Origin of the sequence: Butyrivibrio sp. AE2005 (genome assembly GCF_000686965.1) — a bacterium.
GTDB lineage: Bacteria > Bacillota > Clostridia > Lachnospirales > Lachnospiraceae > Butyrivibrio > Butyrivibrio hungatei_A.
Window position 1 is genome coordinate 1 of the sequence record NZ_JMMD01000026.1, and the last position, 54926, is coordinate 54926.

Here is a 54926-nt window from a genome sequence, read left to right on the forward strand (position 1 = left end):
TTCCTGCCGGCTACTTCAATGACACTCCACGTGTTCTTAATAACGCTCTCGTAGTTATAAAACCTGTTATCTGTAATACCTTTTTAAATATCAATTACTAAAAGAAGCATCTTAAAAAGACTTTCTACCTATGAGCGTTCATTTTCAATGTTTGAGGCATAATAATCATCGTCATCTTATACTCATATCAATAACTGTTTACCTCAGAAACAATAAAACTTAATCCTTAGGCTAACATGCTGACATTATCTATTCTTCAAATCAAAAATCGTTTACCTCAGAAAAGCTATTTTTTGCTCCTTAGGTATAAAATCAGATTTTCACCTCTATACCAACACATTCACTTCATCTGCAGAGGGTTATGCAAACAATAATTCCACTTCCACCTTACTCACATGTATACCCCGGCTTCTTATAAAGATTATCCAATTCCAAAGCAATATGTTTATCCCAAACTTTTTCTTTCCACTCTTCTTCAGGCACATCCGTAATTGCAACAGACACGCTAGACATCTTACAGCCCAATGTTTCTGCAACAACATCTGCTATTCTCTCTGCGCACTTCTTTTTCTGCTCTTCTGTTCTACCGGAAAAACACTGTATTTCAATATGTGGCATAGTAATCCCCCTAAAAACTTCGATTTATCGATTTAATATGCAAATAATCATACTACACACATTGTCACAAGCACAAACGGATATTGACTTAAGCCTTTCATAAATGTATAGTCTAAAAAAGGAAGCAACCACTCTGATTGCTTTCTTACAAATCTAAATTATCATAGAATACCCATATTTACAGAAAAAATTTCAAACTCTCTATAAATCTTTAGATCACCCTTCTCCAATCCTCCACATGCATATCTAATCCACCTACCCTATTCTTTTCTCCATAAAATCCTGGATGAAACATCGGATAAACATCACACTTATAAGCTCCGTCATGATAATTCAACACTACTCCACTATCAATATATTCATTATAATTCTTATACTTTGGAGCTTTTCCAAACAAAAGCTTTTCTGCCACCCGTGTAACAGACTCGCCCAAACAGATAATCTTCTCGGGTTTAAGAATATCTATAAGTCCCTTAATATACTCCGAATCTGTTTCCAACAAATCCTCAGTCATACCACCTGTATCTGCCCCAGTCCTATATCCAAGAGAAAAATTGCAGAAAAACAAATCCGGATATCTTATTACATCAATGTTGGGATATCCTATCTCAGAAAAAAGCCTAATCAGATTCCTATCGGTCTGTGACACCTTTGAATCCAAATGGCATCCAAAAAGATACGGAACATCAATCCCATCATTCATCTTTCTGATATTCTCACGCAACGTAAAGTTCTGCGTACTATACGGATTTCCCCAGTCTTGTCCAAGCAAAAGAATCTTTACCTTATCTTGTCTTTCTGAATATCTCCACCCCTGCCAATAAGTCCAAAGATTGATTTCTCTGCACAGATTGTCAGACTCATCCGTATCACACCAAGTTAATCTGACATTACCATTATCTCTGAAATTAGTCTTATAGTCGGTGCGCACCCTGCTGATTAAATTCAAGTATTTCTCATCCATATATTAACCTCGACTGGGCTTTATAAAAGGATATCCGTTAATTCAACTATATAAGGAAATATTCTCCTTGATTATAGATATCAGCATAACGTTCTTTATCTGTAGCCATGATCAAAAGCTATACCAATTTTTCCAATTCAGATTTGCACTTACTAAGGTATTTCAAGCAGTTCTTTGTATTCTTAACAGCCTCCTTGTCTAAAGAGCAATCTTCAACTTCAAGCTCCTTTAGATTCCTTTCCACTTTTTCTATAGTTGCTGATACCTCTGCGGACAGATTTTTAATAGATTCAATATCACTCAATCTATCTTTTAGAACGCTCTTACTAAAAACAAGAAGCTTAGTAGTCTGCCTCATCCAATACTCACTACTTGTTTGAGATAAGATTGCCGCCATAGAAGCACTTCCCGATCCTGCTATACCAAGTAAAGCACCTCCACCTGTAATAATAGCGGTTCCTCCTGCCATTCCTAATCCACCTGCAGCAAGTGATCCGCCTCCAACATATGCCAGACTCGCGCTTGCAAGTGCAGCTCCGTGAAGTCCAACAACAGCCTCTCCCGCAATCAATGATGCAATCCCCGGTGCAAACACAAAAGCAAGGCCACCTGCCGCAACAGCTGCAACTACTGCAACCCCAGCAGCTATAATGGCATTCTGAGAATTTCCACTAACATATCCCTTATACTTTTTATATGCCTCTCTTACAGAATCAATCTCCGCCTGATTGATAATTGTTTGCCTCCGTGCAAATTGATCATCTATATAATTGTATTTTTCACTATGTAGTTTTCTAAAATCCGAATCGTCCTTCACCCCCAATGGATAATACGGTTCAAAGACAATATATTCCATCGCCATTAAGTAGAACCATCTCAGATTTTCATTATCCTGATCAAGTGAGTTGAAAGAATCATAAATTGTTTTCTCATCAGTAACAAAATATTCTTCCGACTCCAATCCCATACCGGCAAGAATCTGTCCTTTCCATAATTCATGCCACCGCTGTTTTTTAGCCTTTTCATCAGCTTTTGATGTATGCTCTATATCCTTTGTAACAGTCAACGACTTCAGCGAAAATAATGCCCTCGTCTGAGCCGGTGTTAAAGACAGAGCCTTGAACGAATCATTAGATATCATATCTTCAACGACTTTTTCATCGTCCTTTATATTTTCAGCCTGTTTCTTCTTTCCTTTTCTCTGAAGGAATATCTTAATATCATCACTCCAATATTTACTGTCTGCAACACACGCAAAAACAAAGCGTCCTATTCCGGCAAAATTTATCTCTGTCATCAGAACTTCACGAAAATCATCTTTGCCTTTCTTTTCTTTATATATTGCTTTAACGGCCGCTCCTGCAACATTGATTCCCATGAAACACGCACTTGAAACAAGAACCATTATAGAAATGAGCCGATTATTAAATGGTAATATTTTCTCCACTTCAATTTTTTCAAGCTCATCTATTCTCTTAATATCCTTATCCTTAATCTCAGCTATAAGCTTCTTAAGCAAATAGAATGTTCTAACTATGCATTCATTGATAATAACAGGCGTATTTATCTCGAAAGCCCTGGATCCAAGAGAATCAATTGCATCACGAAGATTAAACGTCCCATTATATCCTTCTTCATCTGTGTATTGTGATTTTTCAAAAATCTTTACTATCCATTTTGAAAAAACTTCTTCGGCTTCAATATGATTTTTAGGAATCTCTCTAAACAAAGGCAACTTATACAGCTCTTTTAAAAGAAGCAACATCTCTTTGGGAATCTTCATTTCTTCCAAAATTGCTTTTCTGGAAACCGCTACATCAACAGCCAAATTAAAGATCCAATACAAGAAACCATATACTATTTTCTCTACGGAATCTCGACCTATAGCATAATAATCCGGCAACGGTTCACTAATAATACCTTTATCGCCAAGAATATATCTTTTTTCGCCGAACTGTGAAAAGACTGAGAATACCAATCCTGCCACAGACGGATGACTTGAAAGCATATTCAGCCATGCGTCAATACCGTCCTGCACTTCTATATCAAGCTGTTCTTTCGCATAAGGTATAAATCGTTCTTTGAGAAAAGCAATAGCTCCCTTAATATCAGATTTATCATAACCTGCTATCTGCGCAGCTATAGTAATATACTTATCCCAATCCTTGTTCTTCCATTCCTTTACTCTATCAAGATCTTCTTTACTAAGTTTTAATTGGCTGATAACTCCTGTAAGAACTCCGCTTGCAACTGCAACAGCGTAATAAGAATAATCCTTTTCGCTAATAGAATCATCAAAATCCGCATCAATAAAGTCATTGCTGTCAAATGTCCTGTCAGACTCAAACATCCTGACCTCAACATCATCATTGATCTCATATTCAAAAGAATATTTAGTAGCATCAACCAGCGAATAATTAACAACCGGAACCTCATTAAAAATATGTGTTTCATGTATTTCTGTTGATAATGGTGCTTTTTTTCTTAAAACAAGTTCATTAATTCCCATAGTTGGTCTCCTTTGTCACACACAGAAAAAGCCTTATTCAATCATCACTCACATTTTTCACTTAGTTTCCTTTGATCCCAAGCCAAAAGCCTCACAATAATTTTACCATGTATCATTAAATTATAAACGCAATTCAAAAGTTATATGGTACCTCATTATGTCTATTCAATCTCCCACACAACCGTCACAGTATCAGAAACCTCAATATCATCAGGTTCAATATCTATTCCCAGCTCTTCCCCGTCCGAAGACATAAGTGCATTTCTGAAGACGCCGTCATGCATTGGAGAATACTCAAACTGTATCTCTCCCCATGAATAATCGATAGTAAGGATATCTTTCAGATTAACACCTGCTGCCTTTGTAAGAACCACTGCTTTAGCTTTTGCATCTGAAACAGCTTTACCAAGAAGTTCATTCTTAGCACCTTCTTTATCCTTAACGGTATAACTGAGTCTGAAATCAGGATGTATCTCCTTTGCTGTAGCAAGCGCATAAAGGATCCTACCGAGTCTCGTATTATCAGAATCAAACTCAATCTTTACCTTATGCGTATATTCAAATCCGACAAAGCGCTCTTTCCAGCTCCTATCCTTTGTCTGATAACTTTCATATCTTGTGTCCACATTGAACAATAGTGTCTTAACATCGCTTCTTTCAAAACCCTGTTTTTCCAAAATATCTTTTAGTTCTTCGGTATCTTTTGAAGACTGCTCAAGGATTTTGCCATACTCTTTGTTCTGCCCGTCAAGTGTTATCGTAATTCTTGTTACATCCGGTCTAACCTTAAGATTTCCTTTGCCGGTAACCTTGATTATTCTTTCATTTGCCATGATAACTTATCCTCCTTACGCTTCTAATCTGCCACTACCATTTTTTAACACATCAAACTCTCCCAACACCTTCAGCATATCCGCCTCAAGTCTTACGCGCATCTCCGTCCGCATTTCTTCAGGAATCCCATAAAATGCCTCCGCCATTCCCCCCGCTATGCAGGTAAGCGTGTCACAGTCTCCGCCGAGCGAAACCGCCATCCTAATCACATCTTCAAAGTTTTCTCCTTCGAGAAACGCCGTAATCGCCTCAGGTACTGTCTTTTGACATGATTCATCATGATAATATCCAGGCCTTATCTCGTCACAACTGCGCCTAAGATCATATCCAAACTCTCGAACTACATAATCCTTTATCTCCTCCTTTCCTTTACCGTTCCTTGCAAGAAATATTACTGATGCCGTAGCCTCAGCGCCCTTTATCCCCTCAGGATGATTGTGTGTCACCTCTGCAGTCCACCTCGCCACTTCTCTTGTTTTTTCGATAGTGTCATAAAACCATCCTACGCTTGAAACTCTCATCGCAGAACCGTTTCCATAGCTTCCGTAAGGCCTCGGCTCTCTGCTTCCCAGCCAAAAAATGAACCTACCGCCGTAACCTGAATTAGGGTAACGTCGTCCCCAAGCCTGCATCTTTTTTACCAGAAAATCTTTGATTTCCTTTTCTTCGGAATCCACACCGGCGGACATAATAGCATCTGCAACCGCTATCGTCATGACCGTGTCATCAGTGAAACGCACTCTTCTGTTCCACATCTCAAAATCTTTGCTCTTATTTCCCATGTCGAACTCATAAGGTGAGCCAACCATATCTCCAAGAATTGCTCCGTACATATCTGCCTCCTGTCTGTTTTCGCTTGTTTTATTACTACAAACAAAGTATAGAAAAAAGAAAAGAAGAAGCGGTCACTTGGCAGGTGACTTTTCACTTCTTCCTGTATATGCCATATTGTAAGGCACTTTATTTACATCCTATACATTCTTGTTCGTTCTTGAACAGAGTCAGATTAATCTCCATCATGTCATATATCCCATGACTTATGTAGTAACCGACAATGAGATCAAATTTGCTGCTCGGCGACAGCGCTATTCCCGCTCTTTGCAAAAGATCTTTCGTCTCATCGATCGGTAGCTCAAGCGCTATGGCAAACGCTACAGCTGTCTTTTTACTCGGCTTATAATTTTTCTTGGTCTTGATATCGGAAAAAACCTTCTTCGTTATGTTGGCTTTTTTATAAACCGTCACATCATCAAGCCCACTCTTATCTATCAACTGAAAAAGCTTCTCCTGAAAACTCTCTGCAGGTGAATCCAACAGTTCATCAAGGCTCATTTCATCTACGTCCAAAGCTTCAGGCATGAGCTCTTTTGCAGCCCTCGGTAACGTGCCGCGTCTTCGCAGACCGGAAAGCATAACGCTCCCTGCTATGTGACTACGCTCATACTCTCTTTGATAGCTCCGCTCAACATAATTCTCATCAATATATCCCTGAACATCGGAAAAGACTTTTCCCGACAGTTCAAACGCTTTTCTGTCAAACACCACCAGAATAACAGTCATTTCATTTTCAAAAAGGAACTGCTGAATAACCGCCGTCGCTATCTGAAGCGCCTTATCCTTAGGAAATCCATATGATCCCGTAGCAATAAGCGGAAACGCAATGCTCTCACAGCCATTTTCAAGTGCAAGATCCAGTGCATTCTCATAACACGCCTTAAGAATATCGAACTCCCCATGATTTCCTCCATCCCACCATGGACCGCTGACATGAATGATATATTTTGCATCCAGATTAAAAGCCGGAGTAATCCCAACTTTTCCCGGCGCCAAAAAACCGATTTTGCGACGCTCAGCCAAAAGCTCTGCCTCTCCTGCTGCCTTATATATCGCAGAATCTACGCCACTTCCGACAGCAACATCCGGATTAGCCGTGTTCACTATTGCATCTGCTTTTACTTTTGTAATATCATTCCTGATAATCTGAAATGGCATCGCATGCTCCTTGTAAGTTACATATGTAAATTCCCTTTTTCATAAAATTATACCACGCGCTCTCTCTTTCCCGTACATATGCAACTATCACATCACAATAGCAGATGGTTGATATATCATTAGAATTTTTATATTATTTAGTCGAGGATTGTAGCATGAAACATGATCTTCGAAGAACCGAGTTTCGCGCAATAGAAGACAGCATTATATTTCTTATTTCACTCGTTCAAAATAAATATGGGACACATATAATCTGAATCTGCAGAAATTTTGCGCAAAAAATAAGACAGGAGTTTTCCTGTCTTACATCACTTCTGGTCCATTGGACCAGAAGTTGCTCTATTATGTTCTCGCAAACCAAGCAACATCTATTTTTTATATTCGAAAATATCCATATCTGCTACTAGTGCAATTCCTTTTTCAATTGCATCATTATATGACACATCCTCATATAAGAGTTTCTTTGTAATGTTATTGTAATCTGATTCATAGAATCGACTTGAAATAATTTCCTTAAGCATCTCTGGAATATTATATTCAAGCTGCGCGGAAGGATTACTCTTGGCCTTCATACGATCGTCGCGCACCCTATCAATCAAAGCATCCAATTCAGGTGTTATCTCAACCTCAGGAAGCAGCTTCGCAATATCATATAAATGTCTCGAATCTCGATCCATCATATTTTGAATACGGTAATCACAAACAGCAAATACCTTGTCAATAAATGTTCGCTCCAAGGACTGCACCTGCATACTTATCTTTGCTTCATCAAATGGAATAGGAAGAGTAATTCCATTCTTTTTGCAGAATCTACCCACAAAGCTATAAACATCATGAGTCTCTGCCGGATAAACATCCTGATAAAAACTCGTTTCAATAATCAGCTCCAAAGGTATTTCACTAAAAAATGATTCGTACTTAAACACATATTTGTTATAGCTATGGCGAGATTGTATATCCTCTGGATTCGTTAAAATCAGGCCTAAATCCTCTGCTAAATTCAGAATCAAATTCTTTGTCAGCTTCTTTTCACCTTCGGTTGGCTTGCGATTCATAGACAAATCGATGTCTTCTGAAAACCTATCAATGAGGCCATAAGCTTTAGATAAAGAAGTTCCTCCCTTAAAGACAAAAGGAAGGTCACTTTGAGAAATACCAGACAAGATCATCGACTGAATCGTATCTTTCTCAACCATCTGTGTCGTACGATGCTCTTCAGCAGCTACCGTCTCAATAATCTCTTTCCATTGCTCTTTATAATCTCTATACCAGTTCACCCATCAAGCCTCCTTCATAGATATTTCTATAAACTTTATCCGGATATAATGATAAGTATTGTTTTACAACCGAAAAATCCACACCTACTGAGTTGACAAAATCTTTTAGCTTTGAAGTAAATTCTTGTCCGGAAATCTCACTATACTTGTCAATCATAGACATTAAATCCAAAAACTGTAATGCAGATTTATTCTTAGATGTAACCTCAGCAACCGGTTTATATACAACAATGGTATTTCCATCTATCTCCTGCTTACGCTGTTTGGTAGATGCTTCATTACTACAAACTTCGTAACAAGACGGATTCTGCGTTGTAAATCCATATTTATTTGCAAGCTGTAATCCCGTTATATAGCCTTCCACTTTTTCTTCTGAGCCCAGATACTTCTTCTCGATATATTTATCTACTGAAACCTTTCCCTTTGTTCCAAGGATAGTAACATAGGAAAGAAAATATACACCATTATATAAGCGTTCCAACTTACCTTCATCCACAAGCTTCTTCATCTCCTGGCGAAGATAATCTTTTGAATCGCCTGGCAACTCAGTCAAAAATATCGGCTCACCATTTTTGTAATTTTCAATTATGTAATCATATACCATTTGGTTTACCTCACAAATTTGAAACCACTTGTTTCAACTTTATGATACAACCATTTATCCTTATTTGCAAGTTCTTATTATGGCGAATCAAAAACCAACCCCCACCATCTGTTTATTATCATAAATGCCCTTATATAGCAAAAAACAGCAGATCAATCATGACCTACTGCCTTAAGTACGAATATAATCTATACAGTTACTTCTGAAGCTGCTTAGTAATAATAGAGCGTTCATTATTAGAAACCCCCATATTATTCAACGTCTGCTCCAATGTCCACTTCATATTACTCATAAGATTTTTAACCATTTCAATCTTAGTATCAGTTGCATATTCTTCTGCATACTCTTTTGCATATTCTTCTGCATATTTCTTTACTGATTCACACATAACATCACGTCCTTCCTCAGTTTCTTTGAAATGATGCAATCCATCAGCTAACTCTTTATAATTCATGCCATCTGATGAAGTTGAACGGAAATCAGCCATCAGTTTTCCAATTTCATCATTTCCCTTGTAATTACCATTTACATATACAATATGTGAGCCATCATTCAGTGGTTCTTCAATTTCTGAAATAACTCTCTCTGCTTTGTCACAACAGTTTCGCTGTAGCTATCGTATGAAGGAATCACCTTCTTTATTGCCTTTTGAAGTTCCGGATATTCACAAAAAATATCATCATGAATATATAAAGAATCATCTCGCCAGAATTCCGGATTTTCAGGATCCCATTGCCCTTTATATAATTCATGGTAGCATGTTCCATGCCTCTCACTGTTCAATACACAAAATCTCATATCAATATGCCGCCACAATATCTTTTACGTCAGGTCTAAGCTCTCCGGGGCCGCACTGTCAATCAAAATACTGCATCTTCTCAACAACCTTCACAGGGCTCTTTACAAGCGAAGCAAAAGTCTGAGCGTCGCTCTTTTTCCCGACAAGTCCGCCGTAGTGGACGGGGATGGCGTATTCCGGCCTTATTGTATTTGCAAGATCCGCAGCTCTTTTGGCATCCATAGTAAACGTTCCTCCAATGGGCAAAAGAGCTATATCACACTTCACCTGCCTTGCCTCCTTCGTAGCTCCCGTATCTCCCGCAACGTAAATACGCTTTCCGTTAACCCTAAGGATATAGCCAACCCACTCAGCGCGCTTTGGATGAAACGGCTTTATCGTGTTGTAAGCAGGAACAGTCTCCATCTCAAGACCGTTTATCTCCTTGTAAATGCCAGGCTTAACCGTCACAATATCTTTTACATCAGGCTTAAGCTCTCCGGCGTCATCCTCCATCTTCTCAGGAACAACAAGAAGCGTCTCCGCTTTGATCACCTTCCTGATATCCTCAATCGAAAAATGATCGTAATGCGAATGTGTTATCAGAACATAATCCGCATCATGCGGCTCCTCCTTCATGTGAAAAGGATCCACATAGATCACACCGAGGTCGCTACGGATTCTTATGCTGTTTTGGGTAAAAACATCTATATTATCAAGCATTTCTTAATTACTCCCTATAACATTAATCCATATCTCATCCCCTCTTCCGGGTCTGATATCGTGAGTAACCTCATTACCTATCACTGTAAATCCGGCATCCTCCATAACCGGCACAATGCTTTTCTCATTAAAATCAATAAAGCTGCGCTCTCCGCGTTCCTTCACTCCATCGCCATATTTAAAAGACGCGTACATAACACCGCCATCTTTCAAGGAAGCCCGAAGCTTCCCAAGTATCTCAGGCAGTTTCTCTTTGGAAACATGCAATAGTGATGCGCAGGCCCATATTCCATCAAACTCATTGTCAAAAGAAATCTCTTCAAATCTCATGTTTAAGACTTCCCTGCCAATGTATGCAGATGCTCTCTTGCACATCTCTTCTGATGCGTCAAAAGAAATTACATCAAAGCCAAGATCCATGAAAGCCTTGCTGTCTCTCCCGCTTCCGCACCCAACATCCAAAACCCTTGCATTCTTTGGAAGGAGTGAAGCAAACTTATCCCTCTGATATGACATATCCGCTGCGACACTTCCTTCAAAGAACGAGTCAGCATTTTTATTATAATACTCTACATTACTATCATTCATAACTTACTGTTTTACTTTCCCCGGTTCCCAAGTGTTTACGTAACCGTTGTTCCTTGCCCAGTCATAGATCATTTTTATTCTTCTTGCAGAATCAGCTGCATTCCTCGTATTCTTTTCAATCAAAACCTCATTTCGCTCTGAAATCTTATTGAGATAGAAAACCTTTGCAAGCTTGTCCCTCTTCTTGTTATTGCATTCAGGGCAAGCCAAAACAAAATTCCAGATTTGATCATCCTTAATAAATGACCACGGAATAAAGTGATCAACCTCAACACTTCGCTTAGTAAGCGTCTTCCCACAATAGAAGCACTTATTCTCAAACTCTTCAAAAAGAATATCCCTATAATAAGCCAAACTACTACGTGTACGCATAGTGCTCTCATCTATCTTGCTTAGGAGATGATCAACAACGCTGTCTTCATTAACCCTCTCAAGAAACTTCGCCCATTCATAATAATTGAGTTTCTCAATGGCAACCTTGTGCTTGCACACAAACTCATACATCCTGGGATTGATGCGGATCCATTCTCCCTTCTTGGAAAAAGAGTATAATAATCCTTGCAGATCAGCATAAAGAGCGCCAACTACATTTTCCTTACATTTGATCTTCACCTTATGGCAAATATCAATCTGCATCTCATGAGAAAGACTTTCAAAAGGTATATCATCAAGTATGGCGTATTTCTCCTTGCCATAAATCAGCGCCTTCTCAAGCTCCGACTGCCTATTAAGTTTTCCGGGTTTCTTTTGCAGAACGTGATGCTTTAAAACCAAATTCCAATAGATTTCTGTAAATTTAGAAAAAAGCTGATCAAATGTCAGAACCAGCTTGTCATCAGTATTATAAAGATTATCAAGAATCGCCTTAAGAAAGCCATACTTATAGCTTGTATCATTCACAGACTTACTCGAAAAAAGAAATGCAAAAGCAGACCACATCTCATCATCTGAGAGGGGTCTGTCTACATATTCAGCTTTCTTTAATGAGTATCCTGCTGCCATGTGGGCTCCTATATACGAGAATTACATCCGTGTGCACATTATTTTTTCTTTTTACGCTTTTCACTTTTTTTAATTTTTTTCTTTTGTTCCTTTTTATCTATAGGCTCAGCCTGCGATATATCTCCCCCAGTTATTTCCTTCTCCTCACTTGACTCAGCTTTCTTCAATTCTTCTCCAATTTTTATATTATATAATGTCTTTCCGTCAAGATGTTCTAGCTTAACAATCTTTATATGTTCTCCCATTTTCTCATCGCTTCCGCAAAGATAAAATCCATCTTCAATTTTATGGTATATATACTCATATGATTTCTCACCATTGTCCTGCTCCGCTTCATAGTATAAATGGGATTTATCAATATTCTCGAATGGATATGTACACTTAATGCAGACATAACAGCTCACAGCCACATATATTATAGCTGTAATAATATCTTCAACGGTAATAGTCGCATAATCAGGCTTCACCTCTGTAAAAGAGATAGAAATAAACATAATATACATTAAACATATTTGTATCCTATTGGGGTTCCAATAGTCTTCTTTTTTCTTTCGTTTCCAACCAATTATCAATGCTGGCATTACCGATATAAGAAATAATACGTTAGAACATAGATATACCAAATCATAAACTTTTTCCGATACATTCCAATGCGCTAATTCCTTCGACCAAGTATACCTTCCGTATACAAGAGAATAGCACAATAATAATGAAATATATAAAGCAAAAAGTATCCTTTTCATCTTCTTTTCTTGCTTCTTCAACATAAGTTCCCGCTAAAGTAAATCTCCATATACTAAATCCCGCTATTAAAACAACTATATCAATGATTGCTTTTATTTGATCTATTGTCAGTAACATTACGCTCTCACATCTTCATCATATAAAGCGACGATGAATTCCCTCCCTAATCAGTTTAAATATCTTTCCTTTAGTTGTATATAAGCCACCACCTCATTCAACTGTAATTATCTATTTGCTTTGCTTCGTCCAAAGCGCTTAATAAAATATCTGCTGGATATTCTACATAATATCTAGTAGCGCCTTCTTCATTTAGTTCAAAACTAATCCCAGATGATTCTTGAACATCCTCTATAAACAGTCTACCACTCACTCCCCAAGCACATGTCATATCATAATCTATTATTCTATTTTCATCTTTCGAATCATAAATAATTTTTCGCCTTCCATCTCTTTGAGACTTCACGCATTCAGACATTAAATGTTTAAAATTTACTAAATCAAAATCATTTGCATTCTCTAAAGCTCTACAAACAATTAGATCTCCTATCGTAAAATCAGTGTTATTATTAAGATATTTTGCAACCATTATTCCCATAATCACACATGATCTTTTTGATTCAGCCAATATCACCTTTTTCATCACGTTCCCCATTTGGTATGCTTTATTTTGACCTGAATTCACGTAACTATATATTTGATTGATTGTTGTTTCTACGTTATTCCCTTTGCTCAATCCTACTAAAAACATCTTAAGTTTATAAGTTGAATACTCTTGAAAAAAACTTCTGCCTACGCTCAATGCGGCCCCCGCGACTGGATTTAATAATCCACTACAAGTGATAGAAACATCTCCCATTACTGATAATAATGGTTCACATTCGTCCATCATAGAAGTTATTTTATCCAACTTTAATTCCATAACATCACCTCTGTAGTAATTATTTTAATTTGTTTCAACGAGAATCCCTTCCATAAAAATTAGCATACAGTTGATTTTCTTCTCCTAACCGCCTTAATAGAATGCAAAAATATCTTGATGTCTACATTATAGAAAAATTTATGCATTACTCGCCTATCCTGTCAACGAAGACTCACCTTCCTAAATAATTAAATCATACAATAATTAAGCTTTTTGCTTTTGGTGCTATAATATTACGAAAAAAAGATGATATTCATACTGCTCTTCAATATTTATCTCCCCCGAAGCAATATCAATCTCAGCCCCTGCATTCCACAGCTTCCTGTATCCATCTTGAAAAAATGCAATTATACTTACTTTCTTGACTGCTTAATCATATTTTTTATTGCACCATCAATATCAAAAACCGTATCTTTACTATCATTCCATCTATCCCAAAAATTTATTGTAGAACTAATTGGTTCTTCTTGTGGTTTATCAAGCAAAATTTTAACTGGCAGCTTGATCGCATCACCTACAGCTATGCACTCACCCACATCTAAATTGGGTAACGTATCCACGATCCCAACCAATGAATCAGTTAACATTGCTGAAACGGCCGACTTATCGCGATCATTTGTAATTTTAAGACTTATAATATTATTGCATTGCGAAATAATAGTAGTATTTAATTCAGCAGGTCTCTGAGAGACAATCACAAGGGCCACGCCATACTTTCGTCCTTCTTTCGATATTTTTTCAAATATTTCTAGAGATTTCTTTTCTACAGCCTTCATCTTTGATGTATCGTTCGCCATGTATATATGTGCTTCATCACAAACAATTGCCAAAGGGTGCCTTGTTTGGTCACTTCCAGGGCTCATCCAAAATTGGATGTCATAAATAATCCTTGTAACAATGCCTATCACAATAGGCAGCATATCAGCTGGAACCTCAGATAAATCAATCACTTTTACTTTTTTCCCAGAACCAGAGCCTATTATTCGATCAGCAAAAGTCTTTAAATATGAATCTTTTTGTGTATCTACTTCATCAAAAACGAAACCATATTTCTTGTCGTCCATTTTTGTTTGAAGCCTCATAATGAGATTAGTAAGTTTACCATTGTATTGCCCCTTTTTTGTCTTTGGTTGTCCCTTATTATCTCCTGTTTTATAAACCTCTCCCGTTTCATCTTCGCGTAAATCTTCGTTTTCTAAATATTTTTTTAATTCATGCGCAGAAAAAGGAACAGGCGTATCCGCAGTAACTATCTCTGAAGATATTCCCGACATATTATTTTCAATATATTGTTTCTTACTTTTTAAAATATAATCAATAACCGCAGCTCTCTGATTTGTAGAAGTTCCTTCAGAAGATTCAATAAAAAGCGAATGAATTTCCTCATAATTAAAAAACCAAAGTGGAATATGAAGTCCTCCCTTTTCATCAGTAATCTTAATTTGTTCGGCATAGCTTAACTGTGTATATTCTCCGTGCAAATCATAGACAACAATATTGGTATACGGTAGCTTATTTGCCTTTTCCAATATATTAGCCACAGTAAAAGATTTTCCACTACCCGTGCTCCCAACAATACAAGCATGCCTCTGGAAAAATCTATTGCCATCTATAATTGCTGCAACATCGCTATTGCTAGCATACTTTCCAATAACCAACTTTTCTTCTGTATCTGCTGACTGATTATCAAGAGAATTCATTATTATTGCTAACGCATCGCCTTCAGCAAGATACGCATTGCTGTTTATTTCTGGATATGTATTAATCGCCCTTTTAAAAATATTATTTCTATTTGCGCCCAATTTAATAAAAAAGGTTCCTATCAAAGTCACATTACATAAATTTACAGAAGAAATTTCATCTTCAAGATTCTCATCATCTTCAAAACTATCAATTCTTTTTTTTGTAACTTTAGTAATAATACCTATTAGTTTCTCATCAGCATTATTACCCTCCATAACAATCATGTCGTTTATTTTGAGGCGGTTAAGGACGTCTTCTTCTCCAACCTCAACCGTTATTTTCTTTGTATCAACATTAACGACTTTTCCAATCGTAGTTATTAAACACTCTGTTAGTTTTTTCATTATTCTCCTCCAAATTTTCAAGCATTATCCTAAAACCACATCAGCAAAGACATCCATATTCCATAGACTCTTATCTATTTCGATTTGTTCTCCTTTATAGATCATGAAATCTATAGAATCTTTTTGAAAGAAGGCAGTAACCATATGATTATTTTTAGCCTTTTCCAAAACCTCTTCTTTTATATCTTTCGAAAGAATCAATACGTTTTTCTTAGTATTCTGAAATAAAACAGTATTAAAATGTGTATCATTGAATCCATATCCATAAATCAACAAAGAATATGGCCTATTCATTTCAGATATAAGCTCATTGAAGTCTTCACGCATAATTCTAAATGTATTATTTATCATTCCCGCTTCGTATTTTGAACTTCCCGGAGCTATTATCTCAATATCGTCACTGTGTTTCGATAAATAATCATAATCATTAATAAGCATTTCTCCATTATCATTACGAATCCAATTTATTGACCCATGCGGTTTAAACAATCTTACGCAACAATTATGGCCTGCGTAATAATCACTTGGTTTTTTCAATCTTAGAGGCTCGAATTTTTGAAATATCTCCCCTGAAAAACCTGTAATAACCTGTATTCCACACTTATCGCACAATGTTTCTATTACTCTGTCGTAGTTTGGAGTCATGATATCAATTAATCCATGATTAACACTTACCGTAGACTTTAAATAGATAAGTAGTTTCTCAAATCCACTTGATTCTTGATATATATCAAATAACCGTGGCCACTCTTCACGTAGAATAAAGTCCGCAGTAACTCTACGTATTTCATCAATGAGTTTCTGTTCATCTGGTGACAGAGTCTTAAGGCCTTCTTCTAAACCATTATCATTGATATCCTTCTCTCTTCTAATCCAGGCACACTTTATATCATCATCATTATGAACCCCAAGTTTTGCCTTAAGTTCTTCAGATAATTTCCACATTCCAGGAATACCATATGATGCCGATAATCCAGTACCAACAATAAGTTTCGGCATATTATTTTTTGATAAAACATTATTTTTTATAGTAATAACGGCATCATTAAATTCATCACTATCACACGTGATTTTTCGATAATCCATAACTGCTTTTCCTCCCGTTTTTTCCTTATTTATGGTTGTTTCAGTCACACTGCAATAGTCTAAACATCTACGAAGTTATTCTTATTGCCCATAACTTCTTTAAAAATCTATATTTGACTTCAACAAAATTTATTGTACGTTATTATCTAATTAAAAATTGTTTGGGGAACTACTCTTATAGACGCATTTTTCTTCGTTCTTTTATAATTAACGCTTACGAAATTTAATACATTTTATTATAAAACAAAAGATACCGTGATGCCACAATCACATCATAGTATCTTTAAGCGTAAATCAATTCAACATTCAATCTGAATTATTATCCAAATAATCTGAAAGCCTGAGCCAATCGATTCTTACACGTTTTTCATTCCACTCTTTTAGTAAGGCACCACATTCATCATCTGTTATCTGGCTTTCCTTCAATTTTGCCATCGCATCAATATCTGTTATAGGCCCAATAATATGCACCGGAATCTCCCAGTAACCAACAAACTCATATGGGCTTTGTCCGTATGAGTACAGACCGTGAATGCATATTTCCCCTTGGTGAACCTCATGGCAAGCTCGTATCCAATCTCATTTGCTTTCTCCGGCGTTACCTCCCTGGGCTTAAATGACTGTCTGATCTGGTAAGCGATTATTTCTTTTCTCCTGACATCTCTAACGCTGTTGTGGTACTGCGATTGAGAAAGCAAAAACTCTTCATCCGCAGTTTCGATATCACAGCCATAAGTTGAAATATACTTTTTCTCCTCGGTCTTAAGATCATTTTCTGTATAATCCATTCGCTCCTTTAAGCTCTCTGCGATGGTTCTGCCCCTGATCTGATGAAGAGCCATAAGCCTTGTTGCCGCCATATTCTTCTCCTTTCAAAAAGACAGGGACAGCTCTTCCGTTTTGGAAAAACTGTCCCTTGGTCTATATCATTTATTTAGTTTTATACTCTTTTTAATACTCTGTGAGCTGATTCTAAGAAAAGCTGAATATTGGCTGCCGCGAACAAACACGCAAACATAACTATCAGTATCGCCGCAAAGAAGATCGCACATGGAATCATCTTAAATATAATTGAAAGAATACAGAAGATACCACACAACCATACAGCAAAACCAACGACATTTTAGTGGATTATAACCTCCGACAGGCAGTAAATTGGCACTTTTTATGCCTTCCTCTTGCTCCTTCTGACTCGATTAATATGTCTTTCAAAGTCACCACTATTGATGAGCTGAGCTATCACAAGCTGCTCGTATGTAGGAACTGTGCAGGAATAAAATCCAAGCCTTTCATCAAATACCTCCGTCAAATGCTTTGGCAACACCATATAGGCAGCACGAAGTGAAGGAGAAATGGTTTGGGAAAATGAATTCATGTATATGACATTGTCTCTGTCAGAAATAGCAAACATAGTTTCCTCAGGCTTGCTTGATATAGAAAATTCTGATTCAAAATCATCCTCAATTATGTAGCGCTCACCTTGTGCGGCCCACCTGATATATTCATATTTTTTAGATGCGGACGCAGTTACCCCTGATGGAAAACTTCTGTAAGGAGAAATATGTAATACCGATGCTGTAGTGGTTCGCAGTGCCGAGCTTGCTATACCATTTTCTTCAAGTGGCAGCATCTGGCAGGTAACCCCAGACATTCTATAGACCTGCTCTATTTTTTTATAGGATGGGGACTCCAGCGCAAAAACTGTGTCCTTGCCAAACAATCCGACGATGAGGTTGTATAAATATTCTGCACCAGAGCCTATGATTATCTGGCTTATATCCACATGTATATTTCTATTTCTAGCCAGATATTTTCTTATAGCTTCTCTGGTTTCTTCGCACCCTTTATTTGCTGGCCTTTCCAGTATGGCCTCGCCATAATCATTCACTACTTTTCTCATAGTTTTCGTTAATACTGAAAAGGGAAATGCATAGGTAGTTCTCTGATAAGTATGGCTTTCATGGCTTAAGATTTTTGCTGTGGATACAAAGCCATCCTCCTTTCGAAAAATCACATAGTATCCGCTTCTCTCCTTGGGTTCAAGATACCCCTCATCGCATAGCAGCTCATAGGCATGCTTTATGGTTATTACACTAACATGCATTTCATCTGCCATTGTTTTTCTGGATGGGATCCTGGTTCCGTATGGATAATCTCCAGAAATTATATTCTTTTTTAATATATCGTAAATACGTATGTATTGGGGCATTTTATTATCGTTTGAGGCTTTATTTGAATTTTGCATATATATTTTTTCTCCAAACCGGGCATTTAATATATGCAATTATAATCTATAATTTTCTCAACAATCAAGGAGGAAAAATAAAATGTTGAATAATCGTTATGAATTAAACAAGAATCTCGCACAGATGTTAAAGGGTGGAGTCATCATGGATGTAACTACTCCAGAACAGGCCAAAATTGCCGAAGCTGCTGGTGCCTGCGCTGTAATGGCACTAGAAAGAATCCCTGCTGATATTCGCGCAGCCGGTGGCGTTTCCCGTATGAGTGATCCTAAAATGATAAAAGGTATTCAGGATGCAGTTTCAATTCCTGTAATGGCAAAATGCCGTATCGGACATTTCGCAGAAGCCCAAATTCTTCAGGCTATTGAAATAGATTACATCGATGAATCAGAAGTTTTGTCTCCTGCCGACGATAAATATCACATTGATAAAACAAAATTTGATGTACCATTCGTATGCGGTGCCAAGGATTTAGGTGAGGCCCTTCGCAGAATAAATGAAGGTGCATCAATGATTCGCACAAAAGGTGAACCGGGAACAGGTGACATCGTTCAAGCTGTCAGGCATATGCGCTTAATGCAATCTGAAATCAGACGTATCAGTTCAATGTCAAAGGATGAGCTTTTCAATACTGCAAAAGAATTGGCAGTCCCTTACGAGCTTGTTCAATACGTTCATGAAAATGGCAAACTTCCTGTTGTAAATTTTGCAGCCGGTGGCGTAGCTACTCCTGCAGATGCAGCACTTATGATGCAGCTTGGTGCCGAAGGAGTCTTTGTAGGCTCTGGTATTTTCAAATCAGGAGATCCTGCAAAACGAGCAGCCGCAATTGTTAAAGCAGTCACCAATTTTACAGATGCAAAAATGCTTGCAGAACTATCAGAAGATTTAGGTGAAGCAATGGTGGGAATTAACGAACAGGAAATTGATTTGCTTATGGCTGAAAGGGGTAAATAAGATGAACATCGCTGTACTTGCCCTACAGGGAGCCTTTATAGAACACGAAAAAATACTTTCAAAGCTTGGTGTGTCCACTATAGAAATCCGACAACAAAAAGATTTGGAAAAAGATCTTGATGGCTTAATTATTCCCGGCGGAGAAAGTACCGTGCAGGGAAAGCTCCTTAAGGAACTAGGACTTTTTGAGCCATTAAAGAAAATGATTGAAAACGGACTACCTGTATTTGGCACCTGCGCAGGATTGCTACTTTTAGCAGGTAAAATAAATAATGATGACCGCAGTTACTTACAGACTATGGATATCGTAGCTGAAAGAAATGCCTATGGCAGACAGCTTGGAAGCTTTTACACTGAGGCTGATTTTGAGAGAATTGGTACTGTTCCTATGACATTTATCAGAGCTCCTTACATCAAAGCTGTTTCAGAAAAAGCAAGACCACTTGCTACAGTTGATGGTCACATAGTTGCCGCAAGACAAGGAAATCAACTAGTAACTGCATTTCATCCTGAGCTTAATGACTCTCTACATATTCATAAATATTTTTGTGATATGGTTGCCAACCAATAACTACTTTGCCACCCAAGAATAACAAAAGCCATCGTCCAGGCTCACTACAGCACTATAACAGTGAAGTGTGAACCTGGCAATGGCAGTAAATTTATAGTTATATTGCCTATAGATTGATTTACATTTTTTATCTCATTACTTATCAAAAACCTCTGATTCATAAAAGAAGTTCATAGCCTCGTCATATTCTACGTTCTGATCTTTCGAGATCATTTCAACAATATCCTGAATAGCATACTCTATTAGTTGCTTTTTCTCATTCATGCTTTACCACTTACACCTCCGTCTTTGAAATAACAATTTGCACCCTCAAACATCTCCATTATTTTTCTTACTTGCTTCGCGCTCTCGTCCAACCCGATCACAGATTTCAACAATTCTTTCTGCTGCCTCCCTGGCAATATCATCTACGGATCTTCCCTCCATATCTACAGGTAAAACAAATAAATTATCGCTCACTCGGATATTCTCTCCCATTTAATAAATTCCTCTTACCACTTGATTTTTCCTTCTGTGCTTTTTATATTTCCTTAGTCTCCACAAAAAAATTCTTCAGCAGTCTTTCCCGGATAAAATTCCCGTTCCTCCTCTCTGTCAGAATCACGTAGCTTATTAAAATGCTCGTTCATGGCTTTGAAAACTTTCCTAACAAGTGATTTTTTTCCATGCTTTAACAACCCTTTTATCAAATCAGTATATTCGGAATAAACCGTCAGTTCCTCTCCCCCACTATATATCAGATCTATGTGTGTATCCTTGAACAAATGATTCTCCACAATATAACTGTATCTAATGTCTACAACGTTTATAGTGTCAATCCAACGATTAATTCCACGCGTTGTTATATGAGTATATACATCAATTGGTGGTTGCTGCTTGTAGGCATCATAATATTCGGAAATCCTATACCCCGGTTCATCATATTCGTCATCAGACTCATAATAATATAAACTCCCCTTATAATTCGGAGCCCCAACATAGGCATGAATTCCTTTCTTTCCCTCCCAAATAAGGCCAAAGAAATCCGTCCATTCAACAGACCTTAATCCAAACTGGGCTGCATCACGCTCGATAGAATAAAAATCCGGAAGCAGATCATTGTTTTGATATATCTCTTTACTTCTTCGCGCCCGAGTTGCAATATATAATTCATTTTGCTCGTTACTATTTTTCAATCTCCATTGCCAACGCTCCGGGTAATATTTTATATAGTCGTCAACATATTCCCTAATACTCCTGTCACATTGCATCTTAATCTCTCCTACTTTTTCTTAATCTATATTTCGTACCAGTATTTATCTTTTCCCCACGAACAGCCATTATTACTGAATAGATATTTCTATAACCATAGTATTCCATCACAATGCTGTTGTCAGTTAACTCGTGGTTGATAACGCATCAAAAAGGACCTCCCCGCCTTTCCGGATAGATCCTCAGTATAAGTCCCTTGCTTCTTCATATTTTTTAGTTGTAGTATCTACGATATAAAGCTTTTGATTTCCGTACGCATCTCCATTTGAATATGTCGAAAAAAGATCCAACGTCAATATCTCCGATTATTAAACTCTATCTTACCTCTATCAAAACGTTCCATGTTCTAACAGCTATCGGAACTAACAGCTCATCAACACTTACACCCAAAAGACCGCTGAGAACATACAGGTTTTCAAGCACAAAAAAAGTCCCTTTATGCCTCCACTTGTTTACTGCCTGTGGCGTTATTCCCAACTTCTCGGCAATGACTTTGTCCTTTAAGCCCTTTGCTTTTATCAATTCGCACACTCTTTTCTTTGTAGCATCCAAATCCAGTCCCTTTGCCCTGTCAGGTTCTTCCCAGCTCACAATGTAATCCAATTGTCTCAATGTGTGCCTAGCTCTAATTTTTTCAATAACTTCGATTATTATGCTATATCCATCATTCATCAAAAAATGTCCCTTTTACACTAATCTTCACTACTATTTTAACCTCAAAAAAATTCTCTGACTATAAACTCGTGGTTGATAAATTGGGTTGCTAAAATCCACACTTTCATTCCCCCAATGGTTCTTCAACTTTTTTTGTATTCCACGATGTCGCTGAGATCCTGTGCCTTAGGTATATTATTCATAAGAATCACCTTCTCTTTATTCTCATCTATAATCCCCCGACACTTCTGCAAAATCCCTATCCCCATTAATATAATCTGCATACGCCGTCTCAGCGTCTTTCCCATGGAACACTTTGCAGAGCCCGCACATATCGCAGTCTGCAATGCAAGGGAATCTCTCTTTTATATATGCTCTTCGTTCTTCAACCGTAGAGTCTTTTATCTCCGGTGCATTTCCCATAATTCAAAAATCCTCTCAATGAATCTGCCTATCCTGGCGATACTTCTCCATATACTCCATGTTTATCTCACGAATTTCTTTCTTGCCATCAATATAGTCCTGATAAATGTCCCACGGACTTCCGCCACCAAGCCAGCAAGATGAACAGTTTTCGCAGCCTCCGCCACAATCGAGGGAATTCTTTACTATCTGTTCCCTCTCTTCTTTTGTTGTGTCCTTGATCAGAATAGATTTTCTTTCCATCAGCACCTTCCTTTTAACATCATCAGAAATACAGCCAACAATAAACCGCCGGATATCCATATCGTCTTTATCCCGAGCGACGCAGAGATCACTCCGCCGAATCCGGCTCCAATGGCAAAAACAAGGATAATACCAAAGAAATGAAGCGACTTAAACAGCATAGCTTTATCTTTCGTCCTCATATACTGCGAAAAGCTTTCCGTACCGCTTCTTAAGTTCCCTATGCACATCGTACTCGCATAGCCGAACCCATGAACTTTTCTAAATGTCTGCACCTGCATAGCACAGGAAAAAGAGACAATCATATTCGCTATCATGTTCAACTTCGCCGGAAGAAATCCGACAGCAAAAAGAGCTATCATCTCAATTATGATAATGATCTGTCTCCAATGAAGCTTCTCTGCGTTCTTGTATCTGTTTTCTATCCTTTCTGCCACAAATATCCCAAGGGCAAATGAAAGAAGCGGGCACATATATTGAAATCCCTGCATATAATTCCCCTGCATGAAGTTTTGACTCATCAAAACAACATTACCGGTCTGGGCATTTGCAAAAACCCTCTCTCTTACATTATATGTGTACGCATCCTGCAATCCCCCTGAAAAAGATAACAGCGCACTTAGTCGAAAACTTTCCGATGTTTGCATATTTCTCCTCTTTCTCTATTCCAGAACAAGCTCTTCTCCCGGTTTAAGTATTATCTTCCCGGGTGCATCAAAACTCTCAGCAACACTCATGTCAAAACCGCTTTTATCTTTTGCCGGCTCCATGTGGTAAGGTATTGTATGCTTAGCACCTATAGCCTTTGCGCACTCTGAAGCTTCAGAAACATCCATATTATAGACTCCGTCGCAGCATAAAAAAGCATAATCAAGTTCCTTTTCTTTAAATCCTGCCATAGAAGGTGTCGTTGATGTATCGCCGGAAAAATATACCTTAACGCCATCTGAAAATGTAAGTATAAACCCGACGCATTCCGAAACATCGTGATTCTTGTTATATCCGGCTTCCACCGTCTCAATGGATACAAAGCCAAGACCATAAGTCTGATACTCACCATCTTTGAGAGCATCCGACCATTTAATGACAGTGCAACCTTCATTCTTACCGGCAATCAGATCTTCCTTCGTATGATCGTAATGTCCATGTGTCATGAGTATAAGGTCTGCCGGAAGGTCATAGCCCTCCCCCATAAACGGATCTATATAGATTACTTTTCCTTCACTCGTAACGATTCTTACACTACCATGTCCCTGGTAAAGTAATGTCGCCGCCATGTCCTCTTCCTTCGTTTTTTCTACACTCGCGCTCTGTTCACTCGTTTCTTCAATATTTGCAGCCGTCTTTTCGACGTTTGCATCCAACTCTCCAATGTTGGCATCCGCCTCTCCGGTGCTGACATTCGACTCTCCAGTGCTGACATTCGACTCTTCAGTGCTGACATTCGACTCTTCAGTGCTGACATCCGCGCCTTTTTGGGCCGCCTGCCCACATCCTGTAAATATAAGACCTGTTATCAAGATTATCATGGCCAATCGCTTTATTACCGTTTTTTCACCAATCATCATGCTCCCTCGTCACCTTTCATACAACAATCATAAACTCCATTAAAAAAACACAGCGAAATATTAAAACTTTCATTTCACGCTGCAATAAATAAGGCGAAAATTTGCTTTTCAACAGCGAATTTTATAAAAAAGTATTATCCGCTGTAATAATTTAAACACATACCTTATTTTCGACAGCAAAAATCATAGATTCACCACTTCCCGCTGTTTCAATCCATCTTTGACCCATCTTTTACATCTTCCAAATCCTACGAATCAAATTGCTTTTTCAAAAATCTTAAATCCCGCAATTCCAATTACTACTAGAATAACACAAGTCACCTGTGGAACCGACAACTTTTCATTAAACAACAGCACCTTCAATAGCCGGCACAAATTATACATTTGGAAACAATTCATCCCATTTACCTTTTAGCAAAACCTTGATTTATCCTTTATCTACCATTTTCCATTAATAACTCTCATTGACACAAACGGTAATTCGTATTATACTTTTGGTAAAAGAACTTTCACTTTCTTTTGTGAAATGTCGCATGATGACTACGTCGTATCTCACAACGACGTAGCGTAAATCTAAAATTAGAGAGGATGTAAACTATGAGCAACGAATTAGGAACGCGTATCTCTGATTTATTGAAGCAAAACGGACTCACACAGAAAGAGCTTGCCGACAAAGTCGGAATAACTTATGTATCAATGTCCCGATATATCAGCGGAGATCGTATTCCGAAAGGGCCTGTTATAGCAAGCCTTGCTACTGCCCTTCATGTAGACGCCGGATACCTACTTGGAATCAGCACAGAAGAAAATGATTCCGAGCTGGAATTTTACCGGACTCAACGTGCCATCGCACGAAATGCCAAGTACTGGACACCAAAACAGAAAGCCGATTTAGTAAATGCAATAATGGGAGTTACCCCATAACTGTCGACATATTTATAGCAGCATAACCTTGTATGAAATTGGTAACAAAAAATCTATCCGGGAAAAGAGGTGAGACTATAGATGATGGATGGACACTTAGAATTCAATGACAGCAATGGTATTATCGACACAACTGTTACCAAAGAAATCAGCATAAAGCAACTCGATCTGTCAGAAGCAATCCGAGCCCTTCACAGGATCATTAAGCCCGCAATAGATTCTTGCAAAAAAACTATTTGCCAAGTTGCCGCTATTCTGGCCGGTGTGATCCGTGGTACTATGCACTCTTTTAGATCACAAATTTTTTCCACTATCAAAAGATTCATCAGGAAATGCCTCAGTTCTAGTAGATTTCTTGTTTCCCGGGCAAGAACAACAGCACTTAATCTCATCCCGTTTATAAGTTCTCTGTTATCCTTCTACGAGAATAACAGCTCAAATATCCGGGATGTATATTTAAAGGGAACACACAATAAAAGCGCCTCCGAAGATGGATTTAATATATCTTTCCAATATTAACTTATTGAATCGACATATTAAAAACACGACAGGAGGATGCAAAAATGGATGTAACCGTCACAAACCGGAATATTACTGAATCCTATGATGAAGCTATGGATTCCTACTTATGCTCAGAAGAATACAGACAGAAAGTTTCAGCCGCCAACAGTCTCTTCGCTGCTTTCAGGAGGGGGCTTACTTTAGATCAGTGTGATACTCTTGTGACTCTTCTTGGCATGTACGATGCTATTTCCAGAGAAGAATCTGAAGAAGCACTGCGTGTAGGAATTCTTATAGGTCAGGGATCAGTTGAAAAATAAAAAGTTCAATCGCAAAAAACAGCGGAAAGCATAAATTCGCCTGTTTTCCGCTGTTTTTCCCATTCTTTTCCCGTTATAATAAGTTCTAGAGGATGAATCATCATGAATGGAATTAGCAAAGTTTTTAAAATTATTATAGGTACTGTCATAGGTGTAGCAATCACGTTTTTCCTTGCAGTAAGTCTTGACGTTTTAATAATAGAACATGTCGCTCATCCACAAACGCTCGGACATCCGGTACCTGTTCTTACACTTATGTGGTTTGTAGGATTACCGGTAATCGCCGCTATTTCCGCTATAATTTCTGCAATTATAGTTTTTGTTAGAGACAAAAAACGAAAATGAGCAGATAAATATCTACCTAAGACAATATGAATTTGCCGCTAAGCTGTCCGACCTACCTGAATCAGGTACCCTTCATAAACAGCCGCTATTGTTGCAACCAAACAAGCAAATGCTGCGCTAATTCTAAAATTTACAAATGCAAGTGTCAACGGAAGTACGAACAATAAACCTCCGGTAACTTTATTTATCACAGAATGTACAGCCACAAACTCTTTTTGCTTGATGTACCCTATGACTATATTAATCAGTTTTATTAGTGCTATGGCTAAAATCCATGCATAAATCCATAGCGTAACCTTCAACACAGGAAGAATCTTTATCAAACAAACCACAGTAAAAACAATATCTGCAATCGTATCCAATCTTGATCCCAATTCGCTAACGGTACATGTTTTCCTTGCCACCGCACCATCGATCATATCTGAGAATCCGGCAGCTATATACACGGCATAAAACGCCGAAGACAACGTCGGACAAAACAACAAAGCAACGCTGAGCACTATTCTGATACAGGTTATGATATTTGCCATCTTACATCGGTGTCCCCACTTCAATCAGATTTCCGTCCGGATCATAGAAGCGTATGACCTTCTGCCCCCAGCTGTGCGTCATAAGTCTGTTGACATATTGCACTTCCGGATAATATCTTTCAAGCCTTTCAACAAAACCTTCAATATCAGCTTCTTCAAAATAGAGCTCGCAGGAATTGTTTTTCTGAATGATTTCTTTTCCGAGAAACTCTTTCCAATATTTCTCTTCCTGAAGAACCAATCCTTCCGACAAAATCATATTCCCATCATTATCAAGAATCATCTCAAGCCCCAAAAGATCATGATAAAACTTTCGGGATTTTTCTATATCTTTAACAACTATCAGAATGTTTTTAAGTTTCATAGAGTTTCCTTTTGCTTAATTCTTTACTCTTCAATCTCAGTATCAATTATCACTTCATTATCCAATTGCTTATAATATTCAACATCCGCCACTTTACAAGATGCCAGATATTTCCTGAGTTTTTCAGACATAGGCTTAAACGTAGCAAAAGTAAGTCCTCCAGAAACTACAGCACCAACAACCGGAACAACTTTTGACACGCCTCTTGCAAATACTTCCTTGGTCATCTGTACCCCTAATAGTGTTGCTACTTTCTTTACTATGGGATATACTATCCCCTTAGTTAATGCTTTCTGAGGTAGTTTCTTTGCAACCTGTTTTGCGACCTGTCCCGCAATCTTATTAACGGCATTAATAGCTCTATTGCCCCCAAACATGATTCCTACAAATAATGTGAGAATACTCTTTGTTTCTTCATTTTCTCTGCACTGGCAAAAGAAAAAGCATTAAGTAATACCTCTTGTAATTTCTTCATCTGTGCCAAAGAAAGATATTCAGCCATCTCATTTAATATTGTAACAACTTTTGTTTCCATACCGGTACATCACTCCTTTGTACCAGCATCCTTCAGCCATATTTCTCAATTATCAAGTTGATTTTCCAATTCCAAAAATCTATCAAAATCACTTTGAAACAATCGATCTTGAATTATCCTATATTTTTCATATTCGGTTTCAGCATGAAGTTTTGCTTGTTCAGCACTAATCTTCCCCGGTCCAATCAAGATCTCATTTCCGTTGAATTCCAAAAAACCATCTAGTCGTTCAGCCCAGTCTTCCATGCTCATAGGAATACGTCTCTGTGCTTGTAATTCTGCATAATCCAAATACATAGATACGATACGTTCCAGATAATTCATTTCTTCTTCAGATAAATAATTTTTGGCTATTGTAACGTCAGCTTTAAGTATTTTTCCATCTGGAGCATTCCCCCAAGTAGTAAGCCCCATATGCTCATTTTCTGCATTTGCTCGCTCAACGATCAATTCAGCTGCTGTATGCCTATGAACTGCATAGTGCATCTTATTTTGAACAGTTTTAAAAAAGAGCTGCGTAGTTTTGGCATCTTTATCATAATCAAAAGCTGTCGCATATATATCAGTTACCTTCTGATAGAATTTTCTTTCAGATAACCTTATTTCACGAATCTGCTGTAACTGTCTTTCAAAAAATTCATCTGTAAATTTATGACCGTTTTTCAGACGTTCAGAGTCCATTGTCCAGCCCTGAATCGTATAATCTTTTACAATCTGTCCAGCCCATTTACGAAAACGTACCGCTCTGTCATTATTCACTTTAAAACCAACAGCAATAATTAATTGCAAGTTATAATGAGCAATCTCTCTCTGAACCTGCCTGTTTCCTTCAGTTTGAACTATCCGAAAATTTCGGATAGTTGCCTCCTTACTCAGCTCATCATCGCTATATATCTTCTGTATATGAGCATTTATTGTTCTAACATCAACTTCATAAAGCGAAGCCATCATCTTTTGAGTAAGCCAAATATTTTCATCCTCATATCGCATTTCAAAACTCTCGGGAATATCTCCCGTAGATGCAATATAAGTAAGATACTCAGCCGCAGATGAAGTTATAGGTAATTCTCTTTTTCTTGCCATTTATCCAAAATACTCCTGCATTAAACTATCAAATAATTTCCTTGTTTCATCCAATGATTTCTGTACTGTAACTTTTGATTTGTCGACTTGTTCTACAAAAATAATATATTCTTCCTGATATTCTAGTTCAGGTATTTTCACAAGCATTTTATCTACTTTATGACATCGAGCGGATTGGTAATTCCGCCCGTCCAAAAAGTTTCCCATATTTTATCAATTTTATTTTTTAAATCTCCGGTAATCATATTTTTGTAACCCCTCTTTCATCAATGAATACTTATGATTATACCACACTCAGTGCCCTGAGACGCGTACAAATGTGCGATACAACATACTTTCATTTTCTTTTTAATATACAAAATATAGAATATATTAATTGAAAAAAGCAGCTATCCCCTCGAATAGCTGCTCCACTCATCTTTACTTCTCATCTATACAATCATACAAAAGCTTCACAATCTCTGCCTTCTCATACCCTTTGCCGATGAACACGACCTGGTTGCCTCTGTCACCGTACACTTCATCCCAGTCATCAGTAAGATCGGGGAAGTCTTTTAATACAGGTGCGAGTTCTTCTTCAGGCCAAGCGGATACCCACTCGGACATTTCGGTTATGGAAGCGTTTCTTCCGGCCTGCTCAAAGAGCTGGATGTGATCCCAGTCATCGCTGAACCAGATGTAGCCTTTGGTTCTTATGAGCGTCTCGGGATAGTCCATTACAAGCTTGTTGAAAGCCTCACGGTTAAAAGGTTTCTTTTCCTCAAAAACAAATGAAGAAATTCCGTACTCATCGACGCACGCTTTCTCATCGTCATGTTCGCAGTTGTTGAGCGCCTTCTGCACTGCACTGTAGGCCTCTACCTCTTCATAATCAAGGTCAGGTCTGTTAAGGATAACATCAAGGTCAACGTCGCCGTGCACGGCAGTTATCATCTCCGCCTCCTGCTGAATGTTGCGAAGTCCCGCTTTTACCTCTGAAAGCTCGCTTTCGGTCAAAAGATCTGTCTTATTAAGTATCATCAGATTACAAAATTCAATCTGATCCATGATGAGGTTGATGATGTCTCCGTCGTCGTTCTCTTCCTCTGAAGTAAGATTGTGAAGGAACTCGCGATATATCCTGTCTACATCGACCACCGAAACAACGGCCTTAAGATATACTCTTGTATCAGGAGTCATCTCTTCGTAATTTATGAACGCACCCGCAATTGATGAGGGCTCACTGATTCCGGACGCCTCAACAAATATAGCCTCAATTGACTTATCTGCGGACAATCGCTCTATCTCAGCCATAAACTCATCCTTCAAAGTACAGCAGATGCATCCGTTCTGCATCTCAACCATCTCAACCTGAAGAAGCTTGTTTCCCGATTTATTAAGTATCGACGCATCTATATTAACGCTTCCCATGTCGTTTACGATAAGCGCGATCTTTCTCTTTTCCTGCTTAAGAATATTCTGCATCAGGGTTGTCTTGCCCGATCCCAGATATCCTGTGATAACAACTATAGGTACTTCTCTCTTTGACATTCCATTTCTCCATTCTTTTTTTATTCAAAAATATAAAAATCTATCTTCCGGTGCTTCTATCTTGGTAAGTTTATTTACAACCAAAAGAATAACAAGCTTATTGTCCGCTCTCTGCCCCTTGGCAATCCTTGCTTCAAGTACCACCCAGTCGCCGTTTTTTGGAATCTCACCGTCATACTTTGCCACAAATCCGATATACTGCGCATCTTCCGCACAACATATAGCAGCATAACGCCCCGCATAAAACTGATTACTTCCAAGTCCGTTTCCGCCTGTTATGAGGGCCGTGAACCTGACCGTTTTCCCATAGTATTTGTCGGTATCTTCTATGCAGTCAATAAACCATGGGCAAAAGAACTTGTCGGTAACATCAAGAACTCCGTCTTTTTCAGGAACTGAGAACTCTTCATTTGCAAAATCTATACTTCCGTCCGGCTTTGTAAAATAAACCTCAGCCAAATTGTTCAGTATTTTTATTGAACGCCTTACGTCACTCTTTTTGAAACTCTCACCGCATCTGTTAAAAAGAATAACATCCGAAACGCTAAGCGGATTCATGATAGTCTGACGCATGTTCATCAGGTACATATCATAAGTGTTCGCATCTACAAGACTGAAAACATTTGAAAGATACCAACCTTTTGGCAGGTCTTTTTTCACAAATGCCTTAAGATCCCACATTCCGTTAAATTCGATATATACGACTTCCGGATCATGAACATTCTGGATCTCATCAAGGAACTCTTCAGTCAGTTCATCCTCTTCTTCAATAGTGACAAGGCTTGTCCCCCTATCTTTAAGAGCATCAATATCGTACTCTTCCTCGCCTTCTTCTGTGCATATGACTACAGAACGTTTTGCGACATCTTCTTTTCTTAATAAAGTTCCTTGCAAAGCAGTGGTCTTCCCGCTATCAAGGAACCCGGCAAAAATATGTACCGCTGTTTCCATTCCCGCTCCTTTTTAAATATGCAACACAATTGCAAATCATTATAATTCTATAATACACGGCGTGTCAATATGATACGCCGCTGTAAAAACTTACACACTTAATTTGGCACTCTCAATTTTTTACAAAAAAAGAACCCCCGAGCTCATTTTGAGTTCAGAGGTAATTCGTGCAAATTTGAAGTTATATTATTCCCCTCCCCCAAAAGCATGCTACTAAAATCATGCAGATAACAGAGGGAATGAAGATAAGCATTCTGTTTTTCTTATTTCCAAATTGAATATATCCATAACCTAAGATGTTTGCTATTATTAGCGGAATCATTTCAATAGTAAGTAGCCAACCTCCTCTTTCCCATCTTTCCATCGGCAGCATTGCATTTGGTGCATCAACTATAGTGCCTCCGAAAAGAAACAAATAACTGCTATAAGTAAGGCATAGGCAGCTAATCGCATTTAACAAAATTAACAGCCAAGATAATGCGTTTTTCATATTTATAATCCTTCGATTTTTCAATTTCATATGCAATATACCGAAAGTGCCAAGTCATGCATTCTTAAACTTCATGTTCTGACATCCCTACGTTTCTGCATTCATCACAAATACACATGATCACGCTCTTCCCGTAATCAATCTCAATTCCATATTCATCCATCATCTTTTTGGCTGCGCTCTTAAATATCTTATTATCAAGATGAAAAATCTTCCCGCACACCGAGCACTGGGCGTGCATGTGTTCACAGCATGACTCGTGATCTTCAGAGTACTGATAGCATGTAGCATTTACATCGGCTTCCTTGTATTTGACAAGCTTGCCTTCCTTACTAAGTCTCTCAAGATTGCGGTAAACAGTAGATCTGTCCAAACCGTCACCTTTACCCTTAACGGCATTAAGTATGTCCCTTGCCGTAAATCTTGTATCCGCATTATCCTTCAGATATTCTATGATAAGATTTCTTGGTTTAGTCTTATATTCGCTCTTCACACTGCTCTCCCGGAAATCATTTAAGTAGCCATCATTGCTATTCATCAATAAAACTTTCGACCTGTGTTTATTGGTGTACTGTCTTGCTCATCTTCATTCAAATTGTGCAGTATATTGCTAATTATGTATGAAACAGTACAATAATCAATTCTTCCGCAATCTTATCCCTGCTGCCCGTTGGCCTGTCTTATCATATCTTCAACAACGATATCGTAGATTTCACCTACACTGTTGCAATACTCAAGAATCTTCCACGGCTCGTTTGTATGAAAATGAATCTTTACAAGATCCTCATCTCCTGCCGCGATCAGGCTGTTGCCCTCAAAATTCTCTGTAATATAATCAGCTATCTCATCCTCGTCGAGATCCTTATCTCGTCTGTCTATAAGAAGCTGTGTATCGTAACGATATGCAAACTGATCGTCTTCTGCATCTATTGAATTAATTCCCATATTGTTTTCCCTCCGTTATTACAAATTATCTCCTTGATAATACCACATTGCATCATATAAAAGAAATCAAAACATTTGGCTCGCGAAATAGTAAATTTCAAAAAAATATACTATTCAATAAAAAACGTTGACAAATACCCTCATTCGGGTTACTGTATTATTGTATTATACATCTAGTACAGTAATACAATATATTTTTTCAGAAAGGAAGACTCACTATGCCATGGAATCTTAATTCGGACGCTCCTATCTTTGTCCAGATTATTGATCATCTACAGACTGATATTATTTCAGGTTTATACAAACCCGGTGATAAACTGCCAAGTGTTCGCGACCTTGCCGCTGAAGCCGGTGTCAATCCAAACACGATGCAAAAGGCGCTCAGTGATCTTGAAGCTACGGGACTTGTTCACTCAGAAAGGACAAGCGGTCGTTTTATTACGGAGGATGACAACATGATTAAAAATATGAGAATATCACTTGTTGATGTACAGATAGAAAATTTCTTCAAAAGCATGGAAAAACTCGGATTCACCAAAGAAGAAATCTTAAAACTGGTAAAACAGTACACAGACAAAAAGAATTGATAAATACGTTTACAGAAGGAGAAAAGTATGAGTAATCTGTTAGAAATACAGGGGCTACACAAAACATATGGTAAAAAAACGGCTCTGAATGATATAAATCTTTCAATTGAGCCCGGGCATATTATCGGACTTCTAGGCCCAAACGGAAGCGGAAAGACAACGCTTATAAAGATAATATGCGGTTTATTGCAACCAACAGGCGGTTCTGTTCTTGTTGACGGCAATCCGGTCGGTCCGGAAAGTAAAGCTATCGTGTCTTATCTTCCTGACAAGACCTATCTTGATGAATCTATGACAGTCGGATCCGCTATCGACATGTTTAAATATTTCTATGATGATTTTGACGAGAAAAGAGCTGAAGAGATGCTTTCAAGTCTCAATATAGATCCAAAGAGTAAGCTCAAGATTCTTTCAAAGGGAAACAAAGAAAAAGTCCAGCTTATGCTCGTAATGAGCCGCAGGGCTAAGCTCTACATTCTCGACGAGCCTATCGCAGGCGTAGATCCTGCTGCCAGAGATTATATATTGCGTACTATCATAAGTAATTTTGAACCGTCCGCTTCCCTTATTATCGCTACTCACCTGATCAGCGATGTGGAGCCTGTGCTGGACGAAGCAATTTTCTTGCAAAACGGCAGTATCAAACTTTTTAAATCCATCGATGACATAAGAGCCGAAAACGGCAAATCGGTTGATGCATTATTCAGGGAGGTATACAGATGTTAAAGAAACTTATAGCTTATGACTTAAAAAGAACAAGACCTGTAATGACAGGGATAACATTATTTACATTTTTACTGAGTATCATAATAGTAATTGCCAATTTTATAGGAGAAAAATTATATCACGATCAGACAGAAATATTGGAATCGGGAAGATATACGGTTCACAGTGATAATTTACCTCCTCTTTATTATAACTCGGAAAAATTTATGGTAATGGCCTTTTTATTAATTCCGGTTTTAGCTACACTTGCAGCAATATATATGATCAGATACTATTACAAAACGATATACCAACCACAAGCATATCTGTCATTTACTCTTCCGGCAAAAATAACGGAAATAGTGAATTCAAAAATACTGGTCACATTCATATGGGCTTTGATTTTTGTTGTTCCATCGCTATCAATCGGGATCTTTGGATTTAATCTTGCCGAAAGGTTATATGATCCTTATTATAAAGAGCTCGCCGCAAGTGGCTATGCAGCCGACCTTATAATGTTTTATATTCTTATATCCTTTATTATATTCGAAATCTTCGTTCAGATTATGGCCTTTTTCTTTTGTCTCAGCATCGGACAACTATGCCACAATCACAAGCTAAAGGGCACTATACTTAGCTATATTGGAATTGCTATAGCTTCAATGTCCCTCTTTTTTTACAACATGAACATGCATCAAATAAAAAAAGACACCTGGTGGTGGAGCTATGACGATATATTTTGTCCGGCTAACATTATCAGCGCGATCATTCTTTTTATAGGCTTCTATGTTGCAACTATAAAGATTACCGAAAAGAATCTCAATCTCGAGTAATCATACAATAATTCCATATTCGAAAGATTATGTCGGTGTAGCTAATTTATTGGCTACACCTTTTTTGAAAAAAGAACAAGGAGTCCCGATAAAGACTCTTTGTTCTTTTTTTACACGCTATTTAAAATCAAAATATTTAAATCAGCTCTTACAGACAAGCCTTATATATCTCGACAATATCTTCATTCGTAAGCGCAACAAAAGCATCCTTTAAGTAATTTCCGTAATTTGCGTGCGCGGCCATCTCCTCGAAGTGTTCGTCGGTTATCTTAAGCTCGGTAAGATTTTTGGGAATACCCGACTGTGCAAAAAATTCTTCGAGTTTTTCAATTCCCGCGATTGCAAGAGCTTTTTCATCATCACCGTCAAGCCCCCACACATTCTTTGCAAAGCGAACAAATCTCCAGGTACATGAAGGATCTTTTTCCAATATAAAGCGCATCCAGCGCGGAGTAAGTATTGCAAGGCCGATTCCGTGTGTGATGTCATAGAATGCCGACAATTCGTGTTCCATAGCATGACACGGCCAGCCTGTATCCTGCTTTCCATACTGCGGAATGCCTGAGCAGGCAACCGATGAAATAGCCATAAGATTTGCACGAGCCGTGTAATTGTCAGGTTCTTTTAGAGCAACGGGAAGATATTTAATTGCAGTCTTAAGAACCCCCTCGGCAATATGATCCGAAAGGTCGCTGTCCTCGGTACGCGAGAAATATCCTTCGAAAATATGGCTCATTATATCCGCAGTTCCCGATGCCGTCTGGTATTTTGAAACCGAGAAGGTATAAGTCGGATCGCAGATAGATGCGTAAGGATATGTATAACTGTTTCCAATCTTTTCATGAGTCTTAAGATTGGTTATAACACCGCCACCATCATACTCAGATCCCGTCGCACTAAGCGTAAGGATATCGACTAGCGGAAGCGCCTTTAACGTGCCATGATAAGACGCAACCATATCCCATAAGTCGCCGTCATAGAATACTCCGGCAGCAATCGCTTTGGAGCAATCGATCGTGCTTCCTCCTCCAACAGCAAGAATCACATCAATATTGTTCTCCTTGCAGAGCCTAACGCCCTCTTCAACGGATTCAATACGCGGATTCGGCTCAATTCCGGATAATTCCGTAACTTCAAATCCGCCTTTTTTGAGAATGTCGATCACAGTGTCGTAAAGCCCCATCTTCTTGATAGAACCTCCGCCATAGGTCAAAAGAACTTTTTTCCCGAGAGATCTTAGGATCTCATCAAGATGACTGATCTGCCCTTTGCCAAAATAAAGCTTCGTCGGAATCTCGTGAACATAATTGAGCATAAGTAACCCTCCTTGTCTTAGAAAAAAATGTTTTATTCTTGCCTTTTAATCCGAGAAATTATAGTCCATAAGGACTTCCACAACATACTCGGGGTACATCTCCTCAACACGCTTTGAAACCTTGGAAAGAACTTCTCTCTTATTCTTCGCCTCTATATCGATAACAAGGTCGAATCGTATCTCTTTTGTCTTGTGATTCATGTAAAAGCCGTGAATCTGCAAAGCTTCATCGTAATCGCTGACAAGTGCCGAAATCTTCTTGTGCGCCTCTACAGCGACAGAATCACTTGTATTTGTTGAATAAACAGATATTCCCCCCATCATAATTCCCGTATCGATGAACACTTTCTTGGCGATAACCCTGTCGAGCGCATCGATCTCAACAGCGGAAAGCGTATCGGGAATCTCCACATGCGCTGAGCCTATAAGCTTCTCGGAGCCGTAATTGTGAATAATAAGATCGTACACTCCTCTAACTTCTTCAAGCTCGTTTATACTGGACTTTACCTTCTTTGTAAGTTCAGGCGTAATCCTCTCTCCGAGAGTCATGCTCACGGTATCGCGAAGCGTCTCAAATCCCGTCTTTATAATGATAAAAGAGATCACAACTCCGATGTACGCTTCAATACTAAATCCCGTTGTGATAAAGATAATCGCCGCAATGAGCGTAGCTGCCGAGATAATAGAATCATTGAGCGCATCTTTTCCCGATGCGACAAGCGAATCCGAATCAACCTTCTCTCCCATCTTCTTGGTATATAATCCAAGCACGATCTTCACAACGATCGCAGCCGACACGATAACAAGTGCAGGCGTCCCGTAGTCAGGCGTCTCAGGATGAATTATCTTAGTTACAGACTCGGTAAAAGAAGTAATTCCGGCGTACAGAATAATAATTCCAATCACCATCGCCGAAAGATACTCTATCCTTCCGTAGCCGTAAGGGTGCTTCCTGTCGGGCTCTCTTGCCGAAAGTTTCGCTCCCACAATCGTTATAACCGACGAAAAAGCATCACTCAGATTATTGACGGCATCCATCGTTATCGCAACCGAATGTGACAATACTCCCACAAATGCCTTAAACACCGACAGCAAAATATTTGCCGCAATTCCTATAATACTTGTCCTTACAATACTTTTAGTCCTATCCATTTTAGATGCCTCTCATAAAAAAATTTGAAATTATTTTCTTCGCAGTTTCACCATCAGATGATACCCTCGCAAACTCAGTTTAACACATATTTTGCACATATATTCATCATTTATTCAATATTCCTCATATATGCATATATATACCGTAATCCGCTCTTGAAAAAAATTCGCATTCCCTCGATAATTGTTTCTATGGACAGACAAGAACAAACTTCTATCAAAAAGGATATGATCTCAATTGACGAAACTGCCGAAATATTGGGCATTTCTTCAGCGACGGTAAAAAACTGGATAAAGCTTCAAAAGCTCTCAGCCACAAAAGCCTCTAAGACATATCTTCTTAATAAAGAAACCGTTCTAAATCTTAAAGAAAACCTTGATGGCTCCGACCTTCTAAAGCGCAGAAGAAACAAGAGTACCGCAAACGGCCGTTTCATCCCAAAGTCATATATCAGCAAAGCGTCGATAAACTACGATACGATATGTTCCGTAATAAAGACCCTTGGTGAAGATAATGCCCTTACCGAGGATGAATTTCTTTCAATCCTTGCCTACTACGGAAGGTCTTTTCTTGATACTCTTTCACTTGATAATTCGGGTAAAAAAAGACTTATCTCCCCTTTACATAATGAAACAGGCGATTCTTTCTCACGCCTTACATCAATATTAAAAGACTATCCGCTCAAATATACGGAGGGTGAAGATACACTCGGCATGCTCTACATCTCGCTTCGCTCGCTTAAGACAAAGAAAGCATCGGGAGCCTATTACACTCCCTTCTTCGTTGTAGATAAATGCATAGAAAACCTGCATGCGGGCAAAACCGAAACAATCTGCGATCCGTCTTGCGGAACTGGCAACTTCCTTTTAAGACTCCCAAAAGATATTCCGCTTTCGAACATCTACGGATACGACATAGACGGCACGGCTGCTTCCATTGCAAGGATAAACCTCGCAGTCAAATACGGCATTAAAGATAACGACGATCTCGATATATTATTTAATAACATCAAAGCCGATGATTTCCTTATGCCTTCCAAAAAAGACGCATCTACACAGGAATTTGACCATATAATCGGAAATCCGCCCTGGGGCTACTCTTATACCAAGGACGAGATCCATAGCCTTAGCAAAGTCTATAAGTGTGCCCGCGTCACGGGAAATCCCGAGTCTTTTTCTATCTTCACGGAAAGAGCTCTGAGCCTTTTATCGGACGGAGGAACCATGTCTTTTGTACTCCCCGAAACACTTCTGGGCGCCGGAGCACATGAGAATATAAGAAGCATCATCGCCAAAAAGGCGCACATCTCCTACCTTTATTATATGGGCGAGATATTTGATAAGGTTCAGTGCCCTTGCATACTCCTTACGCTTAGGACGCATGCCGGTAAAAGTCATACGACCAAAGTCGCTTTTTACAAAAAGAGTCTTTCATCAAAAAACACTTTCAATCCGGCAAAGAATCTTTTCCCCGAAAGACTGATACTTGTAAAAAGCTTTGAAACTATGTGCAAAAGCCTTGATACAAGCTCTTTTCACATGCTATCTGACGATGCCGAAAAAAAGATACTTGATAAGATCGATAAAAGCGACCACTTCACACTTAGAGGAAACAGCGAGTTCGCCTTAGGGATTGTTACGGGCGCAAATAAAGCTCTTTTATCTCCCGTTAAAAAGGCGAGCTTTGAAGAGATCATAAAGGGCTCCGATATTGATAAATATACAATTAAGAAGATCACCAACTTCATAAAGTACGAGCCGGCAAAGTTCCAGCAGATTGCTCCCGAAAACATGTACAGGGCAAAAGAAAAACTCCTGTACAAATTTATCTCGAATACGCCGGTCTTTGCATATGACAACAGGCAGCGCCTTTCACTTAACAGCGCAAATATACTGATTCCAAAGGTTCCAGGCTACAGCGCACTATATATACTTGCAATCCTTAATTCGCCCGTGATATCTTTTTACTACTCTCATACCTGCAAGAATATGAAGGTTCTGAGATCTGAGATTGAGAGGCTCCCTATCGCAAAGTGCGATTCTGCCACAGAAAGGGAAATATCAGAACTTGCGAAAAAAATTCTCGATTCGGACAATCCTTCGCGCTATATGGCTGAAATTAACGGCAAAATAGCCGCGCTTTATAATTTAACTATTGACGAACTTGATATAATAACTAAAAACAAGTAAATAAAGGTTTACTTTTACAGTTTAAAGTGCTATAGTATCATTCGAATATTTATTCATGGAGGACATATTGATGTCATTTGATTACATACAGAAATTACCCACCCCCGATGAGATAAGGGATGAATTTCCTTTAACAAAAGAACTTGCCACTCTCAAGGCTGAAAGAGATGCCATGATCAGTGACGTTTTCACAGGTAAAAGTGATAAATTTCTTGTTATCGTTGGTCCCTGCTCTGCAGACAACGAGGATGCCGTATGCGACTACGTTTCACGCCTTGGAAAACTTAACGATAAGGTTAAAGATAAGCTTATCCTTATTCCCAGAATCTATACTAACAAGCCTCGTACAACAGGTGAAGGCTATAAGGGAATCACTTCCCAGCCCGATCCCGAAGGAAAGACAGATTTCCGCGCAGGTCTCATTGCCATGAGACATATGCAGATCAAGGCCATTCAGGAATCCGGTCTTACTGCTGCCGATGAAATGCTCTATCCCGAGAACTGGGGATATATCGCTGATATCCTTTCATACGTTGCAATAGGTGCACGTTCTGTAGAGGATCAGGAGCACCGTATGACAGCCAGCGGATTCGACGTTCCCGCAGGAATGAAGAACCCTACAAGTGGAGCTCTCGGTGTAATGCTTAACTCAGTATATGCAGCTCAGCAGTCTCACTCTTTCGTTTACAGAGGCTATGAAGTTAAGACAAACGGTAACCCTCTTGCGCACTGCGTACTCAGAGGTTCCAACAATAAGCACGGCCAGTCGATCCCTAACTATCACTATGAGGATCTCAGCCTTCTTTTACAGCTTTATAACTCAAGAAACATCGTTAACCCTGCTGCCATCATTGATGCAAACCACAACAATTCAAACAAGCAGTTCAAGGAACAGATCAGAATTGTTAAAGAGGTTCTTCACTCAAGAAACCACAACAACGATATCAAGAACCTTGTTAAGGGTGTCATGATCGAGAGTTACATCGAGGAAGGTTGCCAGAAGATTGGTGAAGGCATCTACGGTAAGTCAATCACAGATCCTTGCCTCGGATGGGAAGACACAGAACGTCTCCTTCTTGATATTGCTGAGTTAGTCTGATCATATCGCGATTACGCGCACAATTAGAACAACCGGAGAGTCGCTTGCGACTCTCCTATTTAATTAAGAAAAGGTGCAAAGGTTATTTCACTTCCTCTGCACCTTTCATATTTATGCATTATACGCACTTTCAGTCCATTTTTGCAATGCGGGCTCTTATATACCCTTCAATTATATCTACCGTCTCATCAATCCCCAGTTTCGAGCTGTTAATTGAGAAATCATACAATCTTGAATCGCCCCATTTTCCCTGACAATGGTAATTGTGATAACGCTTTCTCTTTTTATCCTTCTTAAGTATAAATCTGGTCGCGTCATCTTCATCAAGTCCGTAAACTTCCATGACACGCTCAACCTTCTTATCCATATCGCCAAGGATAAAGAATGAGATCAGTCCCGGATATTTTTTCAGCTTTGTTTCAGAGCATCTGCCGACAACAACAAAGGACTCTCCGCTCTTTGCCTTTTCCTCCATAACATCAAACTGCATCTCTGCAATGTTATCCTCGATGGAATTGCTGTATCCGTTTATCCTTCTTGATACGAACACATTCTTTGGTACTTCGTCGTATTTCTCCACAGACTCAAATGTCATCCCCATCTTCCCGGCAATCTCCGTAATAAGATGACGATCATACAAAGGAAGATTAAATCTTTCCGCTATTTTTTCTGCAATAACTCGTCCGCCACTACCAAATTCACGTCCGACGGAAATAATGATCTGAGCCATAAGCATTCCTCCTGAATATTACTATTATAAGTATATTACAAAAAGATATATTGTTGAAATGATCAAAACCAAAACTGTTGCAGGAGCAAGTTTTTTGCAATAGCGTCCCCATGTCACGGGATAACCGTTCTTAGCCGCAACGGAAGTACCTACAACATTTGCGGATGCACCGATAGGTGTTGCACTGCCTCCGATATCGGTACCTATTGCAAGCGCCCATGCCAGCGTATTTATAGGCATTCCCGAAGCCGCCGAAAGATTCTTGATAACAGGAACCATTGTTGCCGCAAAAGGAATATTGTCTACAAATGCACTTGCAAATGCCGAAACCCATACAATGATCGCTATCATCATCTTACTGTTTCCGCCGCTGATATTTTCGATAAACGAAGCAATGATATCAAGTATCTTCGTCTCTTCCAAGCCGCTTACTACAATAAATAATCCGATGAAAAAGACAAGTGTCTTATAGTCCACTTTCTTAATGATCTCTTTTGCATTCTTACCTGCAGTTAAGAGTGTGAGCACTGCGATAAACAAACCTATCGTTGCAACCGTAAGATGCGTCGATCCGTGTGTTATAAGAAGTACAACCGCACATCCGAAGATCACGCTGCTTACGATAAAATCTTTCTTGTTACTTATTGCTTCCGAAGGATCGGGCAATTTACTCATATCTATTTTCTCATCACCTTTTGTAACAAGCTCTTTTCTAAAAGCAAAATACAAAAAGATAACAGACACTACAAGATTTATTCCCGCTATAACACCTGTGTTTGTAAGGAAATCAAAAAATGAGAATCCCAAAGATGTACCGATTATGATATTCGGAGGATCTCCGCACATTGTTGCGCTTCCGCCAAGGTTGGCACAAAATATTTCCGATAATATCATTGGTATGGGATTAAATTTAAGAAGCTGCGCCAGCTCTACAGTCACAGCTGCCAGAAACATGATAACGGTTATACTGTCAATAAACATTGAAAGTACCGCTGCCATTATTGTAAACGTGATAAAAATCGAAATGGTCTTACATTTGACCAAGAAAGCTATCTTCATGCAAAGCCAACGGAAAAATCCCGCTTTGGCCATTCCTTCAACCATTAACATCATACCTGCGATAAACATAATGGTTGCCCAGTTAATTCCCGCACTCTCCGACTCTTCGATCTGATACCAGAAATCACGGGTAAAAAAGTCCTTAAAGGCAAGTGTATTCAGTATAGCTTTGATATCACCCATACATATACCAAAGACGACGCCAAGCGTCAGAATACCGCTGCCCAGTGTAACATAATGCCTTTCAATCTTGTCCATAACGATCATAACGAACATTCCGACAAAGATGATGACGGCAAAAATCTGTGCTGCTAACAAAGTATGTCCTCCCACTAATTCTTTTATCTGCCAGGCAAGCCACACCCCTATGGGTAATATGCCTGCCTGCCAAAAATAATCCTTCAAAAGAATAACATCTGGAGAATTTTTATACAATACTTTATTGTTAAAAAAATCACACTAGGACAATTTTATTATTTTTGATACATCACTCTTATCGTCATGTATTATCTATTACTATTTTGGTATATTATCTGATTCTTGCCCATTCATACGGATCTCTGGGCGTATTTTCTTTACTGACATATTTCGCCAAGGTATTGCTCGGAGAAAAGCCCATCATATCCTGAATGGCTGAGATTTCCGCACCGTTTTTAACAAGATGTGCCGCAAAAGAATGTCTTAATGAATGCGGCGAAATATCACTGCTTACACCCGCTCTCTGAGCATAGAATTTAACAATCTTCCACACGCCCTGGCGGCTAAGCTGCTTACCGTCGCAGTTAAGAAAGACATATCCTTTGTCTTCTCTTTTTCCAAGTAATGCCTTTCTGGCCTCAAGAAGATAAGATGTCACAGCACTTCTTGTCATCTTTCCATACGGAATAACACGGTCGCCTTCCTCTGATTTCATCTTCGGAAGAATAATACACCCAAGTCCCATATCAATATTACTGAGTTTGAGCGAAATAATCTCCGAAACTTTAAGTCCCGTGGAATAAAGCATCTCAAGGATTGCCTTATCTCTTACTCCCTTCGGACTGTCACTGAATTCCTGATTCAAAAGATCCAAAGTCTCTGTATCGGAAAGAATTCTCGGAGTCTTTTTGGACACAGAAACAGAAGGACTTTTTATGACCTCCGCAGGGTTATCCGGGATATTTCCGTTCTCAACAAGAAATGCAAAAAAATTCTTGATTGTCGTGTTATATCTTACTATTGTAGACACAGCCATCTTCTTTTCTTTTAAAAGAGCCTGGTACTCCGATATAATATCCTCTGTAACTTCAGTTATATTATGTACTCCGCGTTCTTCAAGAAAGCGAACGAACAACAGAGCATCATGTTTGTATGAACCAACCGTGTTTTCAGAATAATCTTTGACGCTTTTAAGGTACTCGATAAATGCGTCAACAAGACATTCCATTTCAGATTTTACCATCTACCAATTCACCTAATCTGCTGTACACATCAAGGCAGTCAAGTGTTGCATAATAATCCATAGGAGTCTCGGCTCTTCGGATAAGTTCAACACTACCGTCCTCTCTGAGAAGCAATTCCGCACTTTTTAGTTTACCGTTATAGTTGTAGCCCATTGCATATCCGTGGGCACCTGTATCATGTATATAGATATAATCTCCCATATCGATCTTGGGAAGTTTTCTGTCAATTGCAAATTTATCGTTGTTCTCGCAAAGTGAACCTGTCACATCATAAATGTGATCGCAAGGCTCATTCTCTTTTCCGAGAACAGTGATGTGATGATATGAGCCATACATAGCCGGACGCATAAGATTTACCGCGCAGGCATCCACACCAATGTACTCCTTGTAGATGTGCTTCTCATGAATAGCCTTAGTTACAAGTGCTCCGTAAGGTCCCATCATGAATCTTCCCATCTCTGTAAAGATTGCTACATCATCCATTCCTTCAGGTGCAAGGATCTTGTCATACTGCTCCTTAACGCCTTTTCCGATAACATGGATATCATTAGGCTCCATATCGGGTGTATAAGGAATTCCAACACCGCCTGAAAGGTTGATAAATGCAATCTTTGCGCCTGTAGCTTTCTGTACTTCAACCGCAAGTTCAAAGAGCTGTCCGGCAAGCTGAGGATAATACTCGTTTGTAACCGTATTACTTGCAAGGAATGCATGAATTCCGAAACGCTTTGCGCCCTTACTCTTAAGAATCTTAAATGCTTCGATAAGCTGATCCTTTGTCATTCCGTACTTGGAATCGCCGGGGTTGTCCATGATTCCATTACTCATCTTGAACACTCCGCCCGGATTAAATCTGCATGAGATTGTCTCAGGGATCTTTCCGAGTGTCTTCTCAAGGAAAGCAACATGTGTGAAATCATCAAGATTTATAATTGCTCCGAGCTTGTCTGCAAGTACAAACTCCTCAGCGGGCGTATCATTTGACGAGAACATGATCTCACTTCCTTCTGCTCCAACCGCCTTACTGAGAATAAGCTCTGTCTTGGAGGAACAATCGAATCCGCAGCCGTTGTTTCTAAGTATGTCAAGAAGCACAGGATTCGGATTGGCCTTAACGGCAAAATATTCCTTGAATCCTTTATTCCATGAAAAAGCGTCATATACAGCCTTTACATTATTTACAAATCCTTTTTCATCATAGATATGAAAAGGTGTCGGATACTTCTTTACGATATCTTCAATCTGTTCTTTTGTTACAAATGCTTTCTTCATAATTTCCTCCGAAAAAATCAACTATTTTCATTTATATAAACTGTGACTCTGTTTTGGATTATATCCGCCACTTCCTCTGCTGTCTTTTGGCCACAGTAAAATGCCGAAGCTTCTTCAGCAATTATATTGGTAATTTCATTATTCATACAATCCAATGAATTTATTGAAACTGTATAATCATAAAACTTGCTCACTTCCTCTTGAGATAATGGTTTCATTTTCACCATTACATGATTTATCTGATCCCATAGCTGAGCGCTCTCATCGTCATCGCTTTTTTCCTTTGTAGCTTCCTGCAGCTCTTCTTCAAATTTTTGTTTTACAGTGGAAAATCCACTATAAGAATCATCTTTGTCCGATAATATAAGTTCTTTTACAAACTCAAGTGCAATATCCTTATGAGCTGTGTTGCTGTTTACAGCATATAATTCGCCGTTTATAGAAGCAATATTTTCTCTGCTGTTATTTGGATAGCCTACAAGCTCGATGTCGTCATTAAATACAAGCTGCTTAAGTCTTGCATATTCATTGAGATTTGAAAAAAGTTCTCTATAGTAGATTCCTTTATCCTCGGCATAGCTCTTATCTATTTCTGCAAGATTGCTGTGTCCGCTTGCTTTATCCGGAAACTTATTTATAAAGTTCAAAAACTCAATAAACTCAGGATTTTTAAAATCACACTTTTTCTCATTCCAATCAATACACTTATCTGCATAATGCGGCATAAGTAAATTGCCATAAGATTTATTATGATTGGAGCCAAAAGCTTTTTCGTAATCAGTACCGTTGCTCTTTATAAGATCATCAAGCTCTTTATATGTAAGTGATCCCTTTCCCTTGGCAAATTTTGCTCTGACAGCACATGTTGCGACTTTAAAAGACGGCATAAATGTATACATTTTACCATCATATTTCATCATCTCGGCGATATTTGGAAGAAGTTCTATTCCCTCCAAAGCACCGCCTTTATCAAATTCAGGTGTAAGATCAAGAAAAATTCCCTTATCAACGTACTTTTTTACATTTCCGTCAACATTTATAATATCGGGCGCTTTTCCGGATATTATATCCATATCCAGTTGCTTTCTTGCTTCTTCCTGTTCATCGTCCGAATATAACTTAGAATAATCAATAACTTCTATTTCATACTTGTCATTTGACCTGTTAAACTTCATTACTTCGCTTTGAACATCCGGCTCAAGCCACATGGTTCCCAAAGTAATTGTAGTCTTATCCGAAACTTCATCGGGATTTTCTTTGGTAAATCTTAAAAGAGAAGTATCATCACCTGAACCTACCGGTAAATCTATAATAAAATCGGTATCACTCAGTGCAACAGCTTGCCACTTGTTTCCGCCCACATACTCTGTTGCCGAATCGATGTTTGAAGCTCTGAAGTCAAGCAGTTTATTCTTTTCTCCGGAATCAGGATCGTATTTGTAGACTCCGTCAGTCCATAAAGCAAATAAATTACCTGCTTTATCTGTAAAAAAAGAATACCGAAGCGTATCACTTATACCACTAAGCGCTTTGTCAGCCGTTTTCTTTTCAAGATCGATAATTACATTGGATTCATCGGTTCCTTCATGGTATATCATCAGGAGCCGATCACCCGATAACATTATAAATGAATAAATAATACCGTAATCGTCGTAATCACCGATAACTTTTTTATCAACAAGCATTCCAAAGCCGTTTTTATCATCATATGTCTGAATTCCGTTTGGAGTACATGATACAAGACCGTATTTTTCACTCCACGCCAAACCGCTTATTTCAGAATTCCCGCTGAATTCTTCGGAAACATCCGCTTTAAAAAGCTCTTTTCCCGTAGGATCAAACTTACCAAGAAAAACTTTATCTTCGCCGGAAGACTTATCCAAACATTGCAGATACGCGTTTCCTTCTCCGTCGAACGCACAAGCTGTTATATCACAACCTGTATCAAAAGCCTGTAGCTGTGTGCCGTCAGGATTAAATGAAATGCATCTGCCCTTTCCGTCTTTGGAATTGGCAGCAAGCATGATCTTTCCATTTACATAATCGGCAGAAACAATATCTTCGCCATCAGCAATAATACCTTCAAGGTCTTTCTGTTTAAAAACATGTTCCTTATCAACCTCTCCGCTTTTGGAAACAGCGCTGTCTCCAACTGAAGAACTGTTCCTATTTCCGCATCCGGAAAAAGACGTTACACCTAAAGCAAAAACGATGATGCAACATGCAATTCGTTTTAATTCCCTATTTCTCATTATATCTCACTAAAAATGTCTGCTTTACCAGTTAATTAATTATACGAATGCGAATTCATTTACCACTTTAACATGGTAGTGCATAAAAATGCAAGAAAAATATTATATCGAAAAATCGATTTTCTTATAGAGAAATACTGACTTTATCAATATTTCCTCAGATATCCTCAATTTGCCAATCAATCGGCTCCATGCCATTCTGCTTCAGGAACTCATTAGCCTTGCTGAAATGTTTGCAGCCAAAGAAGCCTCTGTATGCAGAAAGTGGACTCGGGTGAGGTGCCTCGAGTATCAAGTGCTTAGGATTATTGAGCATACTCTTTTTCATCTGGGCAGGTCTGCCCCAGAGCATATAAACTACCGGTCTGTCCTGTTCGTTTACTTTTCTGATAATCGCATCGGTAAACTCTTCCCAACCTCTTCCTTTATGAGAGTTAGCGGCATGGGCTCTTACAGTCAAAACGGTGTTGAGCAAGAGTACGCCCTGATCCGCCCATTTTTTCAGATAGCCGTTATTGGGAATCTTGCAGCCAAGATCGTCATTTAATTCTTTATAAATATTCACAAGAGACGGCGGCGGATCTGCCTTACCGGGAAGCACCGAGAAAGAAAGTCCGTGAGCCTGTCCGGGCTCATGATACGGATCCTGTCCAAGGACAAGAACCTTAACTTTCTCAAGCGGTGTCAAATGAAGTGCATTGAATATATCCTCAGAATCGGGATATATAACATGAGTACTGTATTCTTCTTTTACAAACTCAAAGAGTTTTTTGTAATAATCTTTATGAAATTCGTCGCTCAATGCCGGCAACCAGTCATTTGAGATCATTGCCATTGTAGTCACAACCTTCTTTCTTTTATAGCCTTACTGAAACGCCTTTGCTCCTTAAGTACTTCTTTACATCACATATCTCAAGTTCCTTGTAATGAAAAAGAGAAGCCGCAAGAGCCGCATCTGCCTGGCCTGTTGTAAGTGCATCATAGAAGTGCTCCATTGTTCCCGCTCCGCCTGAAGCAATTACAGGAACATCAACAGCTTCCGATATCTGTCTTGTAAGCTCTATATCATAACCGGCCTTGGTTCCGTCGGCATCCATACTTGTAAGAAGTATTTCTCCCGCTCCAAGCTCAGTTACTTTTTTTGCCCATTCTACGGCATCAATTCCCACATCGATTCTTCCGCCGTGCTTATAGATATTCCAGCCTGAGCCGTCTTCTCTCTTTTTTGCATCAATCGCAACAACAACGCACTGACTCCCGAATTTGTCAGCCGCTTCAGCAACAAGCTCCGGCCTGTCAATTGCAGCGGAGTTCATCGAAACCTTGTCAGCACCTTCTCTGAGGATTGCCTTAACGTCATCAACTGTTCTGATTCCGCCGCCAACGGTAAAGGGAATGAAAACTTTTTTGGCAACTTCCCTGACCATGTCAGCAACGGTGGCTCTTCTTTCATTTGATGCGGTTATATCCAGGAAAACAAGCTCATCTGCGCCGGCCTTGGAATATGCTTCTCCGACGGTAACAGGATCACCTGCATCCTTCAAATTTACGAAATTTATTCCTTTTACAACCCTGCCGTTATTAACATCGAGACAGGGAATAATTCTTTTTGTATGCATACCTGTTCCCTCCTTATACCGCCAAAAAGTTCTTAAGTATCTGCATTCCTACCTCAGAGCTCTTTTCAGGGTGGAACTGGCAGGCAAATACATTGTCTTTTTCAACGGAAGCTTCAATGCGAACCGAGTAGTCGGTTGTCGCTGTAACGATGCTCTTATCTTCTGCCTGAAGATAATATGAATGAACAAAGTATACATACGATTCGTCATCGAGTCCCTTAAAGAGTCTGCCCTCTCTTGGGAAAGAAAGGTTATTCCAGCCTATATGAGGCACTTTGTAATATGTTCCTTCTTTATCTATATTGGGAATTCTTACGATTTTTCCACGCAAAATGCCCAGGCCGCTGACTCCCTCCGATTCCTCACTTGAATCGAACAAGAGCTGCAGTCCCAGGCATATTCCCATAAACGGAATGGTCTTATTTATCACCTCTTTTATAGGCGCTTCCATTCCGTATTCCTCTATTTTTTTCATTGCATCGGAAAAAGCTCCGACACCGGGAAGTACAACGTGATCTGCTCTGTATATTTCTTTCGGATCTCTGGTGATGACAGTATCGGCGCCCAAATACTCAAAAGCCTTTTCAACGCTCTTTATGTTACCGGCATCATAATCAATAATTGCTACCATCAGGCATCAAACCCCTTTCAATACTTTCGATGCCTTCGGTGACAATATGCAGATCATTCTTCAAACATCCCTAAAACTTCCATGATTCTGATAGTATAATCTCTGTCTTTCTTTATGGAATTGATCTCATTGATATCTTCCTCAGAAAGACCATAGTTCTCTGAAAGCAACGATTCTATACTATCGTACACGCTAGTCACTTGAATTTCAACATTAAACTTTGTTGCCTCTTCAAGCAGGCCTTCTTTATTACGTTCTGCCATAAGGAGCATATCAAGAGCTTCAACGTCCTTATTCATGGACTTGTAATTCTCGTATCCGTTGAGATATCTCTCTGCCCATGCGATCACTCTTGACCTCTCATACATGGTCTTCTGCTCAGTTGTCATTGTTTTTCCATGAAAGAGCTTATATGCACCTATGAAATCACTCTGAACATATGCAAGCTTAGCTTTATCCGTCGCAGTTTTGACGGGAAGTATAAGCGCCGGAATACATACGAGAATTCCAAGGCTTGCCGCAAAAACTCCGGAAACAACAATTTTCTTAGGCGCTATAGCCTTACTTGGCGAAGTAGGTTCTTCCGGAGCCTTAGGTTTCTTTTCTTTCTTAGGCTTCTTTTCCTTCGGAGGCTTCTCCTTCTTAGGCTTCTTCTCCTTAGGCGGTTTCTTTGCCTTCTCTTTTTTCTTCTTCTCTTTCTTTGGCTTTGGAGCTCCTGCCTCTCCAAGCTCAGAAAGAACCTTCTGATTCTCATCGGTAAGGCTTGCAAGCCCTTCCGTACCGAAGTCTTCAAAATCATCGTCTTCTTCGGTAAGTACTCTCAGAAGTTTTTGTAAAAAGTTTTCTTTGCGGTGCTTTCTGTGCTTGCCATGCCCGTGTTCTTCAGCATTATCTTCATTTTCCGGAAGATCCATGTCAGGGAGTGCCGAAATTGCATCAAGCGCAAGATCCGTTCCAAGATCGTCAAATCCCGTTTCGGTAATCGCATCAAGAATATCTTCTTTGCTGATTTCCTCTTCCTGAGGTCCAATTTCCTGATCAAGATGCGCCGTATCTTCAAGCGACTCAACTTCATCGTTGGCAAGACTATTCATAAGAGCATCGAGATCCGGCATAGAAACATCTTCGGAATCCTGCATTATCTCTTCTGCAGATATTTCCTGCGGTTCATCGCCAAGAATCTTGGCAACTTCTCCCTCAGTTGTCTCATATGACTCAGTCATACCGCCAAGAAGCTCATCTAAGTTCGCTTCAAGATCGTTAAGATTAATATCGTCTTCTGAAATTTCATCAAGTCCCACAGGGGAATGATGCTCATCTTCTTCTATAAAGCCAAGATCTGTAGCGGATACACTTATTTCTTCGTTATCGGAAGCTCCCTCATCACCGGGTGTTTCCAATGCATCCACTGCATCTCCTTCATTTGATGCATCTGCAGTCTCAGGTGTCGAACCATCCGCATCAGCGCTTCCTTCACCTGTAAGTTCATCCATGTTTAAAAGACTTTCAAGTTCAGAGAGACTGTCTTCCGAGACCATCCCGTTGGCCCCTTCTTCACTTGAAGGTTCCTCTGAAGGAGCACTTTCTCCGCCTGCTTCCTCACCTGCTTCCGCGTTTGATGCTTCTTCATTAGGTGTTTCTTCATTTGTCTCATCGATAGTAAGATCATCAAGACTTTGCAGATCAAGTACATCATCAGATGAATTCGGCTCACCTACTCCCTCTGCCTTTCTTTCTCTGTCGATGATATCGCTAAGGCTGCTCTCCTGTCCGTCAGGCGATTCCATCAAACTTCCTCCCGGCATATCGTCGAGAAGATCTGTAAGGATTTCTTCAGGAGTCTGATCTGCATCAGATTCTTTTTCCAGAATTAAATTATTGTCATCCGGAAGATCCACCTCCGGAGCCATTTCCGCCAAAGCATCGACAAGCTCCGAATCATCTATGATAGGGACTGTCTCCGCAACTTCAGGGATAACAATATCTTCCTGCGCAGCTTCCTCACCGGCCGAAACATCATTCTGCCTGTCAGCTTCATTTTTTTCCGCATCAGCAATTGCCTCATCCAAAGCAATCTCTTCCGCATCACGAACATCTTCTTCCGTCGGTTCATTTCCAACTGTAAATGTCGGGATTTCCGGATCTGTGGGCTTTTGAATATCGTCAAGAAGACTTGCAAGCGAATCGTCAATCAGTTCATCTCTGTCGGCTTTATCCATAAGCTCGCCGACTTCCGCAATTTCCTTATTACCGGTTGAATTATCTATGAGCGCACCAATATCCTCCGATTCACTGTCAAGCAGTTCAGCGGAGTTCTCACTGTGGGCTTTAGAAGACATTCTGCTAAGTGCCGATTGAGGATTACTATTTGATTTTGCTGAATTCAACAAGCTGTCGAGATATTCCTCATCACTAGACTTCATAGTCCTTTACTCTCCTGCATAATATAGTTAACAGAATTCATTTTGATTGATTCCGTTTTATCCTCTATCTCCGGGATGTGCTGGTATAACCTCTCATGAACCCTTATGAGATGTGCTTTCTTATTTATAAAAGTCACTTTCTCAAAAGGCCATCTGACAACAGTCGGATACTCAAGTCCGACACCAAGTTCAAGAACAAGCAAATTGGAATTTAATGTGTTCGTCAGATACTTCTTGTAAATATCCCAATTGCCAAGATATGCACTCTCATTGTATTTAATGTTATTATATTCCTGTCTCTTCTGATTAAGATAAAGCTCTTTTCCGTTCATAACAGGTTTTGGAAAAGAAATATCGCCTGAAAGAACACCGTTATCCGATACGATAATATCGTGAATCTTATTTACAAGAGACATAAATTCTTCGCATTTATCGGCACTGTATAGTTCTCCGTCCGATTCATCGTTCTGAAGATACATGCAATTACCGCATGGATACACGCTTTTTGTTGGATCAAATCCGAACAAAAGTGCATCCTGAAAGCAAATATCACTTACAAGAAAATGCTTTTTATCTCCAATAAGTTTTTTGAGTCCTTTATATGCACTCTCAATTCTCTCATCGGAATTGTAATATGCGTATTCATATTCGATCACGGGTAAAAGCCATTCATTGCCTTCTTTGCCCGAATACTCGATTATCTCTTTATATCTATCGTCATTTTTGAGTCCGTTCTTGACCCAATTCCATTCATTTCCTATTCCGATTATGACAAAATCTGATTTTTCTATCTGCTCTAAAAGTGTTTCAGCCATTATATTTTAGAAAACCTTTGCATTTTATGAATAAATTAAAACACTCCCCTTATTGAGACAGTCACTGAAAACTCGTTTCATAACTGAGCCAACAAAGGGAGTTCAAGTCAGTACGTATCAGCGTGCACTTGGTGCATTTACAAGTTCATCGATAACAGCAACGAGATTTCCGATCTCAGGCTTTGAAAGCTGTCTGTCAGCACCCAAAGATTCGCCTTTTCTTCTCATCTCTTCGTTAACCAAAGAAGAGAATATGATAAGCGGAATCTTCTTAGTAGCATCATCGCTCTTAATAAGCTTGGTAAGTCTGTGTCCGTCCATGATAGGCATCTCGATATCGGTAATGATGCACTTTATATCATCAAGAGTTCCTTTTTCCTTACATGATTTAATGTAATCATAAGCAAGCTTACCATTTTCGAAGTGGATTACATTGTTATATCCGGCCTTATTAAGTGAATCAACAATAAGTCTGTTAAGAAGCTGTGAATCCTCTGCAAGAACGATCGGCACCTCATTTCTGGGTCTTGTTCCGATTTCTTCAAGAGCATCCATATTAAGTCCTGTATTAGGGTTAATATCGGCAACAATCTTCTCAAAATCAAGAATAATAATAAGCTGATTTTCAAACTTTATAATACCTGTGGAGATACTCTCCTCAGTTTTAGAAATTGTAGCATTTGGCTTAATAATATCAGCCCATGATACTCTGTGAATACCAACAACCGCATCAACATGGAATGCGATATCGAGCTTATTGAAGTTTGTAATAATAAATAATCCACCGGGCTGAGAAGCACCACGCTGTAAACAGTTCCTTAGGTCAATCGCCGTAATCATGGTGTCACGTGGCATGAATATTCCTTCAATACTCGGATGAGCATTAGGTACCGGTGTAACCTCCTGATAGACAATTATTTCCTTGATCTTAGCAACATTGATTCCATAGCAATGGTCATCAATCTTAAACTCAAGGACCTCCAATTCATTAGTTCCGTTTTCAAGCAGGATTTTTGATTCCATTCTCTCACCTCACGTGTAAATATAATAGATTAGGATTTTTCGCTTAGAAAGATTCAAAAAATCGAAAACTATCAGATTAAGTATATCTTTAATTAGTATAGCATAGTTTTCTGAAAATAAATACAAAAAAACTAAAAAGACGGGCAGTTGACCATCTTTTTAGTTTTCATTAATAACTTTTTTATACTTTAAATTAATAATTAAAAAAAGATTTGTACTTTCAAAACCGAACACTGAATTATCTCTTCCAGAGTTTCTATACACCTATCTCTTAGGATAAGCCCTCGACCTATTAGTACACATCAGCTGAACATGTTACCATGCTTACACCTTGTGCCTATCTAACCTCGTACTCTACAAGGGGTCTTACTGCTAAAGCAGGGATATCTCATCTTGAGGGGGGCTTCACGCTTAGATGCCTTCAGCGTTTATCCCGTCCGGACGTGGCTACCCAGCCTTATGCATCTGGCGATGCAGCTGATACACCAGCGGTCCGTCCATCCCGGTCCTCTCGTACTAAGGACAGCTCCTCTCAGATATCCTACGCCCGCGCCGGATAGGGACCGAACTGTCTCACGACGTTCTGAACCCAGCTCGCGTACCGCTTTAATGGGCGAACAGCC

At 39.1% G+C, this 54926-nt stretch carries 61 protein-coding genes and 1 rRNA gene; 10 read left to right on the top strand and 52 right to left on the bottom strand.

What is annotated here, in order from left to right; all coding sequences use genetic code 11:
- Window positions 1-387: 387 nt before the first annotated feature.
- From DL92_RS0113325 to pdxR, 20 genes are all read right to left on the bottom strand, one after another.
- Window positions 388-618 carry a tautomerase family protein gene (locus DL92_RS0113325; protein WP_026667995.1) on the bottom strand — a complete coding sequence of 77 codons (231 nt, stop codon included), beginning with the start codon at window positions 616-618 and terminating at the stop codon, window positions 388-390.
- Between the two features lie 211 nt (window positions 619-829).
- On the bottom strand, window positions 830-1582 hold the full coding sequence (locus DL92_RS0113330) for a uracil-DNA glycosylase family protein (protein WP_026667996.1): 753 nt from the start codon (window positions 1580-1582) through the stop codon (window positions 830-832).
- A 118-nt stretch (window positions 1583-1700) separates the two neighbouring features.
- Entirely contained in the window at window positions 1701-4091 is a 2391-nt protein-coding gene (locus DL92_RS0113335; RefSeq protein WP_026667997.1) for a hypothetical protein, read from the bottom strand.
- Between the two features lie 161 nt (window positions 4092-4252).
- Window positions 4253-4924 carry an SIMPL domain-containing protein gene (locus tag DL92_RS0113340; RefSeq protein ID WP_034469238.1) on the bottom strand — a complete coding sequence of 224 codons (672 nt, stop codon included), beginning with the start codon at window positions 4922-4924 and terminating at the stop codon, window positions 4253-4255.
- A gap of 15 nt (window positions 4925-4939) precedes the next feature.
- Window positions 4940-5758, bottom strand: coding sequence for an ADP-ribosylglycohydrolase family protein (locus DL92_RS19370; protein WP_034469241.1), 819 nt, complete (start codon window positions 5756-5758; stop codon window positions 4940-4942).
- Between the two features lie 127 nt (window positions 5759-5885).
- A complete protein-coding gene (locus tag DL92_RS0113350) occupies window positions 5886-6917 on the bottom strand; it encodes a macro domain-containing protein (protein ID WP_026667999.1) in 1032 nt (343 codons plus the stop codon).
- A 368-nt stretch (window positions 6918-7285) separates the two neighbouring features.
- On the bottom strand, window positions 7286-8194 hold the full coding sequence (locus DL92_RS0113355; RefSeq protein WP_026668000.1) for a nucleotidyl transferase AbiEii/AbiGii toxin family protein: 909 nt from the start codon (window positions 8192-8194) through the stop codon (window positions 7286-7288).
- On the bottom strand, window positions 8181-8798 hold the full coding sequence (locus tag DL92_RS0113360) for a hypothetical protein (RefSeq protein WP_026668001.1): 618 nt from the start codon (window positions 8796-8798) through the stop codon (window positions 8181-8183). Before DL92_RS0113360 ends, DL92_RS0113355 begins: the two co-directional genes overlap by 14 nt.
- Window positions 8799-8994: 196 nt before the next feature.
- A complete protein-coding gene (locus tag DL92_RS19375; RefSeq protein ID WP_051625355.1) occupies window positions 8995-9285 on the bottom strand; it encodes a hypothetical protein in 291 nt (96 codons plus the stop codon).
- A gap of 65 nt (window positions 9286-9350) precedes the next feature.
- Window positions 9351-9596 carry a hypothetical protein gene (locus DL92_RS0113370; RefSeq protein WP_155841161.1) on the bottom strand — a complete coding sequence of 82 codons (246 nt, stop codon included), beginning with the start codon at window positions 9594-9596 and terminating at the stop codon, window positions 9351-9353.
- Between the two features lie 58 nt (window positions 9597-9654).
- Window positions 9655-10299 carry an MBL fold metallo-hydrolase gene (locus DL92_RS0113375; protein ID WP_026668003.1) on the bottom strand — a complete coding sequence of 215 codons (645 nt, stop codon included), beginning with the start codon at window positions 10297-10299 and terminating at the stop codon, window positions 9655-9657.
- Window positions 10300-10302: 3 nt separating this feature from the next.
- The gene (locus DL92_RS0113380; RefSeq protein WP_026668004.1) at window positions 10303-10887 is read right to left on the bottom strand and encodes a class I SAM-dependent methyltransferase; all 585 of its coding nucleotides are present in this window, start codon (window positions 10885-10887) and stop codon (window positions 10303-10305) included.
- Between the two features lie 3 nt (window positions 10888-10890).
- Window positions 10891-11889 (bottom strand): HNH endonuclease, encoded by a 999-nt coding sequence (locus DL92_RS0113385; protein WP_034469245.1) that lies wholly within the window; start codon window positions 11887-11889, stop codon window positions 10891-10893.
- Between the two features lie 38 nt (window positions 11890-11927).
- Entirely contained in the window at window positions 11928-12656 is a 729-nt protein-coding gene (locus DL92_RS21290) for a hypothetical protein (RefSeq protein ID WP_197027263.1), read from the bottom strand.
- Between the two features lie 191 nt (window positions 12657-12847).
- Window positions 12848-13552, bottom strand: coding sequence for a hypothetical protein (locus DL92_RS0113400; RefSeq protein ID WP_026668008.1), 705 nt, complete (start codon window positions 13550-13552; stop codon window positions 12848-12850).
- Window positions 13553-13905: 353 nt separating this feature from the next.
- Window positions 13906-15639, bottom strand: coding sequence for an ATP-binding protein (locus DL92_RS0113405; protein WP_026668009.1), 1734 nt, complete (start codon window positions 15637-15639; stop codon window positions 13906-13908).
- A 24-nt stretch (window positions 15640-15663) separates the two neighbouring features.
- Complete coding sequence (locus DL92_RS0113410) at window positions 15664-16725, bottom strand: SIR2 family protein (RefSeq protein ID WP_026668010.1); 1062 nt, start codon at window positions 16723-16725, stop codon at window positions 15664-15666.
- Between the two features lie 306 nt (window positions 16726-17031).
- On the bottom strand, window positions 17032-17196 hold the full coding sequence (locus DL92_RS21105) for a hypothetical protein (protein ID WP_155841165.1): 165 nt from the start codon (window positions 17194-17196) through the stop codon (window positions 17032-17034).
- Window positions 17175-17585 carry a relaxase/mobilization nuclease domain-containing protein gene (locus DL92_RS0113420; protein ID WP_026668011.1) on the bottom strand — a complete coding sequence of 137 codons (411 nt, stop codon included), beginning with the start codon at window positions 17583-17585 and terminating at the stop codon, window positions 17175-17177. Before DL92_RS0113420 ends, DL92_RS21105 begins: the two co-directional genes overlap by 22 nt.
- Before the next feature lie 305 nt (window positions 17586-17890).
- Window positions 17891-18970, bottom strand: a complete 1080-nt coding sequence (pdxR, locus tag DL92_RS0113425) for a MocR-like pyridoxine biosynthesis transcription factor PdxR (RefSeq protein ID WP_197027264.1) — start codon at window positions 18968-18970, stop codon at window positions 17891-17893.
- An 82-nt stretch (window positions 18971-19052) separates the two neighbouring features.
- Between pdxR and pdxS the strand changes: the two genes are divergently transcribed.
- Window positions 19053-19928, top strand: coding sequence for a pyridoxal 5'-phosphate synthase lyase subunit PdxS (gene pdxS, locus DL92_RS0113430; RefSeq protein WP_026654569.1), 876 nt, complete (start codon window positions 19053-19055; stop codon window positions 19926-19928).
- Between the two features lies 1 nt (window position 19929).
- Window positions 19930-20499 (top strand): pyridoxal 5'-phosphate synthase glutaminase subunit PdxT, encoded by a 570-nt coding sequence (gene pdxT, locus DL92_RS0113435; protein ID WP_026668013.1) that lies wholly within the window; start codon window positions 19930-19932, stop codon window positions 20497-20499.
- A 135-nt stretch (window positions 20500-20634) separates the two neighbouring features.
- Here the strand turns inward: pdxT and DL92_RS21665 are convergent, their stop codons facing one another.
- The 8 genes from DL92_RS21665 to DL92_RS21300 all read right to left on the bottom strand — a co-directional run bounded on the left by DL92_RS21665 (window position 20635) and on the right by DL92_RS21300 (window position 24638).
- The gene (locus DL92_RS21665) at window positions 20635-20763 is read right to left on the bottom strand and encodes a hypothetical protein (RefSeq protein ID WP_256379972.1); all 129 of its coding nucleotides are present in this window, start codon (window positions 20761-20763) and stop codon (window positions 20635-20637) included.
- Window positions 20764-20808: 45 nt separating this feature from the next.
- Window positions 20809-20976 (bottom strand): hypothetical protein, encoded by a 168-nt coding sequence (locus DL92_RS21110; protein WP_155841167.1) that lies wholly within the window; start codon window positions 20974-20976, stop codon window positions 20809-20811.
- A gap of 53 nt (window positions 20977-21029) precedes the next feature.
- Complete coding sequence (locus DL92_RS0113450; protein WP_026668014.1) at window positions 21030-21749, bottom strand: hypothetical protein; 720 nt, start codon at window positions 21747-21749, stop codon at window positions 21030-21032.
- Between the two features lie 316 nt (window positions 21750-22065).
- A complete protein-coding gene (locus tag DL92_RS19380; protein ID WP_034469250.1) occupies window positions 22066-22422 on the bottom strand; it encodes a helix-turn-helix domain-containing protein in 357 nt (118 codons plus the stop codon).
- Window positions 22423-22629: 207 nt separating this feature from the next.
- Window positions 22630-22827 (bottom strand): hypothetical protein, encoded by a 198-nt coding sequence (locus DL92_RS0113465; RefSeq protein ID WP_026654563.1) that lies wholly within the window; start codon window positions 22825-22827, stop codon window positions 22630-22632.
- Between the two features lie 15 nt (window positions 22828-22842).
- Window positions 22843-23070: a hypothetical protein gene (locus tag DL92_RS0113470; protein WP_022779824.1), complete on the bottom strand. Its 228-nt coding sequence runs from the start codon at window positions 23068-23070 to the stop codon at window positions 22843-22845.
- The gene (locus DL92_RS21295; RefSeq protein WP_026668016.1) at window positions 23070-23717 is read right to left on the bottom strand and encodes a YoaK family protein; all 648 of its coding nucleotides are present in this window, start codon (window positions 23715-23717) and stop codon (window positions 23070-23072) included. Before DL92_RS21295 ends, DL92_RS0113470 begins: the two co-directional genes overlap by 1 nt.
- Before the next feature lie 15 nt (window positions 23718-23732).
- Window positions 23733-24638 carry an MBL fold metallo-hydrolase gene (locus tag DL92_RS21300; protein ID WP_242845867.1) on the bottom strand — a complete coding sequence of 302 codons (906 nt, stop codon included), beginning with the start codon at window positions 24636-24638 and terminating at the stop codon, window positions 23733-23735.
- Window positions 24639-25235: 597 nt separating this feature from the next.
- On the opposite strand from DL92_RS21300, the gene DL92_RS0113485 reads away from it, so the two are divergent.
- From DL92_RS0113485 to DL92_RS0113500, 3 genes are all read left to right on the top strand, one after another.
- Window positions 25236-25562 (top strand): helix-turn-helix domain-containing protein, encoded by a 327-nt coding sequence (locus tag DL92_RS0113485; RefSeq protein ID WP_026654557.1) that lies wholly within the window; start codon window positions 25236-25238, stop codon window positions 25560-25562.
- 563 nt (window positions 25563-26125) lie between these two features.
- Window positions 26126-26383 carry a hypothetical protein gene (locus tag DL92_RS0113495; RefSeq protein WP_026668018.1) on the top strand — a complete coding sequence of 86 codons (258 nt, stop codon included), beginning with the start codon at window positions 26126-26128 and terminating at the stop codon, window positions 26381-26383.
- Between the two features lie 102 nt (window positions 26384-26485).
- On the top strand, window positions 26486-26728 hold the full coding sequence (locus DL92_RS0113500) for a hypothetical protein (protein WP_026668019.1): 243 nt from the start codon (window positions 26486-26488) through the stop codon (window positions 26726-26728).
- A gap of 38 nt (window positions 26729-26766) precedes the next feature.
- On the opposite strand, the gene DL92_RS0113505 is transcribed toward DL92_RS0113500, so the two are convergent.
- The 10 genes from DL92_RS0113505 to DL92_RS0113550 form a co-directional block, all read right to left on the bottom strand.
- Window positions 26767-27258: a CDP-alcohol phosphatidyltransferase family protein gene (locus DL92_RS0113505; RefSeq protein WP_026668020.1), complete on the bottom strand. Its 492-nt coding sequence runs from the start codon at window positions 27256-27258 to the stop codon at window positions 26767-26769.
- 1 nt (window position 27259) lies between these two features.
- Window positions 27260-27622: a VOC family protein gene (locus DL92_RS0113510; protein ID WP_026668021.1), complete on the bottom strand. Its 363-nt coding sequence runs from the start codon at window positions 27620-27622 to the stop codon at window positions 27260-27262.
- Window positions 27623-27645: 23 nt separating this feature from the next.
- Window positions 27646-27999, bottom strand: coding sequence for a hypothetical protein (locus DL92_RS19385; RefSeq protein WP_051625356.1), 354 nt, complete (start codon window positions 27997-27999; stop codon window positions 27646-27648).
- 5 nt (window positions 28000-28004) lie between these two features.
- Window positions 28005-28157, bottom strand: coding sequence for a hypothetical protein (locus DL92_RS21880; protein WP_330365469.1), 153 nt, complete (start codon window positions 28155-28157; stop codon window positions 28005-28007).
- Window positions 28158-28202: 45 nt separating this feature from the next.
- Window positions 28203-29240 (bottom strand): virulence RhuM family protein, encoded by a 1038-nt coding sequence (locus DL92_RS0113520; protein ID WP_026668022.1) that lies wholly within the window; start codon window positions 29238-29240, stop codon window positions 28203-28205.
- A 420-nt stretch (window positions 29241-29660) separates the two neighbouring features.
- Complete coding sequence (locus DL92_RS0113530; protein ID WP_026654551.1) at window positions 29661-30770, bottom strand: CobW family GTP-binding protein; 1110 nt, start codon at window positions 30768-30770, stop codon at window positions 29661-29663.
- 24 nt (window positions 30771-30794) lie between these two features.
- On the bottom strand, window positions 30795-31721 hold the full coding sequence (locus DL92_RS19390; RefSeq protein WP_051625357.1) for a TIGR03943 family putative permease subunit: 927 nt from the start codon (window positions 31719-31721) through the stop codon (window positions 30795-30797).
- A gap of 181 nt (window positions 31722-31902) precedes the next feature.
- On the bottom strand, window positions 31903-32211 hold the full coding sequence (locus tag DL92_RS0113540; RefSeq protein WP_026654550.1) for a hypothetical protein: 309 nt from the start codon (window positions 32209-32211) through the stop codon (window positions 31903-31905).
- Between the two features lie 64 nt (window positions 32212-32275).
- Window positions 32276-32704, bottom strand: a complete 429-nt coding sequence (locus DL92_RS0113545) for a Fur family transcriptional regulator (protein ID WP_026668023.1) — start codon at window positions 32702-32704, stop codon at window positions 32276-32278.
- A 161-nt stretch (window positions 32705-32865) separates the two neighbouring features.
- Entirely contained in the window at window positions 32866-33156 is a 291-nt protein-coding gene (locus DL92_RS0113550; protein ID WP_026668024.1) for a hypothetical protein, read from the bottom strand.
- 218 nt (window positions 33157-33374) lie between these two features.
- Here DL92_RS0113550 and DL92_RS0113555 point away from each other — a divergent pair, with 218 nt between their 5' ends.
- Genes DL92_RS0113555 through DL92_RS0113565 form a run of 3 tightly spaced genes read left to right on the top strand, consistent with a single transcriptional unit; the run spans window position 33375 to window position 35281 of the window.
- Window positions 33375-33743, top strand: a complete 369-nt coding sequence (locus tag DL92_RS0113555; protein WP_026654548.1) for a GntR family transcriptional regulator — start codon at window positions 33375-33377, stop codon at window positions 33741-33743.
- A gap of 27 nt (window positions 33744-33770) precedes the next feature.
- A complete protein-coding gene (locus DL92_RS0113560; RefSeq protein WP_026668025.1) occupies window positions 33771-34469 on the top strand; it encodes an ABC transporter ATP-binding protein in 699 nt (232 codons plus the stop codon).
- Complete coding sequence (locus DL92_RS0113565) at window positions 34463-35281, top strand: hypothetical protein (RefSeq protein ID WP_026668026.1); 819 nt, start codon at window positions 34463-34465, stop codon at window positions 35279-35281. Before DL92_RS0113560 ends, DL92_RS0113565 begins: the two co-directional genes overlap by 7 nt.
- A gap of 148 nt (window positions 35282-35429) precedes the next feature.
- Here DL92_RS0113565 and DL92_RS0113570 read toward each other — a convergent pair whose 3' ends face one another.
- Window positions 35430-36596 (bottom strand): iron-containing alcohol dehydrogenase, encoded by a 1167-nt coding sequence (locus DL92_RS0113570; protein WP_026668027.1) that lies wholly within the window; start codon window positions 36594-36596, stop codon window positions 35430-35432.
- 45 nt (window positions 36597-36641) lie between these two features.
- Window positions 36642-37748: a cation diffusion facilitator family transporter gene (locus tag DL92_RS0113575; protein ID WP_026654543.1), complete on the bottom strand. Its 1107-nt coding sequence runs from the start codon at window positions 37746-37748 to the stop codon at window positions 36642-36644.
- 192 nt (window positions 37749-37940) lie between these two features.
- Here DL92_RS0113575 and DL92_RS19395 point away from each other — a divergent pair, with 192 nt between their 5' ends.
- Both DL92_RS19395 and DL92_RS0113585 read left to right on the top strand, forming a co-directional pair.
- On the top strand, window positions 37941-39938 hold the full coding sequence (locus DL92_RS19395; RefSeq protein WP_026668028.1) for a TaqI-like C-terminal specificity domain-containing protein: 1998 nt from the start codon (window positions 37941-37943) through the stop codon (window positions 39936-39938).
- Window positions 39939-40008: 70 nt separating this feature from the next.
- The gene (locus DL92_RS0113585; RefSeq protein WP_026668029.1) at window positions 40009-41037 is read left to right on the top strand and encodes a 3-deoxy-7-phosphoheptulonate synthase; all 1029 of its coding nucleotides are present in this window, start codon (window positions 40009-40011) and stop codon (window positions 41035-41037) included.
- A gap of 130 nt (window positions 41038-41167) precedes the next feature.
- On the opposite strand, the gene DL92_RS0113590 is transcribed toward DL92_RS0113585, so the two are convergent.
- From DL92_RS0113590 to DL92_RS0113645, 12 genes are all read right to left on the bottom strand, one after another.
- Complete coding sequence (locus DL92_RS0113590) at window positions 41168-41767, bottom strand: cytidylate kinase-like family protein (protein ID WP_026668030.1); 600 nt, start codon at window positions 41765-41767, stop codon at window positions 41168-41170.
- 24 nt (window positions 41768-41791) lie between these two features.
- On the bottom strand, window positions 41792-43144 hold the full coding sequence (locus DL92_RS0113595; protein WP_026668031.1) for an ArsB/NhaD family transporter: 1353 nt from the start codon (window positions 43142-43144) through the stop codon (window positions 41792-41794).
- Between the two features lie 211 nt (window positions 43145-43355).
- Window positions 43356-44267, bottom strand: coding sequence for a tyrosine-type recombinase/integrase (locus DL92_RS0113600; protein WP_051625358.1), 912 nt, complete (start codon window positions 44265-44267; stop codon window positions 43356-43358).
- Window positions 44254-45543, bottom strand: a complete 1290-nt coding sequence (locus tag DL92_RS0113605) for a diaminopimelate decarboxylase (RefSeq protein ID WP_026668033.1) — start codon at window positions 45541-45543, stop codon at window positions 44254-44256. Before DL92_RS0113605 ends, DL92_RS0113600 begins: the two co-directional genes overlap by 14 nt.
- Before the next feature lie 14 nt (window positions 45544-45557).
- Window positions 45558-47792 carry an ABC transporter substrate-binding protein gene (locus DL92_RS0113610; RefSeq protein WP_026668034.1) on the bottom strand — a complete coding sequence of 745 codons (2235 nt, stop codon included), beginning with the start codon at window positions 47790-47792 and terminating at the stop codon, window positions 45558-45560.
- Between the two features lie 157 nt (window positions 47793-47949).
- On the bottom strand, window positions 47950-48627 hold the full coding sequence (locus tag DL92_RS0113615; RefSeq protein WP_026654534.1) for a uracil-DNA glycosylase: 678 nt from the start codon (window positions 48625-48627) through the stop codon (window positions 47950-47952).
- 22 nt (window positions 48628-48649) lie between these two features.
- Window positions 48650-49411 (bottom strand): imidazole glycerol phosphate synthase subunit HisF, encoded by a 762-nt coding sequence (hisF, locus tag DL92_RS0113620; RefSeq protein ID WP_026654533.1) that lies wholly within the window; start codon window positions 49409-49411, stop codon window positions 48650-48652.
- Between the two features lie 13 nt (window positions 49412-49424).
- Complete coding sequence (gene hisH, locus DL92_RS0113625; RefSeq protein WP_026668035.1) at window positions 49425-50042, bottom strand: imidazole glycerol phosphate synthase subunit HisH; 618 nt, start codon at window positions 50040-50042, stop codon at window positions 49425-49427.
- 53 nt (window positions 50043-50095) lie between these two features.
- A complete protein-coding gene (locus DL92_RS0113630; protein ID WP_026668036.1) occupies window positions 50096-52465 on the bottom strand; it encodes a hypothetical protein in 2370 nt (789 codons plus the stop codon).
- Window positions 52462-53280, bottom strand: coding sequence for a hypothetical protein (locus DL92_RS20420; RefSeq protein WP_026654528.1), 819 nt, complete (start codon window positions 53278-53280; stop codon window positions 52462-52464). Before DL92_RS20420 ends, DL92_RS0113630 begins: the two co-directional genes overlap by 4 nt.
- Window positions 53281-53397: 117 nt before the next feature.
- Window positions 53398-54303, bottom strand: a complete 906-nt coding sequence (locus DL92_RS0113640) for a chemotaxis protein (RefSeq protein ID WP_026654527.1) — start codon at window positions 54301-54303, stop codon at window positions 53398-53400.
- 272 nt (window positions 54304-54575) lie between these two features.
- A 23S ribosomal RNA gene (locus DL92_RS0113645) occupies window positions 54576-54926 on the bottom strand; the annotation flags it as partial.

Excerpts from the sequence above, each read along its gene's own strand:
- DL92_RS0113325 (WP_026667995.1), bottom strand. The coding sequence starts at position 618 with ATGCCACATATTGAAATACAGTGTTTTTCCGGTAGAACAGAAGAGCAG.
- DL92_RS0113330 (WP_026667996.1), bottom strand. The coding sequence starts at position 1,582 with ATGGATGAGAAATACTTGAATTTAATCAGCAGGGTGCGCACCGACTAT.
- DL92_RS0113335 (WP_026667997.1), bottom strand. The coding sequence starts at position 4,091 with ATGGGAATTAATGAACTTGTTTTAAGAAAAAAAGCACCATTATCAACA.
- DL92_RS0113340 (WP_034469238.1), bottom strand. The coding sequence starts at position 4,924 with ATGGCAAATGAAAGAATAATCAAGGTTACCGGCAAAGGAAATCTTAAG.
- DL92_RS19370 (WP_034469241.1), bottom strand. The coding sequence starts at position 5,758 with ATGTACGGAGCAATTCTTGGAGATATGGTTGGCTCACCTTATGAGTTC.
- DL92_RS0113350 (WP_026667999.1), bottom strand. The coding sequence starts at position 6,917 with ATGCCATTTCAGATTATCAGGAATGATATTACAAAAGTAAAAGCAGAT.
- DL92_RS0113360 (WP_026668001.1), bottom strand. The coding sequence starts at position 8,798 with ATGGTATATGATTACATAATTGAAAATTACAAAAATGGTGAGCCGATA.
- DL92_RS19375 (WP_051625355.1), bottom strand. The coding sequence starts at position 9,285 with ATGGCTGATTTCCGTTCAACTTCATCAGATGGCATGAATTATAAAGAG.
- DL92_RS0113370 (WP_155841161.1), bottom strand. The coding sequence starts at position 9,596 with ATGAGATTTTGTGTATTGAACAGTGAGAGGCATGGAACATGCTACCAT.
- DL92_RS0113375 (WP_026668003.1), bottom strand. The coding sequence starts at position 10,299 with ATGCTTGATAATATAGATGTTTTTACCCAAAACAGCATAAGAATCCGT.
- DL92_RS0113380 (WP_026668004.1), bottom strand. The coding sequence starts at position 10,887 with ATGAATGATAGTAATGTAGAGTATTATAATAAAAATGCTGACTCGTTC.
- DL92_RS0113385 (WP_034469245.1), bottom strand. The coding sequence starts at position 11,889 with ATGGCAGCAGGATACTCATTAAAGAAAGCTGAATATGTAGACAGACCC.
- DL92_RS21290 (WP_197027263.1), bottom strand. The coding sequence starts at position 12,656 with ATGTTGAAGAAGCAAGAAAAGAAGATGAAAAGGATACTTTTTGCTTTA.
- DL92_RS0113400 (WP_026668008.1), bottom strand. The coding sequence starts at position 13,552 with ATGGAATTAAAGTTGGATAAAATAACTTCTATGATGGACGAATGTGAA.
- DL92_RS0113405 (WP_026668009.1), bottom strand. The coding sequence starts at position 15,639 with ATGAAAAAACTAACAGAGTGTTTAATAACTACGATTGGAAAAGTCGTT.
- DL92_RS0113410 (WP_026668010.1), bottom strand. The coding sequence starts at position 16,725 with ATGGATTATCGAAAAATCACGTGTGATAGTGATGAATTTAATGATGCC.
- DL92_RS0113420 (WP_026668011.1), bottom strand. The coding sequence starts at position 17,585 with ATGGCGGCAACAAGGCTTATGGCTCTTCATCAGATCAGGGGCAGAACC.
- pdxR (WP_197027264.1), bottom strand. The coding sequence starts at position 18,970 with ATGCAAAATTCAAATAAAGCCTCAAACGATAATAAAATGCCCCAATAC.
- pdxS (WP_026654569.1), top strand. The coding sequence starts at position 19,053 with ATGTTGAATAATCGTTATGAATTAAACAAGAATCTCGCACAGATGTTA.
- pdxT (WP_026668013.1), top strand. The coding sequence starts at position 19,930 with ATGAACATCGCTGTACTTGCCCTACAGGGAGCCTTTATAGAACACGAA.
- DL92_RS21665 (WP_256379972.1), bottom strand. The coding sequence starts at position 20,763 with ATGAATGAGAAAAAGCAACTAATAGAGTATGCTATTCAGGATATTGTT.
- DL92_RS21110 (WP_155841167.1), bottom strand. The coding sequence starts at position 20,976 with ATGGGAGAGAATATCCGAGTGAGCGATAATTTATTTGTTTTACCTGTA.
- DL92_RS0113450 (WP_026668014.1), bottom strand. The coding sequence starts at position 21,749 with ATGCAATGTGACAGGAGTATTAGGGAATATGTTGACGACTATATAAAA.
- DL92_RS19380 (WP_034469250.1), bottom strand. The coding sequence starts at position 22,422 with ATGAATGATGGATATAGCATAATAATCGAAGTTATTGAAAAAATTAGA.
- DL92_RS0113465 (WP_026654563.1), bottom strand. The coding sequence starts at position 22,827 with ATGGGAAATGCACCGGAGATAAAAGACTCTACGGTTGAAGAACGAAGA.
- DL92_RS0113470 (WP_022779824.1), bottom strand. The coding sequence starts at position 23,070 with ATGGAAAGAAAATCTATTCTGATCAAGGACACAACAAAAGAAGAGAGG.
- DL92_RS21295 (WP_026668016.1), bottom strand. The coding sequence starts at position 23,717 with ATGCAAACATCGGAAAGTTTTCGACTAAGTGCGCTGTTATCTTTTTCA.
- DL92_RS21300 (WP_242845867.1), bottom strand. The coding sequence starts at position 24,638 with ATGATGATTGGTGAAAAAACGGTAATAAAGCGATTGGCCATGATAATC.
- DL92_RS0113485 (WP_026654557.1), top strand. The coding sequence starts at position 25,236 with ATGAGCAACGAATTAGGAACGCGTATCTCTGATTTATTGAAGCAAAAC.
- DL92_RS0113495 (WP_026668018.1), top strand. The coding sequence starts at position 26,126 with ATGGATGTAACCGTCACAAACCGGAATATTACTGAATCCTATGATGAA.
- DL92_RS0113500 (WP_026668019.1), top strand. The coding sequence starts at position 26,486 with ATGAATGGAATTAGCAAAGTTTTTAAAATTATTATAGGTACTGTCATA.
- DL92_RS0113505 (WP_026668020.1), bottom strand. The coding sequence starts at position 27,258 with ATGGCAAATATCATAACCTGTATCAGAATAGTGCTCAGCGTTGCTTTG.
- DL92_RS0113510 (WP_026668021.1), bottom strand. The coding sequence starts at position 27,622 with ATGAAACTTAAAAACATTCTGATAGTTGTTAAAGATATAGAAAAATCC.
- DL92_RS19385 (WP_051625356.1), bottom strand. The coding sequence starts at position 27,999 with ATGTTTGGGGGCAATAGAGCTATTAATGCCGTTAATAAGATTGCGGGA.
- DL92_RS21880 (WP_330365469.1), bottom strand. The coding sequence starts at position 28,157 with ATGGAAACAAAAGTTGTTACAATATTAAATGAGATGGCTGAATATCTT.
- DL92_RS0113520 (WP_026668022.1), bottom strand. The coding sequence starts at position 29,240 with ATGGCAAGAAAAAGAGAATTACCTATAACTTCATCTGCGGCTGAGTAT.
- DL92_RS0113530 (WP_026654551.1), bottom strand. The coding sequence starts at position 30,770 with ATGTCAAAGAGAGAAGTACCTATAGTTGTTATCACAGGATATCTGGGA.
- DL92_RS19390 (WP_051625357.1), bottom strand. The coding sequence starts at position 31,721 with ATGGAAACAGCGGTACATATTTTTGCCGGGTTCCTTGATAGCGGGAAG.
- DL92_RS0113540 (WP_026654550.1), bottom strand. The coding sequence starts at position 32,211 with ATGAAAAACGCATTATCTTGGCTGTTAATTTTGTTAAATGCGATTAGC.
- DL92_RS0113550 (WP_026668024.1), bottom strand. The coding sequence starts at position 33,156 with ATGGGAATTAATTCAATAGATGCAGAAGACGATCAGTTTGCATATCGT.
- DL92_RS0113555 (WP_026654548.1), top strand. The coding sequence starts at position 33,375 with ATGCCATGGAATCTTAATTCGGACGCTCCTATCTTTGTCCAGATTATT.
- DL92_RS0113560 (WP_026668025.1), top strand. The coding sequence starts at position 33,771 with ATGAGTAATCTGTTAGAAATACAGGGGCTACACAAAACATATGGTAAA.
- DL92_RS0113565 (WP_026668026.1), top strand. The coding sequence starts at position 34,463 with ATGTTAAAGAAACTTATAGCTTATGACTTAAAAAGAACAAGACCTGTA.
- DL92_RS0113570 (WP_026668027.1), bottom strand. The coding sequence starts at position 36,596 with ATGCTCAATTATGTTCACGAGATTCCGACGAAGCTTTATTTTGGCAAA.
- DL92_RS0113575 (WP_026654543.1), bottom strand. The coding sequence starts at position 37,748 with ATGGATAGGACTAAAAGTATTGTAAGGACAAGTATTATAGGAATTGCG.
- DL92_RS19395 (WP_026668028.1), top strand. The coding sequence starts at position 37,941 with ATGGACAGACAAGAACAAACTTCTATCAAAAAGGATATGATCTCAATT.
- DL92_RS0113585 (WP_026668029.1), top strand. The coding sequence starts at position 40,009 with ATGTCATTTGATTACATACAGAAATTACCCACCCCCGATGAGATAAGG.
- DL92_RS0113590 (WP_026668030.1), bottom strand. The coding sequence starts at position 41,767 with ATGGCTCAGATCATTATTTCCGTCGGACGTGAATTTGGTAGTGGCGGA.
- DL92_RS0113600 (WP_051625358.1), bottom strand. The coding sequence starts at position 44,267 with ATGGTAAAATCTGAAATGGAATGTCTTGTTGACGCATTTATCGAGTAC.
- DL92_RS0113610 (WP_026668034.1), bottom strand. The coding sequence starts at position 47,792 with ATGAGAAATAGGGAATTAAAACGAATTGCATGTTGCATCATCGTTTTT.
- DL92_RS0113615 (WP_026654534.1), bottom strand. The coding sequence starts at position 48,627 with ATGGCAATGATCTCAAATGACTGGTTGCCGGCATTGAGCGACGAATTT.
- hisF (WP_026654533.1), bottom strand. The coding sequence starts at position 49,411 with ATGCATACAAAAAGAATTATTCCCTGTCTCGATGTTAATAACGGCAGG.
- hisH (WP_026668035.1), bottom strand. The coding sequence starts at position 50,042 with ATGGTAGCAATTATTGATTATGATGCCGGTAACATAAAGAGCGTTGAA.
- DL92_RS0113630 (WP_026668036.1), bottom strand. The coding sequence starts at position 52,465 with ATGAAGTCTAGTGATGAGGAATATCTCGACAGCTTGTTGAATTCAGCA.
- DL92_RS20420 (WP_026654528.1), bottom strand. The coding sequence starts at position 53,280 with ATGGCTGAAACACTTTTAGAGCAGATAGAAAAATCAGATTTTGTCATA.
- DL92_RS0113640 (WP_026654527.1), bottom strand. The coding sequence starts at position 54,303 with ATGGAATCAAAAATCCTGCTTGAAAACGGAACTAATGAATTGGAGGTC.